This window comes from Roseburia sp. OM02-15 (assembly GCF_003481835.1).
GTDB classification, from domain to species: domain Bacteria; phylum Bacillota; class Clostridia; order Lachnospirales; family Lachnospiraceae; genus Eubacterium_I; species Eubacterium_I ramulus_A.
Genome location: NZ_QULX01000005.1, coordinates 1 through 57,671, shown reverse-complemented (window position 1 = coordinate 57,671; position 57,671 = coordinate 1). Strand labels below are relative to the sequence as shown.

The 57,671-nt window shown below is 40.6% G+C and carries 52 protein-coding genes, 1 tRNA gene and 2 pseudogenes (1 of these 55 running past the window's edge); 49 read left to right on the top strand and 6 right to left on the bottom strand.

What is annotated here, in order from left to right; all coding sequences use genetic code 11:
- From DXB15_RS06415 to DXB15_RS06395, 5 genes are all read left to right on the top strand, one after another.
- Positions 1 to 25, top strand: the 3' portion of a protein-coding gene (locus DXB15_RS06415) for a hypothetical protein (RefSeq protein WP_147404770.1). It extends 188 nt beyond the left edge of the window; 25 of the gene's 213 nt are visible here — the last part of the coding sequence; the start codon falls outside the window, past its left edge; its stop codon occupies positions 23 to 25.
- 217 nt (positions 26 to 242) lie between these two features.
- Positions 243 to 1,646, top strand: coding sequence for a Wadjet anti-phage system protein JetA family protein (locus DXB15_RS06410; RefSeq protein WP_243115603.1), 1,404 nt, complete (start codon positions 243 to 245; stop codon positions 1,644 to 1,646).
- Positions 1,646 to 2,293: a DUF4194 domain-containing protein gene (locus DXB15_RS06405; protein ID WP_158582202.1), complete on the top strand. Its 648-nt coding sequence runs from the start codon at positions 1,646 to 1,648 to the stop codon at positions 2,291 to 2,293. Before DXB15_RS06410 ends, DXB15_RS06405 begins: the two co-directional genes overlap by 1 nt.
- Positions 2,280 to 5,534: an SbcC/MukB-like Walker B domain-containing protein gene (locus DXB15_RS06400; RefSeq protein ID WP_158582201.1), complete on the top strand. Its 3,255-nt coding sequence runs from the start codon at positions 2,280 to 2,282 to the stop codon at positions 5,532 to 5,534. The genes DXB15_RS06405 and DXB15_RS06400 overlap by 14 nt, the downstream gene beginning before the upstream one ends.
- The gene (locus DXB15_RS06395) at positions 5,518 to 6,852 is read left to right on the top strand and encodes a Wadjet anti-phage system protein JetD domain-containing protein (RefSeq protein WP_118702367.1); all 1,335 of its coding nucleotides are present in this window, start codon (positions 5,518 to 5,520) and stop codon (positions 6,850 to 6,852) included. The genes DXB15_RS06400 and DXB15_RS06395 overlap by 17 nt, the downstream gene beginning before the upstream one ends.
- 407 nt (positions 6,853 to 7,259) lie before the next feature.
- Here DXB15_RS06395 and DXB15_RS06390 read toward each other — a convergent pair whose 3' ends face one another.
- The gene (locus DXB15_RS06390; RefSeq protein ID WP_118702366.1) at positions 7,260 to 7,796 is read right to left on the bottom strand and encodes a nitroreductase family protein; all 537 of its coding nucleotides are present in this window, start codon (positions 7,794 to 7,796) and stop codon (positions 7,260 to 7,262) included.
- A gap of 896 nt (positions 7,797 to 8,692) precedes the next feature.
- Here DXB15_RS06390 and DXB15_RS06380 point away from each other — a divergent pair.
- The 8 genes and pseudogenes from DXB15_RS06380 to DXB15_RS06345 all read left to right on the top strand — a co-directional run bounded on the left by DXB15_RS06380 (position 8,693) and on the right by DXB15_RS06345 (position 18,897).
- Entirely contained in the window at positions 8,693 to 9,946 is a 1,254-nt protein-coding gene (locus DXB15_RS06380) for an ATP-binding protein (protein WP_022034984.1), read from the top strand.
- Between the two features lie 282 nt (positions 9,947 to 10,228).
- Complete coding sequence (locus DXB15_RS06375) at positions 10,229 to 11,011, top strand: ZIP family metal transporter (protein ID WP_118702365.1); 783 nt, start codon at positions 10,229 to 10,231, stop codon at positions 11,009 to 11,011.
- A gap of 36 nt (positions 11,012 to 11,047) precedes the next feature.
- Positions 11,048 to 11,866 (top strand): annotated as a pseudogene (locus DXB15_RS06370) (site-specific integrase); the annotation flags it as partial.
- 161 nt (positions 11,867 to 12,027) lie between these two features.
- A complete protein-coding gene (locus tag DXB15_RS06365) occupies positions 12,028 to 13,377 on the top strand; it encodes a hypothetical protein (RefSeq protein ID WP_118702364.1) in 1,350 nt (449 codons plus the stop codon).
- A gap of 523 nt (positions 13,378 to 13,900) precedes the next feature.
- Positions 13,901 to 14,791: an Abi family protein gene (locus tag DXB15_RS06360; protein WP_118702363.1), complete on the top strand. Its 891-nt coding sequence runs from the start codon at positions 13,901 to 13,903 to the stop codon at positions 14,789 to 14,791.
- A 133-nt stretch (positions 14,792 to 14,924) separates the two neighbouring features.
- Entirely contained in the window at positions 14,925 to 15,083 is a 159-nt protein-coding gene (locus DXB15_RS06355) for a type II toxin -antitoxin system TacA 1-like antitoxin (RefSeq protein WP_118532274.1), read from the top strand.
- Positions 15,084 to 15,098: 15 nt separating this feature from the next.
- Complete coding sequence (locus tag DXB15_RS06350; protein WP_118702362.1) at positions 15,099 to 17,894, top strand: restriction endonuclease subunit M; 2,796 nt, start codon at positions 15,099 to 15,101, stop codon at positions 17,892 to 17,894.
- A 337-nt stretch (positions 17,895 to 18,231) separates the two neighbouring features.
- Positions 18,232 to 18,897, top strand: a complete 666-nt coding sequence (locus tag DXB15_RS06345) for a hypothetical protein (protein WP_118702361.1) — start codon at positions 18,232 to 18,234, stop codon at positions 18,895 to 18,897.
- Positions 18,898 to 19,062: 165 nt separating this feature from the next.
- Here DXB15_RS06345 and DXB15_RS06340 read toward each other — a convergent pair whose 3' ends face one another.
- Positions 19,063 to 19,941, bottom strand: a complete 879-nt coding sequence (locus tag DXB15_RS06340) for a hypothetical protein (protein WP_118702360.1) — start codon at positions 19,939 to 19,941, stop codon at positions 19,063 to 19,065.
- Between the two features lie 142 nt (positions 19,942 to 20,083).
- On the opposite strand from DXB15_RS06340, the gene DXB15_RS06335 reads away from it, so the two are divergent.
- From DXB15_RS06335 to DXB15_RS06270, 13 genes are all read left to right on the top strand, one after another.
- Entirely contained in the window at positions 20,084 to 20,260 is a 177-nt protein-coding gene (locus DXB15_RS06335) for an excisionase family DNA-binding protein (RefSeq protein ID WP_015560864.1), read from the top strand.
- A 36-nt stretch (positions 20,261 to 20,296) separates the two neighbouring features.
- On the top strand, positions 20,297 to 22,606 hold the full coding sequence (locus DXB15_RS06330; protein WP_118702359.1) for a phage/plasmid primase, P4 family: 2,310 nt from the start codon (positions 20,297 to 20,299) through the stop codon (positions 22,604 to 22,606).
- 17 nt (positions 22,607 to 22,623) lie between these two features.
- Entirely contained in the window at positions 22,624 to 22,863 is a 240-nt protein-coding gene (locus DXB15_RS06325; protein ID WP_118702358.1) for a hypothetical protein, read from the top strand.
- An 18-nt stretch (positions 22,864 to 22,881) separates the two neighbouring features.
- Complete coding sequence (locus DXB15_RS06320) at positions 22,882 to 23,802, top strand: phage major capsid protein (RefSeq protein WP_118702357.1); 921 nt, start codon at positions 22,882 to 22,884, stop codon at positions 23,800 to 23,802.
- 51 nt (positions 23,803 to 23,853) lie between these two features.
- Complete coding sequence (locus DXB15_RS06315) at positions 23,854 to 24,087, top strand: excisionase (RefSeq protein ID WP_187119647.1); 234 nt, start codon at positions 23,854 to 23,856, stop codon at positions 24,085 to 24,087.
- 110 nt (positions 24,088 to 24,197) lie between these two features.
- Positions 24,198 to 24,407 (top strand): excisionase, encoded by a 210-nt coding sequence (locus tag DXB15_RS06310; protein ID WP_118702355.1) that lies wholly within the window; start codon positions 24,198 to 24,200, stop codon positions 24,405 to 24,407.
- Positions 24,407 to 25,690, top strand: coding sequence for a site-specific integrase (locus DXB15_RS06305; RefSeq protein ID WP_118702354.1), 1,284 nt, complete (start codon positions 24,407 to 24,409; stop codon positions 25,688 to 25,690). The genes DXB15_RS06310 and DXB15_RS06305 overlap by 1 nt, the downstream gene beginning before the upstream one ends.
- Before the next feature lie 471 nt (positions 25,691 to 26,161).
- On the top strand, positions 26,162 to 27,658 hold the full coding sequence (locus DXB15_RS06295) for a DNA/RNA helicase domain-containing protein (RefSeq protein ID WP_158582200.1): 1,497 nt from the start codon (positions 26,162 to 26,164) through the stop codon (positions 27,656 to 27,658).
- Positions 27,659 to 27,675: 17 nt separating this feature from the next.
- Positions 27,676 to 28,179, top strand: a complete 504-nt coding sequence (locus DXB15_RS06290; protein WP_118702351.1) for a hypothetical protein — start codon at positions 27,676 to 27,678, stop codon at positions 28,177 to 28,179.
- 700 nt (positions 28,180 to 28,879) lie between these two features.
- Positions 28,880 to 29,647, top strand: coding sequence for an ABC transporter ATP-binding protein (locus tag DXB15_RS06285; RefSeq protein ID WP_062304187.1), 768 nt, complete (start codon positions 28,880 to 28,882; stop codon positions 29,645 to 29,647).
- Positions 29,637 to 31,709, top strand: a complete 2,073-nt coding sequence (locus tag DXB15_RS06280; protein WP_062304189.1) for an ABC transporter permease — start codon at positions 29,637 to 29,639, stop codon at positions 31,707 to 31,709. Before DXB15_RS06285 ends, DXB15_RS06280 begins: the two co-directional genes overlap by 11 nt.
- Positions 31,710 to 31,728: 19 nt before the next feature.
- Positions 31,729 to 32,406 carry a response regulator transcription factor gene (locus tag DXB15_RS06275; protein ID WP_055218786.1) on the top strand — a complete coding sequence of 226 codons (678 nt, stop codon included), beginning with the start codon at positions 31,729 to 31,731 and terminating at the stop codon, positions 32,404 to 32,406.
- Positions 32,403 to 33,428 carry a sensor histidine kinase gene (locus DXB15_RS06270; RefSeq protein ID WP_109216666.1) on the top strand — a complete coding sequence of 342 codons (1,026 nt, stop codon included), beginning with the start codon at positions 32,403 to 32,405 and terminating at the stop codon, positions 33,426 to 33,428. Before DXB15_RS06275 ends, DXB15_RS06270 begins: the two co-directional genes overlap by 4 nt.
- Before the next feature lie 80 nt (positions 33,429 to 33,508).
- Here DXB15_RS06270 and DXB15_RS06265 read toward each other — a convergent pair whose 3' ends face one another.
- Positions 33,509 to 33,748 carry a hypothetical protein gene (locus DXB15_RS06265; protein WP_178264975.1) on the bottom strand — a complete coding sequence of 80 codons (240 nt, stop codon included), beginning with the start codon at positions 33,746 to 33,748 and terminating at the stop codon, positions 33,509 to 33,511.
- Between the two features lie 657 nt (positions 33,749 to 34,405).
- Here DXB15_RS06265 and DXB15_RS06255 point away from each other — a divergent pair.
- The 9 genes and pseudogenes from DXB15_RS06255 (at position 34,406) to DXB15_RS06215 (ending at position 39,892) form a co-directional block, all read left to right on the top strand.
- Complete coding sequence (locus DXB15_RS06255) at positions 34,406 to 34,933, top strand: replication initiator protein A (protein WP_055059621.1); 528 nt, start codon at positions 34,406 to 34,408, stop codon at positions 34,931 to 34,933.
- Positions 34,933 to 35,748 carry an ATP-binding protein gene (locus DXB15_RS06250; protein ID WP_117534744.1) on the top strand — a complete coding sequence of 272 codons (816 nt, stop codon included), beginning with the start codon at positions 34,933 to 34,935 and terminating at the stop codon, positions 35,746 to 35,748. Before DXB15_RS06255 ends, DXB15_RS06250 begins: the two co-directional genes overlap by 1 nt.
- A complete protein-coding gene (locus tag DXB15_RS06245; RefSeq protein ID WP_004844954.1) occupies positions 35,745 to 35,954 on the top strand; it encodes a MerR family transcriptional regulator in 210 nt (69 codons plus the stop codon). Before DXB15_RS06250 ends, DXB15_RS06245 begins: the two co-directional genes overlap by 4 nt.
- 135 nt (positions 35,955 to 36,089) lie before the next feature.
- Positions 36,090 to 37,289 carry a site-specific integrase gene (locus DXB15_RS06240; RefSeq protein ID WP_118702350.1) on the top strand — a complete coding sequence of 400 codons (1,200 nt, stop codon included), beginning with the start codon at positions 36,090 to 36,092 and terminating at the stop codon, positions 37,287 to 37,289.
- A 179-nt stretch (positions 37,290 to 37,468) separates the two neighbouring features.
- Positions 37,469 to 37,939, top strand: coding sequence for a low molecular weight protein-tyrosine-phosphatase (locus DXB15_RS06235; protein ID WP_118702452.1), 471 nt, complete (start codon positions 37,469 to 37,471; stop codon positions 37,937 to 37,939).
- Positions 37,940 to 38,059: 120 nt separating this feature from the next.
- Positions 38,060 to 38,254, top strand: coding sequence for a hypothetical protein (locus tag DXB15_RS06230; protein ID WP_118702349.1), 195 nt, complete (start codon positions 38,060 to 38,062; stop codon positions 38,252 to 38,254).
- A gap of 81 nt (positions 38,255 to 38,335) precedes the next feature.
- The gene (locus DXB15_RS06225) at positions 38,336 to 38,761 is read left to right on the top strand and encodes a hypothetical protein (protein ID WP_118702348.1); all 426 of its coding nucleotides are present in this window, start codon (positions 38,336 to 38,338) and stop codon (positions 38,759 to 38,761) included.
- A gap of 9 nt (positions 38,762 to 38,770) precedes the next feature.
- Positions 38,771 to 38,851, top strand: a pseudogene (locus DXB15_RS17850) (histidine kinase dimerization/phospho-acceptor domain-containing protein); the annotation flags it as partial.
- 6 nt (positions 38,852 to 38,857) lie between these two features.
- A complete protein-coding gene (locus DXB15_RS06215) occupies positions 38,858 to 39,892 on the top strand; it encodes an ATP-binding protein (protein ID WP_118702347.1) in 1,035 nt (344 codons plus the stop codon).
- A gap of 302 nt (positions 39,893 to 40,194) precedes the next feature.
- On the opposite strand, the gene DXB15_RS06210 is transcribed toward DXB15_RS06215, so the two are convergent.
- Complete coding sequence (locus DXB15_RS06210; RefSeq protein ID WP_109216672.1) at positions 40,195 to 41,355, bottom strand: M20 family metallopeptidase; 1,161 nt, start codon at positions 41,353 to 41,355, stop codon at positions 40,195 to 40,197.
- A gap of 270 nt (positions 41,356 to 41,625) precedes the next feature.
- On the opposite strand from DXB15_RS06210, the gene DXB15_RS06205 reads away from it, so the two are divergent.
- From DXB15_RS06205 to DXB15_RS06195, 3 genes are all read left to right on the top strand, one after another.
- Entirely contained in the window at positions 41,626 to 41,895 is a 270-nt protein-coding gene (locus DXB15_RS06205; RefSeq protein ID WP_109216673.1) for a hypothetical protein, read from the top strand.
- A 16-nt stretch (positions 41,896 to 41,911) separates the two neighbouring features.
- Positions 41,912 to 42,295: a zinc ribbon domain-containing protein gene (locus tag DXB15_RS06200; RefSeq protein WP_118702346.1), complete on the top strand. Its 384-nt coding sequence runs from the start codon at positions 41,912 to 41,914 to the stop codon at positions 42,293 to 42,295.
- Between the two features lie 118 nt (positions 42,296 to 42,413).
- On the top strand, positions 42,414 to 42,650 hold the full coding sequence (locus tag DXB15_RS06195) for a hypothetical protein (protein ID WP_109216675.1): 237 nt from the start codon (positions 42,414 to 42,416) through the stop codon (positions 42,648 to 42,650).
- Between the two features lie 260 nt (positions 42,651 to 42,910).
- Here the strand turns inward: DXB15_RS06195 and DXB15_RS06190 are convergent, their stop codons facing one another.
- Positions 42,911 to 43,675: a polysaccharide deacetylase family protein gene (locus tag DXB15_RS06190; RefSeq protein ID WP_118702345.1), complete on the bottom strand. Its 765-nt coding sequence runs from the start codon at positions 43,673 to 43,675 to the stop codon at positions 42,911 to 42,913.
- A gap of 577 nt (positions 43,676 to 44,252) precedes the next feature.
- On the opposite strand from DXB15_RS06190, the gene DXB15_RS06185 reads away from it, so the two are divergent.
- From DXB15_RS06185 to nrdG, 10 genes are all read left to right on the top strand, one after another.
- Positions 44,253 to 44,810 (top strand): helix-turn-helix domain-containing protein, encoded by a 558-nt coding sequence (locus DXB15_RS06185; RefSeq protein ID WP_109216809.1) that lies wholly within the window; start codon positions 44,253 to 44,255, stop codon positions 44,808 to 44,810.
- Positions 44,811 to 45,067: 257 nt separating this feature from the next.
- On the top strand, positions 45,068 to 46,141 hold the full coding sequence (locus DXB15_RS06180) for an ABC transporter ATP-binding protein (protein ID WP_109216808.1): 1,074 nt from the start codon (positions 45,068 to 45,070) through the stop codon (positions 46,139 to 46,141).
- Complete coding sequence (locus tag DXB15_RS06175; protein ID WP_109216807.1) at positions 46,134 to 46,949, top strand: ABC transporter permease; 816 nt, start codon at positions 46,134 to 46,136, stop codon at positions 46,947 to 46,949. The genes DXB15_RS06180 and DXB15_RS06175 overlap by 8 nt, the downstream gene beginning before the upstream one ends.
- Positions 46,943 to 47,755, top strand: a complete 813-nt coding sequence (locus DXB15_RS06170; RefSeq protein WP_109216806.1) for an ABC transporter permease — start codon at positions 46,943 to 46,945, stop codon at positions 47,753 to 47,755. Before DXB15_RS06175 ends, DXB15_RS06170 begins: the two co-directional genes overlap by 7 nt.
- 332 nt (positions 47,756 to 48,087) lie before the next feature.
- On the top strand, positions 48,088 to 49,185 hold the full coding sequence (locus DXB15_RS06165; protein ID WP_118702344.1) for an ABC transporter substrate-binding protein: 1,098 nt from the start codon (positions 48,088 to 48,090) through the stop codon (positions 49,183 to 49,185).
- Between the two features lie 219 nt (positions 49,186 to 49,404).
- Complete coding sequence (gene gltX / locus DXB15_RS06160; RefSeq protein WP_109216804.1) at positions 49,405 to 50,862, top strand: glutamate--tRNA ligase; 1,458 nt, start codon at positions 49,405 to 49,407, stop codon at positions 50,860 to 50,862.
- Positions 50,863 to 51,444: 582 nt separating this feature from the next.
- Positions 51,445 to 53,622: an anaerobic ribonucleoside-triphosphate reductase gene (gene nrdD, locus DXB15_RS06155; RefSeq protein ID WP_109216803.1), complete on the top strand. Its 2,178-nt coding sequence runs from the start codon at positions 51,445 to 51,447 to the stop codon at positions 53,620 to 53,622.
- A 276-nt stretch (positions 53,623 to 53,898) separates the two neighbouring features.
- Positions 53,899 to 54,567, top strand: coding sequence for a hypothetical protein (locus tag DXB15_RS06150; RefSeq protein WP_118702343.1), 669 nt, complete (start codon positions 53,899 to 53,901; stop codon positions 54,565 to 54,567).
- 72 nt (positions 54,568 to 54,639) lie between these two features.
- The gene (locus tag DXB15_RS06145) at positions 54,640 to 54,816 is read left to right on the top strand and encodes a DUF4250 domain-containing protein (protein WP_118702342.1); all 177 of its coding nucleotides are present in this window, start codon (positions 54,640 to 54,642) and stop codon (positions 54,814 to 54,816) included.
- A 30-nt stretch (positions 54,817 to 54,846) separates the two neighbouring features.
- Positions 54,847 to 55,380 (top strand): anaerobic ribonucleoside-triphosphate reductase activating protein, encoded by a 534-nt coding sequence (gene nrdG / locus DXB15_RS06140; protein WP_118702341.1) that lies wholly within the window; start codon positions 54,847 to 54,849, stop codon positions 55,378 to 55,380.
- Between the two features lie 96 nt (positions 55,381 to 55,476).
- Here the strand turns inward: nrdG and DXB15_RS06135 are convergent.
- Positions 55,477 to 55,556: transfer RNA gene (locus DXB15_RS06135), tRNA-Leu, on the bottom strand.
- Between the two features lie 380 nt (positions 55,557 to 55,936).
- Between DXB15_RS06135 and DXB15_RS06130 the strand changes: the two genes are divergently transcribed.
- Entirely contained in the window at positions 55,937 to 57,589 is a 1,653-nt protein-coding gene (locus tag DXB15_RS06130; protein ID WP_118702340.1) for a Na/Pi cotransporter family protein, read from the top strand.
- Positions 57,590 to 57,671 lie beyond the last annotated feature (82 nt).

Here is a 57,671-nt window from a genome sequence, read left to right as displayed (position 1 = left end):
AAAGCGGCGGGGAATCTGGCGGTAAATATTACTCACGATTTATAGAAGTGAGAGTTTTCATAACTGAGATAAAAAACTTACATAACGTATAAAGTATAAATATGAAAAGTGTAGCAATGAAAGAAATGATTGCTGCACTTTTTTCTTTTTTTAAACTAATGGTCGCTTGAATTTGCAAAAAACAAAGGATCTATAGTATGATATAAAAAAGAACGGAAAATACATAGGAAGGAGCTTTTTTGATGTTTCAAGTTTTTAATGTAATTCCGGCAGGATTTTTCAATAATCTGGCAAGTGGCAGCAATCAGAGAATTTATGCCGACTGCATGCAGTTGATTTATAAAGAATATGAAAGAGAGATCAGTTATCGTATTCCGCGAAACAGGATCCGGGATACGCTGGCAATTTATTTCCTGGAGCATCATGTGGAATTGTCAGAGGAGGAGTACACCGGAGACAGGACCGCAAATGATATGGCAGCAGCTGTGATTCGCAAATTTATTTCAAAAGAGATTGGCTGGCTGTATGAAGAAATTGATGATACGACATACGAAAAACAGATCGTAATGACGGAAAACGGAATTGCGCTGGCAGAGTTTTTAAATCAGTTGGAAAAACCGGAGCAGGAGGAATTTTCCAGTTATATTTACAACATATACAATACGTTAAATAATCCGGAACAGTGGAAAGAAAATCCATATGTAAACGGCATAAAAAATATAAATAAAAACGCAAGGGATCTCTCCAAAGCGTTGAAAAAACTTTCTACATTCATTCGAAAGATTATTGAAAAAATGGTGCAGGAACAGACACTGGAGAGCCTGACCGAAAATATTCTGGAATATTGTGACGGAAATTTTATCCGTGAGTATTCCAGACTGACGAAACAGCAGAATATCCATATTTATCGAATTTTTATAAAAACAAAATTAGATGGGATGATCGCGGATGAACCGGTATTTGAGCGTATGGTACAGGATTGCATGGAAGAAGAAAATATGGATCATATGCAGGCAGAAGACCTGGTACTGGATATGATTCAGGCAACCAAGCGTTTTCTGGATGAAGATTATGACCAGATTATGCATGATATCAAGCATAAGATCAATATTTATCTGCAGATCGCAATCGGCAGGGCGCGATTCCTGAGAAATCGTGAGAATGATATCCGTGGAAATGTAGAGAGGACCATGCGGTATCTGATGGAAGAAATGACAGAACTTTCCATGAAAGATACGCTGCCGGAGGAGATGGAAGACCTGTTCCAACTGAACAGTCACGAATTCCTGGATGAGGGATCTGTGCGCTTCCCGCGTCAGATGCAGTCGATCAAAGAGCCGGTTGTGACAGAAATCGAAGAAATGACAGAAGAAGCAATTCAGGCGGCAATGGAAGCACAGCGAAAAGAGGCGTACAACCCGTATGCCCGGGATATGATGAAGCGTTATCTGGAAAAACAGATGAGAGATGCCAGAGAAATTCAGAGTGAGGATCTCCCGCTGCATCGAAAAGAAGATATTCTTGCCAATATTTCCGCGATCACCTATGCAAAGGAAAACGGATTTGAAGTGGAAGTGCAGGATGGATTTTATGAAGCAAATGACATGCGTTTGAGACGGTTTAAGATAACGAAGGAGGATGCATGATGAGTATAGAGACAATATGGGAAGATTTTACTTCTTCGGAGAAGCATTTATTTCAGAAAAGCTGTAGAAGACTCTTAAAACAGACGTTTCTTGTGCGGGACAAGGACGAAGATTATAAAAAAATGTATTATTTTGTGGCAAAGCGGCAGGAAGTATTTGAACAGTATTTTTCCTTTATTGGATTTGATATCGTGCTTGACCGGGAAAATGGTGTAGTCATGCTTCGAAACAGTGCGGAGTTTGGCGAAAATGGAAAACTTCAGGGTAACCGTCTGGCGTTGAAGAAAGCGGAGAGTCTGGTGCTGTGCTGTCTGTGGACGTTGTATGTGGACCGCCTGCGCAGCGGAAGCCTGGCACAGACAATTACAGTTTCCATCACGGATCTTGGATTTACATTGGAAAAATACGGACTCAAGGAACCGTTAGACAAAACATTGATGGCAAATATCCTGAAATTATTTTCCCGTTACAATCTGATCGAAGTGAAAGGAAAGGTCGGGGAGCCGGATTGCCTCATCCGCCTGTATGCATCTTTGCAGTTTGCTTTGGATACAGAGGAATTTAAAAAGTTTGTGGAAGTGACGGAAAAGAGAATGATGGAAAAAGAAGATACCGAAATGGAGGAAGATGCGGATGATGCAGAATAGAAAAGCAGCAACGAAATTATTATTAGTGCAGTGGTCCCGTTTTCAGCATGTGTGTATCGAATTGGAAGGTTCCACCTTGTTTACCGGTGTCAACGGAAGTGGTAAATCAACGGTTCTGGATGCCATGACGTATGTGCTCACTGGAAATACACAGTTTAACAAAGCGGCAAAAGATAAGGACAGAACGGTAAAAGGCTATGTGCGGGGCGATACGAAAAGTAATGGTGCAACGAGGTATCTCCGTCAGGGACAGGTTGTCAGTTATATTGCAATGGAATTCTGGTCACCGGCAGAGCAGGAACATCTGGTGATCGGCGTGTGCATAGAATCCCCGGATGAGGTTTCTGCACCCGGCAGTAGCTGGTTTGTCTGCAGAAATGCGCAGATCGAGGATCTAAATTTTTGTGAGATTGATGGAAAAAACATGTATGTAACACCGAAAAATCTGCTGGAAGTAAAAGGTGTCCGCATGAAATCGGCAGAGTTTATGGGCAGAGAGCGTGGAACGGAGCAAATCATACGTGCGCTGGGATTGCGCTGTGAGGTAAGCAAATACCGTTCCAAACTGATCAAAATGATGGCATTTGATCCACAGAATAACATTGATCAGTTTATTGCGGAATGTGTACTGGAGCCGGGAAATGTGGATTCTTTGAAGGAACTTCGGGAACAGCGGGAGCAGTTCGACCATATCCGGAAAATGTATGAAGATCTGCGTGACAGCAAAAATAAACTGGTAGAGATTGAAAATAAAAGTCAGCAATACGAAACGAAAAAGCGAAATTTCAACATTCGGGAAATGATCTTTAAGTATCAGGAAGTTCTGGCAAAACAGAAGGAAAAAGAGGAAATTGAGATTCATGTCACGGAATTAGAGCAGAAGAAAAAAGAACTGGAGCAGAGACAGAAGGATCTGCAAAAACTTCTGGAAGCAGCAAGAGAGCGGTTACAGATCGCGGAGTCCAATGACGCTTACCAGGGAATGCAAAAATCCATAGAAAATCTGAAAAGTCAGGTTCAGCAGATTTCGTTTAAAATCGAAAAGGAAGAGGAACAGACTGCCAAATTGCTGCGGATTCAGAAGGCACTTTCCACAGAAATTGCATGGTTGCTGGAAAAACTGGATGCTGGCAGCAGACCGGTCTTACTGCATCTTGGGGAAGCAGGATCTTCCGCGGATCAGAAACGTAAGGAACTGCTTCGTTTACTGGATGCAGTGGAGAAGCAGCAGAATCTGCTTGTAAGTCAGAGAGTTCATTTAGAGGATGAAAAACGTATACGGCATGAGGAACTTACGAATCTGGAAAAACAGTTGAAACAGCTGGATGCAAATCAGATCATTTTCCCGGAAGAAGTAGTTAAGGCAAAACAGGTGATCAAAGATGCATTTGCGAAAAAGGGAATCAATGCCGAGGTGCGTATGTTTGCAGAACTGGTTCAGGATCTGAAAGATACTTCCTGGCGGCAGGCAATTGAGACTTTTCTGGGACGAAAGCGCTATTATCTGATCGTGGACAGAAAATACTGTCTGGAAGCAATGCGTGTTTTGCAGGAAAAGAAGCTGCATGCGGCAACGGTTGTCATTACGGATAAGCTGCCGGATTCTGAGGTGGTAAAAGGATCGGCTGCGGAACAGTTAGTAATTCCAAATGTTGATGCCAGAAGATATGCCAACTACCTGCTGAACGGAATTCATCTGTGCGACAGTTTGAACGAATTGCATGAATATCCAAAAGGCGGTCTGATGAAGGACGGAATGCTTGCAAAGAGTTATGCGGTTTCCTGCATGAATATGAAAAAGACGCAGATCTGTCTGGGACAGGATGCCATTGAATTGCAGAAAAAATCTGTGCGTGAACAAAAACAGATCGTGCAGGAAGCCTATGATCAGGTGATGGACGAACTGAAGCAGACGAAAGAAAAAATCAGTTCGCTGCGTGGCGTAGATCTGGAAATAAATAATTACCATGTGGAAGCTCCGGAGCTGCTGGCACAAAATCAGACGGAGAAGCATAAATACGAAGATACGATTCGTCAGATTCAGGAAAGCCCGGAATTTGCGGCTATTTTGAAGGAGCAGATTGATGCGAAAAAGGCTTATCAGGAAGTAGAGACACAGCAAAATCACCTTTATACAAAAATCGGAGAATGTCAGAGTGAGCAGAAAGGCTATGAGGAGCGTCGAAAAAATATCTCAGGAGAGATTCATACCTGTGAAAAACTATATGAAGAAATCCGGATGAAGTATCTTGAACTGGAACGGGCAATGTTAGAGGAATACGAAAAACTTTCTGCAAAGCAGGATGAGGTTCGTGTGGTTTCAGAATTGTCGCTGAAAAAACTGAGATTCGGTCTGGAAGAATGTGTCAAAGAGCTGGAAAATGAACAGATCGAATATTGCAAAATCGCCGGAAAGGATATGAACCAGCGTGGTCCGGCGTACATTCCGTTTTATCGGAAAGAATATCGTGAGATTGCGAATGTAAAAATTGAAGAAGTGCACAGTAAACTGCTGGATCAGTCACAGAAACTGGAAAGTGCATTTATGAATGATTTTGTCGCAGAAATGAATGAGACCATCGGTGAGGCAAAACGTGAGATTGATGCGATCAACCGTGAATTGAAGCAGATTCCGTTCGGGCAGGATACCTATAAATTTAAGATGCAGGAAAAACCGGAGCGATTACTGTTTTTCCGGATCTGTAAAAAACTGGAGAATTACATGAACTCTCCGGAATTGTATATGAATGCCAATCGGGAAGACGAAGAGATGGAACGGGACATCCGGGAATTTATGGATATGATCTTAAATGAGGAGGATGAGGAAGAATATACGGATTATCGGAAGTATTTTACTTATGATATGGAGATCACAAGCCGTCAGGGTGAGGAAAAAATAACAGCTGACCTTTCGAAAAAACAGGGTTCTGCGTCAAATGGTGAAAAACAGACACCATATTTTATTATTTTGGCAGCAAGCCTGTTGCAGTGTTATCCGCAGCGAAGCTGCTGTGCGCGTCTGGCATTTATCGACGAGGCGTTTTCCGCGCTGTCGCGAGAGCGCATTGAGCAGATGGTAAAATATCTGGAGGAAAACGGATTTCAGGTAATTTATGCCGCACCGCCGGAGAAAATAGGAAGTATCGGTCAGTATATTCAGTCTACCGTCAGCCTGATCATTACCGGACGATATACGAATGCAGTGGAAGGATTAGTGAAACTGGATGAATTTAACGATTAATCAGAGTAATTTATTGCATGCCCTGTTGGACAAATATGAAAACAGCAAAACTTATGAGGGGACGAATGCTGTTTTACAGAATTTTGCGGTCAAACCGGAGAAGGTGTGGAAAGAATATGTCTCTGATTTTGCAAATGTAGCACAGGTGAAGGATTTTGAAACTGAGATGCAGGTTTTGCAGGAGCAGGGACTGATTCGGATTTATAAAAAAGATGAGGTGATCACAAAACTGGCTGCCTGCAAGGAAAAGCTGGATGAGTATTATGAACTGTTGGATAGAAAACAGAAGAAGGATATGATTCAGGAGCAGATTGCGTTTTTTGAGAGATGGATGCAGAAGGGGCTTGCGGATGATATACAGATCACGGATGATGCTGGGCGGATAAGTGTGGCAGATAATGCAGAACAGGTAAGAATTGCAGAAGTTGCAGATGATACAGAACAGAAAAAATATGCGGTTAGCGACATGTTTTGCAGGGATCAGCTTGCCAAAGTCGAAGCGGGAAGAAAACCGGATTATGAATTAGATGTATGCGACAAATTGCTAAGGATTTTAGAGTTTATCTGCACAAATAAAGAAGAAATTCTGGAACGGGAACTGTCTATGATGATACTGGATGGCAGCAAAGAATTTGAAGATCATTACAGAACGCGAGTATGCAAAGTGCTTTCGAAATACCTGGATTTTTCAGAACTTCTGGAAGGCATTGACGATACCAGGGAACGGCAGAAAATCATTCTGGAAGAGTTTCAGATTTATACCAATCCGTCATATATTTATCTGAAAGGAAATATAGAAATCCAGCTGGAGAATGGACAACGTATCCGAATCGGAGATGCACCGATCGCGCTATCTTCGGAACTGATACAAAAGATGAATGCTATTCGTGTAGGGGCAGACAAGGTAGTCACGGTGGAAAATCTTACTTCTTTTCATCGCCTGAAGGATGAAAAGTGTGCATATCTTTTCCTGGCAGGATATCATAACAGTGCAAAACAGGCATTTTTGAAACAGGTTTATAAAGAAAATCCAGAGAAACAATGGTTTCATTTTGGAGATCTTGATCCGGATGGCTTCTATATTTTGAAACATTTGCGAAAAGGAACCGGGATAGATTTTATGCCTTTGTATATGGGAGTCTCTGAATTGGAAACCTATAGCGGATATGGCAGAGAATTGAGTGAAACGGACAAAGTGAAAACACGAAATCTTCTGAAAAAGGGATTTTATGCGGAGGTTATGCAATATATGCTGGAGCATGACTGCAAGCTGGAGCAGGAAATTATAAGTTACGAGATTATGAAGAAAAATCTGTAAATAGGAGACTATGAAGAAAAGCTTATAGTAAAATGCTGCTATGACAGATAATGCAAGATGGAAAATTTCATGATTTGTAAATTATAGCGAATAAAAAAGAGGGGAATCATATCAGATTCAAGTCGAACGCACGTGAGACTTGGTGCGTGATTCTGGTCAGCGCAAGCTGACATCTTCTTTTCAGAATCACTGCACTCTACACTCCGTTCCGGTCGGCGCAAAACCATTGTCTCCCAGACAATGTGCGCCCTCGCGGAGCATTTATCTCAGTCGGAGATTGAACTCCCACTGAGAAATACTTGTTACTACTCACCACTTGCAGAAGTGGGAGTCTCAACTCAGACTGAGATGAAAACCCCTCTTTTTTGTGTTGAATACAAAGCTATTATCGTTTTTTTCAAGCATTCTTAATAGAATTTTGTAATATCTGCCATGGATTTTCTCTTTGGCATTTCTGGATCAACCGCGCGGTATCCAACGGAAATAACAGAAACGATCTCTTCATTTTCAGGAATATTTAGCGCTTCACGGATTTTTTCGCTGTCGCGGATTCCCATAACCAGAGTATCCAGACCTAAGTCTTTGGCTTTCAGAATGAGAGTCTCATTATGAAGACCACAGTCATAGAATCCCCATCCCTGTCCGACTTCATTGGATGTCTGACCGTCTCTTTCGAAGCCTGCACGGTTTTTCACAAAGGTGCAGATGATGAGAACCGGAGCGTCCTGACAGTTTTTCTGATTGAAATCCGGCAGACAGTCCGTTTTGATTTTTTCTAACATTTCTGGAGATGAAACAACGTGATAGCGTGCAGTCTGGCTGTTTTTCCAGCTTGGAGAAAGAATCGCTGCTTCGATCATCTGTCCGATCAGTGTCAGATCAACCGGTTGGTCCTGATAATGACGGATACTTCTTCTTGCTTCTAATACCTGATTTAATTCCATAGATGTGTCCTCCTGTTTCAGTGAATTTTGACTAACTCTATAATAAAGCATTTGAGAGGGGCAGGCAAGAGAAAGATAAAAAGTAGTAATTGTGTACAAAAATGAAAGAAATTTTGCAGATCAAAATGGAAAGCGCAGGCAGGGAAAGTAAGAAAAAGTGCAGGAAATATATAGCTTTGCATGTTTTTTTACAGGACTGGCAAGTTGCACAATTGAGCAAAATGGCAGAAAAATGCGATTGACATGGTGCAAAAAGGATGCTTAAAAGATAAAGAATTGCGTATGGATGATATAATGTTTGGCTTAACTGAAAAAATCTTTGGAGTTGATTACTATATCGTAAAAACGTCAATTTACAGGGAACTAAAAGGACTAGCAAGGCAGATAGGGACATACCTTGAATTACCACAAGGTATGATATATTTAAATTAGATAGAAGTAGTAACCCCGCCTGATTTTTACTCCGTTTCTACTACGATTGCTGTACACAACTTGCAATATTTTGCTAAGATTTGCATTTTATGCACAGAAATGACCGATACATAAAGAAGAATTAACACCGCGTAAAATGCTGCAAATGGCAGCAGAATAGCGCTTTTTGAAAGAAGATTTTATGAGCATTCGAGTGCTTTTCATCTGCCACGGCATCGTTTAAAGTATGGCGAGAAAGACTTGATTTTGTAGGATTTTCTAGATAGAAACAAATAATTTACACCTTATTTATACCTTTGGAAGATCGAATCGGAATAATTAAAAAAATTGTCATAATTCAGTTGGTCAAAAAATAGTACTATACTCAAAATCAATCAAAAAATCAATCGTAAAAAAATACGATTGATTTTTTGCACATTTTTGCATATAATATAATCATTATGGTTGGAAAGGGAACGATTACTATGCGTGAAACAAGAATATTAGAATTCAAGGAAACGATTACGAATACTTTTTTGAAAACAGTTAGTGCCTTTTCGAATTACAATGGTGGAACAATTCTTTTTGGGGTTGATGATAATGGAAATGTGAAAGGATTGCCAGATGTAAAACAGGCCTGTCTGGATATCGAAAATAAAATCAATGACAGTATATCACCTCAACCAAACTATACACTTGAAATACAGAACAATGATCAGACGATAAAACTTACTGTAAAAAGTGGTCTTCAAAAACCGTATTTATATAAATCAAAAGCATACAAACGAAATGATACAGCAACGATAGAGGTAGATACATTGGAATTTTCAAGGCTTGTATTAGATGGAAAAAATATTAGCTTCGAAGAATTACCTTGTAAAGATCAGGAGCTATCTTTTGAAATTTTACAGTGTAAACTGAAAGAAAATATTTACATTGAAACTTTCAATCAAGATACTTTAAAGACATTGAACCTGTATGACAATATAAATGGTTATAATAATGCAGCGGGACTTTTGGCAGATAAAAATCATTTTTCAGGAATTGATATTGTTAAGTTCGGTGAGAATATCAGTATTATTCAAAAAAGAGTAACGTTTGAACATATATCGGTTTTAGAAATATATGAAAAAGCACTTGCTGTATTTAGAGATTATTATCAATATGAAGTAATACAGGGGGCTGACAGAAAGATGGTAGAGAAAATACCGGAAGCAGCTTTCAGAGAAGCAATTGCAAATGCTTTGATTCATAGGGTATGGGATATTAATTCACACATCAGAGTTTCTATGTTTGATGATAGAATAGAAGTGGTGTCTCCTGGTGGATTGCCGGCTGGAATAACGGCAGAAGAATATTTATCAGGTAAACTATCTATTTTAAGAAATAGAAATCTTGCAAATGTATTCTACAGACTGGGATTAGTAGAGATATTTGGAACAGGAATTACACGAATCAAACAACTGTATGCAGAGAGTTTGATAAAACCAGAATTTGAAGTGTCAGAAAATGCTATAAAAATTGTACTACCGATATTTGAAACGAATGTCAATTTAACCGAAGACGAAAAAGTGATTTACAAATTTTTAAGTAAGACGATGCTGAAACCAATAAGTGAAATTGCACCATATGTCCCATTTGGCAAATCAAAAACAACACAATTACTGAAAGCTATGGAGAAAAAGGGTGTGATTGCAGTTGAAGGAAAAGGCAGAGGAACAAAATATATCATTAAGTGATTGAGAATATAGAGGGTTCAAGAAATATATTGTTATATGATTACGTAAGTGATATATTTAAGCATAAGAAAACCGTGTAAAATTACAGTTTGCTTTTTGCACGGTTTTCTTTATACTAGACGGTTAGTTAAAACTAATGTGATGAAAGTATGAAAGATTATAGAATAACATATATTAGGTATTAGGCAATATAATCAATAAGCTATAGAACTAATACTATACCGCTGAAGATAATTATTTTTGCCAATGAATTTTTTCGAGCATATATGGAAGGAAAATATAATGCGAATAAATATTTTTGAAGGTATACTGATTCCGTTTGTTGGAACAACGATAGGATCAGCATGTGTGTTTTTTATGAGACAAACACTTAATAAATCCGTGCAACGTGCACTTGCAGGGTTTGCAGCAGGTATAATGGTTGCGGCTTCAATCTGGAGTCTTCTGATTCCGGCAATTAAACAATCTGAAAATATGGGAACTTTATCGTTTGTTCCGGCAGTTGTTGGGTTCTGGATTGGTATATTGTTTTTACTCGCACTTGATCATTTGATTCCGCATCTTCATGTTGGAAGTGATCAGGCAGAGGGACCGAAAAGCAAATTTGGCCGTACTACGATGATGGTGTTGGCAGTTACATTACATAACATCCCTGAAGGTATGGCAGTTGGTGTAATGTATGCTGGATTTCTTGCTGAAAATGCACAGATTACAGCAACAAGTGCACTTGCTTTATCATTTGGAATTGCTATCCAGAATTTTCCAGAAGGAGCGATTATATCCATGCCGCTTAGGACAGAGGGTGAAAGTAAGAGAAAGGCATTTCTGAGAGGTGTACTTTCAGGAGTGGTTGAACCGATTGGAGCAGTACTGACGATTCTTGCTGCACAGCGGGTAATCCCGGCATTACCATATTTACTCAGCTTTGCAGCAGGAGCCATGTTATATGTCGTGGTTGAAGAACTAATTCCGGAAATATCTCAGGGACAGCACTCAAATATCGGTACGCTTTTCTTTGCACTTGGATTTAGTTTGATGATGATCTTGGATGTGGCACTGGGGTAAGAGGAGAGGAATGATTCTTATGAGAATACAGTGAAAACAGTCCGTGGCGTATTAAGACCTGCTTTTCAAATGGCGGTGGATGACGATGTGCTCTATAAAAATCCGTTTGGATTTGAGCTTGCTGGAGTAGTTGTAAATGACAGTGTTACCAGGGAAGCATTAACGCGGGACCAAATGCGAAAGTTTCTTAAATTTGTTCATGATGATAATGTATACTGTAAGTATTATGAAGTTGTGTATATACTTTTTCATACAGGTATGCGTATTTCAGAATTTTGTGGTCTTACAATTAAGGATATTGATCTAGGGAACAGGATTGTGAATATAGATCATCAGCTTCAACGGTTATCTGATATGACCTTAGTGATTGAGCCAACAAAGACTTCCGCCGGAACAAGAAAACTTCCGGTAACAGAGGATGTTGCAAAATGCTTTCAATCCATCATCGAAGACCGGGAGAAACCAAAGGTAGAAAAAGTGGTGGATGGATATACCGGGTTCCTGTTTTTGGATGACAAAGGACTGCCGTTAGTGGCAATGCATTGGGAACATCGCTTTAACCACATGGTGAAGCGGTACAACGATATCTATCGTGTGCAGATGCCGAATATCACGCCGCATGTGTGCCGACACACCTATTGCAGCAATATGGCGAAATCGGGAATGAATCCCAAGACCTTGCAGTATTTGATGGGACATTCGGATATATCGGTTACAATGAATGTGTACACGCATATCGGATTTGATGATGCTGAGGAAGAACTGAAACGGCTGGAAGACTTCCGAAAGGCACAAGCAGAGGTTGAGCAGAAGAAGGAGAAACCGATGTCGCAGAAGATGTTTAAGGTAATTTAATATGGAAAAGGGATGACGCTCCGGCTTGGCTGGGGCGTTTTTTCTATGGAAAAATAATAAAATAAAATATATAATATGTTTGATGGGATTAGAGAGAAGGTGCAAATATCAATAATTTTGAAAAAACATTATATTGGCTAATGGATGCTTATCCAAAATCAATGTATAAACTTAACCCCAATATTGCAAAAAGAATATTTGCTAATATAGCAGATGATGAGAGGTTAATAGATGAGATACTGAATGATAAATCAGAAGAATTATTGGATGGAAAGAGCGAAAGGATTGTTTCTATTTATCTTTTTCTTGATGATATAAGAAACAAACTCAATAAATTGAAAGGTAAAATCATGTCTTATGATGATGCCAATTATATTTTGAATATAATGATATTAGTTAATTCCGAAATCACTCAATATTATATGGATAAGGCACAAAAAGATGGCAGGTTTTCGTATGAAAATGAATATAGTCAAAGTAGCATAATAATTAACTACATTAAGGTAATTAGAGACGATATGCAGAGAAGGGAAAAAATACAAGAAATCTATCCTAATAAAGAAATCATTGAGAGCAAAGAGCTGAAAATTGTTTCGGAATGTGATTTGTCTATAATTGAAAAACATTTAGAATATCTTGTATTAATCAATACATTAATGTGTATGCAGATTAGTCCATTTTTCAATGATAAAGACAGAATAATTGCAGAGTGGTTCTTATGTTGTTTTGGAGATATTTTCACAAACTGCATGATTGAAGGAATTTACATGGAACCGAATACATCTTATAGTGAATATGAAAATGGGTCTAGGACAACTACAAAAATGGAAATTTTCTTTTCACAGAGCAACGAAGATAGATATCAATTAAGGTTGGATTTTCCTCATGATGATAAGGAGTGTATTCATTTCAATTTATATGAACCTTTTAAAATAGCTGCGTATCCCATTGATTATCTGGAATATAATATGTTGATTAAGCAGTATGGTGATGTAGTTAAAAATTTATTTTATCACTGTGGTAATAGAATGTGGTTTAAGAGTCAATTTAAAGATTATATTGATTTGAATTTTACTAATAATATTGAAGCTAGGAAAGCGTTACTTAATCTGTTTGAAACACATACACATAGTCCGGTGTGTGACAATAGTGTTTCTGAAAATGATATGAAAAATTTTTTGAATGAACTTTTTTCTGCGATATCTATTATGGACATGTCACATTCTAGGTATTTAAAACCAAAGAACATAGATGAGAATAAAGAACTTGAATATATTACTTTAGAAAAAAATGTTAGAAATGCTGCTTACAAAATAGATGAGGCATATTTATATAATTTGCAAACAGGTACTATTCCTGCAAAATTGAAAGAGGATTTAGCTAATATAGAAATCAAGTTGACAAATGTGTTGACTGAATATTATGCGAAATATACGCATGAGGAATTAAATGATTTGTCTTTGTTAGAATTATTAATGTTGGTTAGAGAATGTATGATAGAACATTCTTAGTAGTAAGCCTACCTTGTTTTACTACCAACTTTACTACTAACAGCCCGCAATAACTTGCTCCATCTTGCCCTATTTTGCCAAGATGCCATCCAAAACACACATTTTACAAATCCCCGGAATCCCTTGCAAAACAGGGCATTTCTGGGCAAAACAAGGAGAAACAAAACAATGATTAAAGTACTTTTCATCTGCCACGGCACACCAGTTTTATGATAATGCATATCTTCGCAAAGTGGGGCAACACAGGGCAGAATATGGCGGAAAGCATTGAAAATACTACGTTTTCGACTACTAAGGCTCATGGATGGAATTGGGATAAAGTCAAAGGTGTGGGGAGAAATCCTTAGTAGTAATGGACTACTTAGACTCAATGTGATAGATTTTTCTAAGAAAATAATAAAAACTATTGCAATTTTTTTGCTTTTTGAATATACTATATGTAACAGAGTTGCCCGAAGTCTTTTTGGCATTGGGGACCAAGCTGAGACTTGTGCTCAGCTTTTTTACGTTAAGGAGAGATTTTATGGATTTGAAAAAACCATTGACCTTCGATGAACAATTGGATAAGTTAGTAGCCCATGGTATGATTATCACAGACAGAGAGAAAGCAAAAGATATTTTGAAAAGAGTAAATTATTATCGTTTTACGGGTTATGCTTTACAATTCAGACAAGCCCCTTCTGGTAGTGACTATATAGTGGGAACTACATTTGAAACGGTATATCATCTATACAAAGTGGATGAAATATTACGTGATACATTTCGGCGGTATATTGAAAAAGCAGAAGTATATTATAGGACGCAGATTGCATATGGATTTTCAATTGCTAAATGTACGGAGACTCCGTATGATCAGCATTATGATGAGAATAATTTCTATAACAAAAAGGGTTACAGGGAAGTTATGGAAAATTTCAGCAGGGAGAAAAATTATTATAAAGATAGCCTAATTGTGAAGCATCATAAAATGAAATATTCTAGTAAAATGCCATTGTGGGTTATTGTGGAATTAATGTCTTTTTCTAATATGTCTAAATTATACAGCTCTATGTATTATTCAGAAAAAGATGCCATTGCTCATATGGTTGGTGTTGGAAGAAATACATTAGAAAATCATCTTCATTGTTTATCGGTTTTACGAAACAAATGTGCGCATGCGGCTAGAATGTATAATACAGATTTTAATCCTCCGGCAAAGTTTACAACGTCATTTTTGAGAAAACATTCAGAAATAAAGAATAATTCATTATTTGCATATACGCTTGTCCTATTAAAAAGATTACCAGATGAGAGTAGTAAAAAATCTTTGATTCAAACCGTGGAAAATGTGATAAGTGAGTATAGTGATGATATTGATTTGAAGTTGATTGGATTCCCAGAAAACTATATGGAAATCATGAAAAATAATTTGTAAATGCTGATATATAGCCGCTTTTTGCTAGTAGAACTACTATGAAAAGTGGCTATTTCTATGTTGAGGACGTGGAGAATTGTATTGTAAATGTTGCACACAAATGATATAATTTTTGACATAGGAGGGCTTGGGAATGAACAAAACTATTTCTATGAGTATAAGAGTGAGTGAAGAGGAATTAGCGAAATTGAAACAGGCGGCTAGAATAGAAGCATATGCTTCATATAGTGAGTTTGTACGAAGAACTGCCCTGAAAGAAGCAGAGCGAGTGATTGATCAATTAAAAAAATAATCTAGGAGAAACAACATGGCGAAAGTTTTTGAACCAAAATTATATATAAAATATATTCAGGATAGTAAATCTGATATAATTTCCTCAATTACATTTGATGAAAAGACTGGAAAAGGAAAGATTACATATAATCCTAAATGTGTAAATGTTGATCCAGAGGCACCAGACTTTAAGGGGACAACGACTAACTTAAATGACGAAGAAATGGTAAGGGCTGTTTTACTTCTGAAGTTGGAGAAAGAGTACGGATATAAATTTGAAAATAAATATATAGATATTGAGAAAGTTTATGAAGCACCGGGAAGACCTAAAAAGGGAGCAAAAGGGAGCAGATCAGATATTGTTATTAGAAATGAGGATGGGTCTCCTTTTTTATATTTTGAGCTAAAAACGCCGCAGAAGTATATATCAGAAAGATATTTGATAAAAGGGCAACTTTTTCAATCAAGTAAGCTTGAAAAAATAAAGAGACCTGATTATTTGCTATGGACAACAGTTGTGTTTAATGATAGTGGAGAGCCTGCAATTAACACATTGGTAATATCAACTAGTCAGTATGGAGAATATGACAAGTGGCAGGATGCAGGAGAACCAGCAGGAAATGCTATTCCGAAGGGGTATGGAACTGTAATTCAAAAAAGTTATGCGCGTGTTCCAAAGGAAACGGAGACGTCAATTCCATTAGACGAGACTTCTGATGAATTGTTTTTTAAGCAATTGACAGAAGAATTACATAATGTTATTTGGGGAGGAGGTGGAACAAATAATAATGACGTATTTGCAGTTATCACAAAATTATTTCTGTGTAAAATTTATGATGAAAAAGAAATCAGACCAGGAAATAAGTATGAATTTCAAGTAAATTATGTAGGCAATATTGTGGAGAGTCCAGATGCACTAGTGGACAGAATGAATGTACTATATAAAAAAGCGGAAAGTTCTTATTTATTAGATGAAAAAAGTGATAATGTTGCTTTTGATAAGGCCAGAATAAAACCATCAAAAGTCTTTTACGTGGTGCAAAGGCTAGAAGGAATATCTTTAACTAAGAATGTATACGGAGGAGATTTATTAGGAAGCTTTTTTGAAGAAATAGTTGCACATGGCTTCACGCAAACTAAAGGACAATTTTTTACGCCTGTTCAGCTGGTTGAGTTCATGACAGAATTATGTGATATTACAGAGCATGCGAAAAGAGTTCTTGTAGAGAAGCCTGATGGTAGAGGAATTCATAGGATGCCAAATGTAATCGATCCGTCTTGTGGAGTGGGTACTTTCTTAATTGTTTACATGAAGTCGATAGTAAAAAAAATGTATGAAAATGGAACTTTTAAAGCAGGATTAAGTGACAGGGCATTGGAAACATTTGAAGCTGAATTTTCTGGTCAAACACATACTAATTGGGCCAAGAGATCACTATTTGCGATTGAGAATAATTATGATTTAGGGTTGGCGGCAAAGGTAAACATGATTTTACATGGAGATGGAAGTATGAATACCTTTGTGACAAGTGGGCTACTTCCTTTTTCAGATTATTGTATACAAGATAGACCTACTATTTTAGAAATGCATGAAGAGTATCAAAATGAAAAGTTTGATATTGTACTTTCAAACCCGCCGTTTTCACTGAAATTAACTCCAGACGAAAAAAAATCAGTTGAGAAGGCATTTTCAGGTGAATTGAAGATATCAGAAGATTTATTTATTGAAAGGTGGTACCAATTATTAAGACCAGAACAGGGGGTTTTTTGTTGCGTACTTCCAGAATCTGTATGCGATACACCAACAGAATTGGATACTAGAATATATCTATTATCACATTTTAAAATTAAGGCTATTATATCCCTTCCTTATTTAACTTTTAAGCCATATACAAGTGTAAAAACTTGTGTTATTTATGCAGAGAAAAGAAGTACGGAACAAGTAAATAGGATAGAAAAGGAAATTAAAGAAAGTGGATGGACAAAAAAGGAAGGAGTTGAAGGACTAAAAAAAGTTTTTGATGATTGCGGTTTGCTGGATGAAAAAATATTTATGGCAGAACCTCAAGCAATTGGATATAAACGAAGAAAGGGCCTATCAGATTTGATAACAGAGAATGATTTGCCTAAGGTTTTGTTTAATTACAGAGGAAATAAAAGTCAAAAATCACTAAGATATGGTTTTGAAACAACATTAAAAGCAATATTTAGTAGAAGTACATTACGACTAGACGCGAAGTATAGATGGTTATGGGATGTACTGGAAGGAAAAATTAGTTTAGTGGCTAGAGGAGCTGCATGGAATGATATTGGCAACTATGTAAAAATTGTTGAATTGAATAAAATAAAGAAAGGTGATTTGGCGTACGATAGAAAGTTGATTGATTTAGATAGTGTTTACCCGTTGTGTGGTGGTGTTAATTATGATGAAGTACCAGAAGTATCGATGATTGGATCGGATAAGGTGGAATTTTCAGGAGCGGATTTGGTTGTTTCTAAGCTTGAACCTTATTTGGGAAAATGTATAATTAATCCGGAAGAAGAAGCAATAGGAACAACGGAATGGGTAGGGCTTAAGTGTAAAAAATCAAGTCCAAGAGTTGTTGGGTATTTGTTATCATTACCACAAATGAGAGAAGCAATGAGAATGCTTCAATCAGGAAAACGACATGCCCGTATGGATGCAAAAGAACTTTTACAATTAAAAATTAATATTGACTTAGCTAAAATACTGGAACAAGACATACAAAAATATGAAGAAGAAATTAATTCTTTGAAGAATACTGTTATGGAGAAGAGAAGAAAAATTGATGACTTGTACAGTATATGATAGGAAGTGCTAAAGAATGGGGAGTGGGAGTTTAAATCTCTACAATATTTTCGCTTCAAGACCGATGGCCCCCTTCGTGCGAATTTTCGCAGAATTAAACAGGGGGGATACCCACAAAAGTCAGTTTATGTGAAAATATCCGCTGAATATCATCACTAAAGCCGATTTTGTTTTGCCAGATAGTACCGAAATGCGCAGAAAAAACATGTAAAAAGCCGCATAAAAAGCACAGTTTTTTTGCGTACATTTTGGCAGAAATATAATCAGAATTGTCTTGCTATTCTGTGCGGTCAGAGTGATATATGTACTACCAAATAAAGAAAGGCGGGTACATATTATGAAGAATGAAATCAGATTCACATTGGAATCGAAGCAGAAACCAAAACTAGCACAGGAGATTGGAAACATACTTGGGACAGCACCGCATTATGAACGGGTACCAAGCTGTGCATACGATATTGCAGGATACCGACTGGACAAAGAGGGTGTACTGCATATCCCGGAGGGAACAGAAAAAGAAACGGTGGAAGACCTGATTCTGCAGTTACGAGAGCGTGGATTTCAAGACGATGCGGAAATAACGGAAGAAGTGCCAGTGCAGCAGGACAAACTGACAATAGTGATTTCGAGAGAAAGCCTTACAGATATAGCATTGGAAAATTTGCAGAAAATCACAGCAAATAAGCAGACACTTTTTCAACGTGCATTTCGGACGGACAGCACAGAAATTGAGATTACTGAGGAAAAAATAAACTTTACATGGTTTCCGTACACAGCAGATGGCGATGAGATTGCAGCCTACACACAATTTATCTCAAGGCTGTGTGATATGGCAAGAGATGCAAAAAGAGTATCATCAAAGCCGACTGAAACGGACAATGACAAATACGCTTTCCGCTGTTTCCTGCTCAGACTTGGCTTTATCGGGAAAGAGTATAAGACAGCGAGAAAGATTCTGCTTAGGAATCTTACAGGAAATTCAGCATTTCGCTATGGAGAATAAGGATAAAATGACACTGGGTGTCGGTGATGAACCGATGCCCTTTTTCTGTGGAAAAATCAGTTGGGGCAGCTTGTGGCAGATGATTTAGGTTATTCCTATAGAGCCTATATAGAAAATAACCTGTATTACTTGCCACATCTTGCCCCAGTGTGAAAACAGACATGGTCATGCCCATCGGTTATCATTTTCTTCCTGTATCTTTCTGCGATAAGCAGTGCGGGATTTTCTACGGTTTCGTTCTTTTTTACATTCTGGATTGTCACAGTATTTCTGGCGGTTCCCGTTTTTGATGAACAGACGGCCGCAACACTCACAGGTGGCAACGCCCACACGGTCGGCATAAGCAATGGGGTAATCTGTAGGGATAGATACATATTGCGACAGAGCGAATCGGGCAGCATCAAAAACAGAATGGAAATCCGGCATGACCTTCAATTCTCCATTTTCATCCAGTTCCAACTTCATGGTTACGCCACTCATTTTATTTAGGTAAGCTGATATTTTACCGAGATGTTTCTGAATAGGAAACAAATTAAAATCTGCAAAGTCATTCGTCCATGTGATCTGTGCAAGATCCGTGGAAACGTCAAGCTGTTCCAGACATTTTTTGAACATAAGAATTACAAGGGTATCCCGGTACAGGCTTTCGAGATCTTTCCGCATGGTGTGAACATCAAAAGTGAAATTACCAAGAATGTTAGTGAAAAAATCCCAGTATTCCGTATCCTTTTCAATATCCCAACGATATTCTTCGATGTCCTCAGAGGCATAGTAGGGGTGTGCGTACTGCTGACACCAAGAAATGATATCATCGGCAGCAGTGTTGTCATCTTTTCCACGGATACTCTGGTACAGGTTATTCAGAGAAAGCCAGAGTTCATTTCCGTCCAAGCCGTATCCACGGTTGAGCTTCGGAACATCGCCCTCGCCCAGACAGGCGGTGATTACGATTTTTCCATTCTGTTCTGTCTTTTCATAGTATTTGAAAGTTGCGGTCAGCCGTGCATCCGCACTCATTTTCCCCAAACTGAAATCTTCGTTCATATTCTACCTCCATTCTTACCGATAGAACTTGCTTTCGGTACGAGTTCTTACCAATAGAAAATAGTCTTTGGTAACATTATAAAGTATACTGTGATAGAAAACAAGAGCAATTCATGTTTGGAATGCAGAGAGGAGGATGGCTATGGATAAAGTCACGATGAGCGTACAGGAAATGGCAATGCAGATGGGAATCAGCCTGAGCAAAGCGTATGCACTGACCAGAGAAGCGGATTTTCCAATCGTCCGTGTAGGCAAGCGGGTATTGGTTCCTGTTTCCGAATTTAAGGTGTGGTTATCGGCAAGAGCCACGGAGAAATGATACGTCAGAAAATAAGCGGGGAAGGAGGAGCACAGAATGTATGAGAAACTTCCGGAACAGTTGAAAAAAGACGGACGGTTCTGTCTGTGGAAATATGAAGAAAGAAACGGACGCATGACAAAAGTGCCGTATCAGACAAATGGCAGAAAAGCGAGCAGTGCCGATAAAAATACCTTTTCGGATTTTCGATTGGCAGTCAATGCAATGGATGGTTATGACGGAATCGGTATGGGTGCATTTGATGATTTCTGCATGGTAGATATCGACCACTGCGTGTTTGGTGGAAAACTGACACAGATGGCAGAAGACATCGTGGAGAGAATGGACTCCTATACAGAATTCAGCCCCTCCGGCACGGGAGTCCGCATAGTATGTAAGGCATCTTCCCTGTCTTATGATACGGGCAGATATTACATCAATAATCAGAAACTTGGTCTGGAAATCTATGCAGCAGGTGTGACAAAGAAATTCTGCACTCTGACAGGAAATGCGATCCGAAACTGTGGCATTGAGGAGAGAAGCATTGAACTTTGGGAAATACTGGAAACTTATATGCTCCGTCCGATTTCTAAGAAAAAGAACGAAGCGCAGGATATTCCCGGCAGCTATCTGGCGGATGATTCCGTGATCCGCTTGGCATCGGATTCCAGACAGGGTGAAAAGTTCAAAGCCTTGTGGAATGGAGAAATCCCGGAAGGAAAATCCCACAGCGATGCGGATATGTCGTTTGCAAGTATCCTTGCGTTCTGGTGTGGCGGTGATACAGAGCAGATGGACAGGCTGTTCCGAAGATCGGGATTGATGCGGAGCAAATGGGACCGTGTGCAGAGTGACTCAACCTACGGTGCATTGACGCTGGAAAAGGCAGTGGCACAGGCACTGGATTTCTACCAGCCTTATGCAAGGACATCAGCAGAGAGGGATTTTGATGATATGCTGCAGAAGCTGATAGAACTGAATGTGTCGGATAACGGCAGATACCCGTGGAATGACAACGGCTCAGGCAGATTATTTGCGGATGTGTATAAAGATATCGCAAGGTATGTGCCGGAAAGGAAAAAGTGGTATGTGTATGACGGAACCCGGTGGATTCCAGACATTGGCGGACTGAAAACAATGGAGCTTGCAAAATCCCTTGCGGACAGTCTGGTCAGATATGCCCTGACAATTACCGATGAGCGCAGAAGAAAGGACTATCTGGAATATTCTGCGAAATGGCAGAGCCGGAATTACCGCAACACTTATATCAGTGACGCCCAGAGTGTGTATCCGATTGCAATGTCTGAGTTCGACTGCAATGTTTATTACCTGAACTGTCAGAACGGAACACTGGATCTGCAGACGGGAGAGTTCCATCCGCATACGCCACAGGACAAGCAGACCAGGATTGCCGGAGCGGCCTATGATCCGAATGCCAAGAATCCGCGTTTTACCAGATTTGTTTCCGAGGTGATGAGTGGGGATACGGAGAAAGCAAGGTTTATGCAGAAAAGCCTTGGTTATGGTCTGACAGGTGATACCCGCTATGAATGTATGTTTTTCTACTACGGTGCAACCACCAGAAATGGGAAAGGGACTCTGATGGAAAGCACACTTCATGTGATGGGAGATTACGGTTTGACTGTCCGACCGGAAACGATTGCTGCAAAGCCGTCTGCCAACAGCCAGAACCCGACAGAGGATATTGCACGGCTTGCAGGAGTGCGGTTTGCCAATATCTCAGAGCCAAGGCGGGGATTGGTGCTGAATGAAGCACAGATTAAAAGCATGACGGGAAATGATACATTGAATGCCAGATTCCTGCATGAAAACAGTTTTGATTTTAAACCACAGTTCAAGCTGTATGTAAATACAAATTATCTTCCGGCTATTACAGATATGACTCTGTTTTCGAGCGGACGTATCGTGATCATTCCCTTTGACAGACATTTTGAGGAATGGGAACAGGAACAGAATCTGAAAGCAGAATTTTCCAGACCGGAGGCAGCAAGTGCCATCTTAAACTGGCTGATTGAAGGTTACACCCTCTTACAGGAGGAAGGCTTCATCCAGCCAAAATCAGTAAAAGATGCCACCATGTCCTATCAGCATGACAGCGATAAGATGGAACTTTTTGTGGAGGAATTTCTGGAACAGGAGAAGGATGCAGAATGCCGGACATCAGCAGTGTATCAGGCGTACCGCAACTGGTGTAATGACAATGGATATTTTGCTGAGAACAGCCGGAATTTTAATCAGGCACTCCGTACAATCGGTACGGTAGTCCGCAAGCGTCCAAGGGATGGTGGAGAAAAAACCACACTTTTAACAGGCTATCGGCTCTTGTGCAGAGATTTCCTCTGCTGAGAAAAAAGGAGGTATACATGGGAAAACAGAAAGCAGCACCACCGATGCGGTTTGAACCATCGGATTTTTCAACAAACAAGTACAGATGTGTGAATGTCATCAATTTAAGGGACAGATGCCCGGTCATTATCATGGCAAGCGAATCCTGTGACCCGCCCTATTACCGTGTGGTTGACGGGTCATTGGAGATGTTTTATCTGTCCTATTCTGAAGCAGTGGATTATTGCAGACAGAGTGGTTATATGACACAAAAATAATTTTTCAGGAGGTTTATTATGATTAACAGTACAGCTTATTATAACGATTTTTGGAACGAAATGAGAGGAAAACAGGCAGTTACGGACAGCCTTTATAACAACCGTGAAAGCAAGACAAATGCGTACCATCTGCCCGGAGAATCAAATAAAAAATATACGGCAGCACTCCAGAAAGAAAGTGCAGTCCGTCAGCTGGCAACCGTTGTGAACGCGACCAGAAGTGACAGCCGTCTTTGGACATTTGACTGTGAAGGTCAGGCTGAATGGGGCGATATGGTCAATCTGGAGGGCATGGATAACGAGGATGGTTTTCAGAGATTTGAAGTACAGGCATACCGATTGTCCGAGCTTGTCAGACTTGGATTGGAGTTCGCTTCTGATCAGTCCTTTGCCATAGAGGATTATGTAATCAGGAAAATGGCACGCTGTTTTGGCACAAGCGAGGAACAGGCGTTTATCAACGGAACGGGGGAAAATCAGCCGACAGGTATTCTGCACGCCACTGACGGAGCAGAAACGGGCGTGACGGCAGAGAGTGATTCTGCCATCAGCTATGATGAGATCATCAAACTGTATCTGTCCGTGGATAAAAAATACCGTAAGCATGGCACATGGCTTATGAACGATGAGACGGCTCTGGCACTCCGTACCCTCAAAGATTCAGCCGGAAACCCTCTGTGGAAGGACAGCAATGAAACGATTTTCTCAAAACCTGTACAGATCGTTGATTCTATGCCGTCTATCGGAAAGGGACAGAAAGTAATCGCATTTGGAGATTTCGACAATTACTGGCTCGTTCAGCGTTTCCCGCTGACTATCCGCACACTGAAAGAAAAGTTTGCCCTGCGTGGACAGGTAGGATATCTGGGATGTGAATATCTAGACGGAAAGCTGATCCGCAAGGATGCAGTCAAGGTACTTCAGATGGCAGCAAACTAAGCAGTTGGGGCTGCGTAAATACTGCAGCCCCGTATGGAAGGAGGATTGCACATGACAATAGAAAAACATGATATTTCCGGCAGTACGGAAAATACACTTGTCCCTGTGAGTGAAAAGTACACATTAACAATCAAAGAAGCAGCATCGTATTTTAATATTGGGACAAAGAAAATGCGCAGACTGGCAGAAGATAACAGGGGCAGATTTGCGGTATTCAGCGGAAACAGATATCTGATTATCCGTCCGCAGTTTGAAAAATTTATCAGTGCTTCTTCGGAGATATAATTCCGTTTGTCTGCCGAAAGTAGTTGATATTATCAGCGTTCAGAGTGATATATAGTATGACCTCAAAAACCTGTGAAAACAGCCACTTTTGGCAGAAAGGAAGTACTTTTATGGCAAGACCAAGTTTAGCAGAAAAAGATATTTTAAATCCTTCTGAGGCAATTGAATATTTTGTTTTGAGCCGGAGAAAATTTTATGATTTATTGAATAATACGGATGGAAAAGATTTTCTGGCATACTACGGTGAACGCAAGCTGATTCTCCGTGTAGCTTTTGAAAGGTATCTGCGTAACCATCCAGAGTTGAGGAGGCGGGTATAATGGCAAAGGCAGGAAGAGGACAGACAAGGCGTGATTCCAAACGAAGAGTCCTCAGACCGGGAGAGAGTGTAAGAGCAGATGGAAAATATCAATATAAATACCATATTGATGGAAAACCACACTTTGTATACAGTTGGAAACTGGAGCCTACGGATAAACTTCCAAAGGGTAAAAAGCCATGCCTTTCCCTTCGTGAGTTGGAAAAACAGGTAAACACAGATTTGGATTTACTTGTAAATATCGTGGATGGACAGATGACGATCTGTGAACTTGTAGACCGATATTTAAAAACGAAGACCGGGGTAAGGCAAAGCACGAAACAGGGATATGTTACAGTACAGAGATTACTTGCGAAGGAAGCATTTGGCGAAAAGACGATACGAAGTGTGAAAACTTCCGATGCAAAGCTGTTTCTTATAAAATTGCAGCAGGAAGATGGAAAAAGCTACAGTTCTATTCATACCATCCGTGGAGTGTTGCGACCAGCTTTTCAGATGGCGGTAGATGATGATATTCTGGTAAAGAATCCATTCGGATTTCAACTTGCCGGAGTATTGGTAAATGATGCAGTTACAAGAGAGGCAATCACAAAAGATCAGATGAGAAAGTTCCTGAAGTTTGTGCATGACGATGTGGTGTACTGCAAATATTATGAAGTTGTGTACCTACTGTTTCATACAGGAATGCGAATATCGGAGTTTTGTGGTCTGACGCTGAAGGATATTGATTTGGAGAACAGAACCGTGAATATCGACCACCAGTTGCAGAGAACATCGGATATGCGATACATCATAGAAACTACAAAGACGGATGCCGGAACAAGAGTATTGCCAATCACAGAGGATGTGGCACAGATGTTTCAGGCAATTATCGAGGACAGAAATGCACCAAAAGTGGAGAAATCCATAGATGGATATAGCGGATTCCTGTTTTACGATGATAATGGAATGCCACTTGTTGCAATGCACTGGCAGCACCGATTCAATCATATGGTTGGTAGATACAATGACATTTACCGGGTGCAGATGCCAAACATTACACCTCATGTATGCCGACACACCTATTGTTCGAATATGGCAAAATTGGGAATGAATCCCAAGACACTGCAATACCTTATGGGGCATTCAGATATATCGGTCACAATGAATGTGTACACACATATCGGATTTGACGATGCCGAGGAGGAATTGAAACGGATGGAGGAGTTCCAAAAGGCACAGGCGGAGATTGATAAGAAAAACGATGCAAAAGCGGTATCGCAGAAAATGTTTAAAGTGGTGTAGCATTGCTATACAGCAGAAACGCTCCGGTTAAAGTGGCGTTTTTTGATTGTGAAATTAGGTGATTGGTGGTATAATATACAAGAATTATTTGGCCTATATGGAGCATTGTAATTGGAGTATTGGCAACAGCAGTAATGGTGTCACTTTCCGTAAAAAGAGATTCTGGTTTGTGTGGAAGCCAAATGCAGAAGCGCAAGAAACAGAGTCGCGAAAAAACAGTAAGAAATTATTTGTTAGATGGAAAGGGGTAAACAAAATGACAGTTGTATTTGCAGCATTCATGGTGAGTATTGGTATTCTTGGGCGTGACTCGATGGTGTGTGGTTAATATGATAATATGAATGCGTTGAAAATAGGAAGGAGTACCTTTGGGTTCGAATCCCAACACGCTCATTAGGACGACTCGCTTTTTAAAGTGGGTTATTTTAGATTTTATAAAAATAAGCTGTTTTTATGGAGATACATGTACAAATGCGAGCAGTTAATTTATACACTCTTACAAGAAAAATAGATAATGAAATTTATGCAATGTATGAAATGGCTTTGTCAGATAGAGCAGAAGCAATAAGGATTAGGATGGAGGAAATTGACCAGATAGCTAGGCTTGTAAATAACTTTATTTTTCATGGGGCAACATCCGAATGCTATGATAATTGGTTTTATTCTTTTTCGATACCTCATATTGGAAAGGAATTTGATTTGCTTAAAATTGGAAATAACAAAATTGCTGTAAATATCGAATTAAAAAGTCAAGAAGTACCTGCAGAAAAGATTGAATATCAATTATTGCAGAACAGATACTATTTATCCCATATTGCCGATAATATATATAGTTTTTCTTTGGTTGCCGGAGCGGATGGTAATTGCAAATTGTATGTATTAGATGGGGAACTTAAGGAAACTACGTTTCAAGATATGCTTAACAAAATATGCGAGGTGCAGAATCCTATAAGCGATAAATTGGAAGATTATTTCAAACCGAGGGATTATTTGGTATCTCCGTTAAATACCCCTGGAAGATTTATTCAAGGAGCATATTTTTTAAGTGTTCAGCAGAATGAGATAAAGGGGAAGATTATCAACGGGCTTAGTGCAGATAATAGAATATGGGGTATACAGGGAGCCGCAGGCACAGGAAAATCTCTTTTACTATACGATGTAGCAAAGACCGCTTCATCGGAATTTAGAGTGTGCGTTATACATAGTGGAATTATATGTGAAGGGCATAAAACATTGAATCGTTGCTTACATAATGTTTCGGTAATTGAGGCTAAAGTGATAAGTGAGGAGCTTATTAGTCAATATGATATTATTTGTGTAGATGAGGCACAAAGGCTTTACAAGAGTAGCGTAGATATGATTTTATCGGCATATGAAACTGGTGCTATTAGAGGAGCAATTTTTGCGTATGATTTTGCTCAAGTGTTATCGAGAACAGAATTTGCAAGGAACAATCCTAAACGATTGAAGGAAGTTGCAGGTTTTAGAGAAGAAAAACTGTCTGATAGAATTAGAACGAACAAAGAATTGTATTCTTTTATAAGAAATCTATTAAGGTTGGGAGATAAAGCAAGACAACATATAGAGTATAAGAATGTTGATATATTGTATGCTAATGATGTTCATGAAGCGGATAGACTTGTAGATATTTATAAAGGAAAAGGATATATCCCAATTACATTTACTCCGTCACATTATGTATCGAGTTCCATTGATCATTATTCAAGGTATATAAATTCTCATGAAGTAATAGGGCAGGAGTTTGACTATGTTTTGGTTGTGATAGATAATAATTTTAGATATGATGCGAATGGGGATTTGACGGCTAGAGAACATCCAAATCCAGAATATCTGTTTCCAAGATTGTTTTACCAAAACATATCAAGAGCAAGAGAGAAGTTATGTATTGTTGTGCTGAACAATCAAGAATTGTTTAAGAAGTTATTATGCATAAAATGTGGTGAATAACTTGGAAAAGACAAATAATGAAAAAAGTAAAAGTGTTAGAATTACAGAAATCTTGTGAGAAATACGAGATTATTACAAACAAAATATCAAGGTATAGAGGCGTATGCGGTGTATGGGTAATGTACGATAACCATAATCGTTTGTTAGAGGTGGCACAGACAGCTGATGTTTTTAAAGAATTAGCTTATGATTTGTCATGGCTACTTAAGGAATATTCATATGATGGAGATTGGCGGAAAAGATATACGGCAAGAAGATTATTTGAATTCAATCAAAAATTTGATGTTCTTTCATGTGATAAGAATAGAACGACAGCTAAATACAGAACTATTGCACAAAATGCTGAATCAATATTGGTATATTTGATTGTTGAGAACAGAGCTACGAGTAGAGATAAGACAGTGCGTGAAAAAGTTGAATTGGAAATAGCAATAGATAATAAAGCGTTATATTGGAACGCCTTTGGAATTCAACGCAAACTGGCAAAAGATTATTACAAAAATAAGTATGAATTGAAATGATTAGGCAGATGAAAAAAGGTAATGGTCTCAGTGGTTGAAAATGTGGGAAAAATCCTTAGTAGTAGGAAATTCCTTTTTACTACTAACAGATAGTCACAACTTGCTAAATCATGCTATAATTTGCCTAGTTGACACAGAAAAGAGAATTATAACAACACCCCGGAAATACCCGAAAAATACGGCGTTTCCGGGCAATTTAGGGAGTTTGATAACAATGATTAAAGTTCTATTTATCTGCCACGGCAGTGTTTAATGGATGCTGTGAAAGCCTAGGCTTTAAAGGATTTTTTGATGATTGACGAATAATTTACACCTTATTTATACCTTTGGAAGACCGGATCGGAATAATAGAGAAATAAAGAAATAGATAAATATAACAGGAAGCAATTTTGTCATATTGGAAATAATTAAAATTTGCTGAACCGTGTTGATTTTATTGATTGAGTATAATAAAAGTAAGAACAGAAACTTCCATGTTTGAAGCGGTTACCAGAATTGACAAAGAAATGCAAGTTAGCCAATCCGGTAGTCCAGCATATTTTTTCATTGTCACCCGACGTTTTTACAAAACATATACTTATTCCGCTTGATGCGTCATTCTTGTTCTGAAAACAGGAACAGAATCCTTACAGCGACTGTAAGTGTTATTTATTGTGCTTCTGTGCTATCATTTACCCAGAAATGGATAGGAGGCATTCACATGAAACCAATTTTGAATATTGAAAATCTTACCAAAGTCTATGGGACGTTGCCAAACCAGACGAGAGCACTGAACGGAATCACTTTTCAGGTCATGCCGGGAGAGTTTCTCGGTATTATGGGAAGCAGTGGTTCCGGCAAATCCACGCTTCTCAACTGTATTGCAACTGTGATTCAGCCTACAGGTGGAAGCATTCAGGTGGAGGGAGATACTCTGCAATCCCTCAAGGAAAAGGCTCTTGCCGAGTACCGTGGCAAAAAAGTTGGTTATCTATTCCAGAACTTTGAATTGCTGGACAACCTGACTGGCAGGGAAAATATCCTGCTCCCGACTTCCTTGCATGGGGTAGCCGAAACAGAAAGCAGCCAGCGGCTGAAGCAGTTGGCTGACTATCTGGAAATTTCTGATGTTCTGGATAAGTTTCCGTCCAAGATGTCCGGTGGCCAGCGTCAGCGTGTTGCGGCAGCAAGGGCTCTGATCTTACATCCCCAAATGATCCTTGCCGATGAACCGACGGGTGCGCTGGATTCTAAGAACGCAAGAAGTCTTATGGAGAAGCTGTCCGGCCTGAATCGTGACGAACAAGCTACGATCCTGATGGTAACCCATGATTCCAATGCCGCCAGCTTCTGTAAGCGCATCCTGTTCATCCAGGATGGTGTGATCTTTCATGAGCTTCGGCGTGGAGACGAAAGCCAGCAGGAGTTCTACGGGCGCATCCTGAAGGTGATGGCGCAACTGGGAGGGGGCAGCGCAAATGTTCTCTAATCTCATTCTTCGGAACAGTCGCCGCAGCCGAAAGGAAAACGGTCTGTTTTTCAGCTCCCTGGTGATTTCTATTGTTGCATTTTACATGATTCTTTCCATCTCCACTCAAGATGTGATGCTCTTTTTGCAGAAAATGGAGAGTGACGCAGTTGACAAACTCCTGCTTCTGATTCCTGCGTTTTATGGGATGACCCTCGGTATTCTGTTCTTTTTGATCTATTTTGCCTGCAAGTATCAGTTCGAGCGCAGACGGCATGAGTTTGGTGTTTATCTAATGTTGGGGATGCGTAGAAGTAAACTGTTTGGTATGCTTCTGGCGGAAGATTTCCTGACCAGTATTCTTGCCATGCTCATAGGATTACCTGTGGCTGTGGTGCTTTCAGAAATTGTCAGTCTTGTCACCGCCAAGCTGGTAGGCATGGGGATCATCGGTCATCAGTTTTCTTTATCCTGGTTTGCGATTGAATGGACGCTGGCAGGATTTCTGGCAATTAAGCTGACGGCACTTCTGATTTTGAGTGGACGAATCAGCCGCCAGGAGATCGGTACTTTGCTATCCCAGCCAACGAACCGCCCCAAAAAGCAAATGCCATCTGTTATCTATGGACTGGCTGCTATATGCGGAAGTGTGATGTTGGCAGTGGCTTACTACATGGCGATTCAGGGAATTGCATGGACAAAGGTAAGTATGATGGGACTGACTTTGCTGTTGGGCATAGTTGGTACGATGCTGCTTTTCTATGGGATGCGTGCACTGATTGCTTTGATTGTTAAGAAAGGAAAAGGAAATAAGCAGCTTCATGTATTTACCTTCCGGCAGATTCAGGAGAATGTCATTCATCAGTCAAACTCCATGGCCATCAGCTCCCTGCTGATTCTGGCGGCGCTGTGTTGTTTTGGTGCGGGCGTAGGAATTGCAGGAACGAATAACCTGTCTTCTGGCCATGTAATCGACTATACTTTTGAAGATCATACTGCAGAAGATTCATCGCAGGTTCTTCCGAATATAAAGGCAGTCCTGAAAGAAAACAGTTTGGAAAATCAATTTTCAGAGCTTTTTGAAATGAGGGTTGGGCGTATTCGCACCACAGAAGATTATGATAATGCCTACAGCATGGACGCTGTTATGGACTCTCTTCGGAGCCTGCCCCAGTCGGAAGACCGGGATGTCCTTCTGAACAATCTTGGTTATGCCACATACCCATATTTGATTTGTTTATCGGACTATAATCGTTTGTTGGAATTGTCCGGCAATCCGGCTCTCCAATTAGGCGAAAAGGAGGCCGCTGTCTATATTGATACAGAGTTTACTACGGTAAGCCGTACCGCAATGCTGAACCAAGTATTGGCCGGGCATCCCAAGGTGGAACTGGATGGTAGTCCGATTCATCTTACAGGAGAGGTTCAGTCTGTGAATTTGGTCACGGACCGTTCTATAACCTTGTCCTTTGCATTGATTCTTCCGGATGAAGCATTCCTATATTATAGTCAGGGAATGTATGATACCTATGTCAATGCGGTGCTCAGTGAGCAAGCTCTGAATGGAAATAGCCTTATGACTGCATATTTGGATTTGAACGAGAAGCTGGACGAAACTGACATTGAATATGAAAGCTATCTTCAGAATATGGGTCGTCAGCTTTTCTACACCATAGCATCCAGTTATATTACCCTCTATCTTGCGATTGTTTTCCTGGTAGTTGCCAACACCATCGTGGGTGTTCAGTTCCTGATGAGTCAGCAGAAAACCGGGCGCAGATACCAGACTCTGATCCGCCTGGGAGCTACTTACGAAACCCTTTGCCAGTCTGCTGGAAAGCAAATTACCTGGTTTATGGGACTTCCTGTATTGGTTGCGGCTGTCAGCAGTTTGTTTGGAGTCAGGGCGTTATTTACAGGGATACTCTCGTCCCGAACCCGTGGGACAGTGGCTGAAATGATGTTTGTATCTGCTGCTATGATTTTGCTGCTTTGCGTGATAGAATATATTTATATGAGAGTGGTCAAGCGCTCCAGTGATCGGTATTTGCTGACACTGATGCAGCCACAGAGAGAAGAATAATTTGGAAGGAGGTGCTGCCGTGAAAAGAATTGCTGTTGTGGAAGATGAAGTCTATATGCGGGAAGAACTCTGCAATATGCTTCAAAAGGACGGGTATCTTGCGGAGGCAATCACCGAGTTGGAAGATGCCGCTCGGCTCCTGGCAGCCCTCCGTCCTGACCTTGTGATCTTAGACCTGAATTTGCCGGAGATCAGTGGCTTTCAAATCTGCCAGGAACTAAAGAATAAAACCGCTATCCCCGTCCTGATACTGACTTCCAGAGATCAGGTAAAGGATGAACTGCAAGCGTTCCACTTGGGTGCTGATGAATATTTGACGAAGCCGTGCAGAAAAGATCGACTTCTTGCCAGGGTATCCAATATTCTCAAAAGGTATGAAGGCCGTACCAATCTCATAGAGGGACCAGATTTCCTGTTAGACCAGCAGACCTACACGCTTTATATTCATAATACCTCTGTCGTGCTTCCAAAAAATCAGGGAAAACTGTTGGTTGCTCTTTTGTCCGGCGGCGATGCTCTGGTCACGACGGAGCAACTTTGCATAGCACTATGGGGAACCACGGAATACATAGACGAAAATGCCTTGCAGGTTAATCTGACCAGGCTGAAAAAGACGATGTCCGGTCTTGAGATGAAGCAGCGAATCGTTGCGGTTCGTGGGATGGGCTATCGTCTGGAAACGGGGGTGGCTCCATGAAGCGGCTTTGGCGCATGATAGAACGGTACTACCCCTGGCTGCTGTTGCTGTTGGGCGTGGATTGCTTTTGTGCTATCATTCTTTGGATTTCTGACATTCAGGCATTTCAAACCTTGAGTGGGTTAGTAGTTCTGACAAGCCTCCTTTTGTTTTCAGCAATTCTGTTTGTACTAAACAAGCGGGAGACCACCCGCCGAGAGCTGTTCCGGGATTTCCTCAGTGATCCTGCCATCTGCAACGAGGAACGGCTGCTCAGTGCCATCAGCCGGGAAGAAGGAGAATCTATCCGGCTTCTGGCATCAGTTTTACAGGAACACAAAACTGAGAGTAACAGTATGGCAGATGCCCTACAGGACTATGAAGAATATGTGGAGGGCTGGGCACATGAAGCGAAAACGCCCCTATCGTTGTTGACCATGCTCCTGGATAATCGGAGCAACGAAATGTCTCCTCCCCTGCAAGCAAAACTGGATTATGTCCGCAGTCAGCTTCAGGAGGATGTCACTCAGATGTTATACTATGCCCGGTTAAAGAGCAGTACAAAGGATTATCAGTTTAAGGATATCAATTTGAATGACTGCTTGGGGGAAGTTCTGGAGGACTATGCCCCACTTCTGGAAGAAAAGCAGTTTGTAATTATCAATAAACTGCAATCTGAAACAGTCTATACAGACCGTAGAGGGCTTCAGTTTATGTTGGGACAGATCGTGAGCAATGCCATAAAATATAGCAGCGATAGTCCCATGCTAACAATCTCTATGATACATTCGGAGATCGCAGATGTCCTTTCAGTTGAGGATAATGGCATCGGTGTAAAAAAATATGATCTGCCGTATATTTTTCAAAAGGGCTTTACCGGGGATTCTACTGACAGCAGAAAGAAAGCTACCGGTATAGGGCTTTACCTGGTTAAGAAGATGGCTGACGATCTAAACCTTCGTCTGGAAGCTGCTTCCCCGTGGGAAAAGGGCTTTAAGATAGTCATCTTCTTTCCAAAATTGAAATCCAACGGAGGAAAATAATATAAGCAAAAAACGGGGCTGTAAAATAAGTCTCTGCTAAAGAAACGCTAGTTCCGACAAATGCTGGTTCTGGCGTTTCTTTACATTAATATATGTTTTTTGAAAATCGTCACTGTTTTATGTAAAAAGGGTACACTTAATAAGCTTGGATAGATTTCTTCTGTACGTCCATATTTTTTATATCTTACATGTTGTTTTCGTTTGAAAAGAAATTTACGTCCATTAGGGCATATAGGATTTCCGTTCTCATCTCTTATATAGTTTACAGCACGATAAGGATTCGTGTGATGTTTTTTATCTGCCGTTTCTTTTTTGTACATGGTAAATATCATTAAATTTTTCCATTAAAGGTACAAAGCATTCCATGCCTTGTCTTCCATAAAATCAATTCTACGTTAAAAACATACCGTCTAGACAGCTATTTTTTAAGCTATCATTTGAAAGACACATATAATATATAGGCTCAAATGGTGAAAGTGCCCATTTGGGCCTATTATTGTATGAATTCATACGTTACAACCAGAGCAAGATCCACCCGTGTATTACAGTATTGTCATTTTGACAATATTGTATTACTTACGAGTGGCAGACTTGATGGGGATTACGTCCCCATACCCACGTGAAAATATAATTGCTGGCAATTACATTTTAGCAGATATGCAGGCATATCTGAATAAGCGTCATAGACAACAAAATAAGGAAATTTTGATAAGGCATTCACCTGGAATAGGTGAGTGTTTTTTTGTTTTCAAATATTCAATTAATCAAAAAAATTAAAAAAATTTCATTAGGGGGCTGTAAAAATGCCTCTCAGCGTTTCGTATTAATGAAAGGGTATTTGGGCGGGAAAAATAAAAAACTTTCCTCAAGAGCCTGTATTTATGCCCTTCATCTTTTGAATATATGTAAGGACATTTTTGAGCCGGCATGAAAATGATTTTTACAATAATTAGAAACAGAAATGAGGCGAGAAAAGAATGAAATATGAATACATGAAGGAGTCAGAGCAGATGCTTCAGTACTTCCAGTTTCCGAAGTTTTTATTAAAGCTGCGAATTTCTCAAACTGCAAAATTCCTTTATATGATTTTGTATGACCGGGCACGGATATCGAGAAAGAATAGCTGGATAGACAAGTATGGAAATGTTTATCTGATATTTCCAATAGATGAATTGTCTGTTCAAATCGATAAATGCAAATCTTCTGTAAAAACAGCGTTGAAGGAATTAGATGATGTGGGATTATTGGTTCGCAGATCTGGTGGATTTTCAAAACCCAATCATTTATATGTGAAAATTCCATCTGATGAGATAGGTTTACAGCCGGTTGACAATAAGGCGGTTGAAAAGATAGTTGCAACAGAGCCGGAAAAGCCACCTTCATCTGGTCGTAAAAATGGCTGTGGAGGAGTCGGAAATGTGGCACCTAGTAAAGTAACTGAGAAATATAAAAGAAATAAATATCATGAAGTAAATTATTGCTATGGGGAAGGAGAGAGTTTGTGATGAGAGAAGAAGATACTGTATGTGTAGGCAGTGATGGTTTGCAATACTGTAAAGTCTGTGGGGAAGCGAAAGAAGCATTTTTTCCTGAGGGTGGATTTATGGGGATGAAGAAACATTCCAGGCAATGTGCCTGTGACAGAAAAGCGTATGAAGAAGAACAAAAATATTTTAAAGACAAAGAACACCGGGAATTAGTCAGTAGAAATACGAGCATCTGTTTTGACGAGAGCAGGATGGAAGAGTGGACATTTGAGAATGCAGATATGTCAGATGCAGTAATGCATAAGGCAAAAAGCTATGTTGATAACTGGGAGGAAATGAAAAGAAATCATATAGGCTGTTTGTTCTGGGGACCGGTTGGTACCGGGAAAAGTTTTATTGCCGGGTGCATTGCCAATGAACTTCTAAAGCAAGAGGTAACGGTAAAGATGACCAACTTCAATACCATTATCGATGATATATTTCCGCTGGCAGACAAAACGGAATATATCAATGCATTGGCTTCATATCAGCTTTTGATTATTGATGATCTTGGTGTGGAACGAAATTCAGAATATGCGTTAGGAATTATTTTTAGCGTCATAGATCGCAGGATCCGTTCGGGACGACCTTTAATCATCACAACGAATCTTCCGCTGAAAGAAATAAAAAGCGAGACCATGTTGGATAAAAGGCGTATCTATGACCGTATTTTAGAAATGTGTACACCTATGTATGTTGGAGGCACAAGCAAACGAGAAGTGATTGCAAGTATGAAAATGGAGAAAGCGAAAACGCTGTTGAATACAAACAGAGGGGAGGAGGAATGCGAATGAATCATACAGAAAAAACAATACCTGTTTGGAAGAAATATTCTTTAAATGTTTCCGAAGCAGCAGAATATTACGGAATTGGAGAAAAGAGATTGAGACAAATCGCAGGTGAAAATGAAGGAGCAGATTTTATTTTGGAAGTTGGTTCGCATATCCGGTTCAAAAGAAAATTATTTGAAGATTATCTGGACACAGCCAGTACAGTTTAAGTGACAGAATAGAAGAAATAGTAATGAAAATAATGTTCATTTTATCTTAGCGAAGAGAAGGTCTTGTGGTATAATGAATAAACCGAGACGGTCTTCCAAGTTAAATGAACATTTGATGAAGGAGACTAAAAAATTATGAGTGAAAAAAGGAGAGATCATAGAGGACGTATATTACACAATGGAGAAATACAGTTATCTGATGGCAGATATCGATTTAAGTATGTCGATGAGATGGGAAAGGAGCACTGCGTATATAGCTGGTGCTTAGACCATAACGATGCAACTCCGAAAGGAAAGCGCCGTACTTTGTCGCTTCGAGAGATGGAGAAGAAAATCCAGGCGGACCATTTTGAGCAGATTGCAACAAATGGCGGAAGCATGACGGTGCTGGAACTGGTTGAAAAATATACATCAACCAAAACCGGCGTCAGACCTACTACAGTTGCAGGATACGGAACAGTTATCAATTTATTGAAGAAAGATCCATTTGGAAAAAGAAGGATTGATACGGTTCGGATTTCGAATGCAAAATGTTGGCTGATACATCTTCAGCAGGTAGAAAAGAAAAGCTATAGTTCCATCCATTCAATCCGAGGAGTTCTTCGTCCGGCATTTCAGTTGGCGGTGGATGATGACCTGATCAGGAAAAATCCATTTCAGTTTCAGCTAATGGAAGTGGTTGTGAATGACAGTGTGACAAGAGAGGCAATCAGCAGAGCAGAGGAACGTAAGTTTCTACGATTTGTGAAGGAAGATCCTCATTTTTGCAGGTATTATGAGGGAATCTACATTTTATTTAAAACCGGTCTTCGCATCTCGGAATTTTGTGGTTTAACGATTTCTGATATTGATTTCAAGGAGCATACAATCAACATCGATCATCAATTGCAGAAGAAATCAAAAATCGGATATTATATTCAAGAGACTAAAACAACCAGTGGAACGAGAAAGATACCTATGACTGCGGATGTAGAGGAATGCTTTCGGAAAATAATAGAAAAACGAAACCCGCCCAAAGCAGAACCTATGGTAGATGGAAAAAGTGGATTCTTATACTTTGATAAAAATGAAAGTATCTGTTATTCCCTGCATTGGGAGCATTATTTTCAACACATCATTCAGAAGTATAATAATACTTATAAAGTACAGATGCCTGTCATTACACCGCATGTATGTCGGCACACCTATTGCTCAAATATGGCAAAATCCGGAATGAATCCAAAAGCATTGCAATATTTGATGGGCCACTCAGACATCAGCGTAACGCTGAATACATATACGCATGTAAATCTTGAGGATGCCAGGGAAGAAGTTGCCCGGATTCAGGTTGTGTAATTACGATTTTTAATTGAAAACAGCAAGGTGTAAAATGGAAAAACATACACCTTATTTTACACCTTTTGCTGACGATATTATGCGAAAATAAACCAGGTTATGCCAGAAAGCAAAAATTCACAGAGGCTTACAAAGCCCGAAATATCAAGAAAAACTAAGAAATGCGAGGTTATGCAACGATGATAAAAGTGCTCTTTATCTGCCACGGCAACATCTGCCGTTCTCCCATGGCAGAATTTGTAATGAAAGACCTAGTAAAAAAAGCCGGTCTTGCAGACCAGTTTGAAATTGCCTCTGCGGCAACCAGCAGAGAAGAAATCGGCAACCCGGTACACCGTGGAACCCGCAATAAATTAAAACAATACGGCATTTCTGTAGATGGGAAATATGCGGTTCAGATGACCAGTGCGGACTATCGTTATTACGATTACATCATTGCCATGGAACGATACAATTTACGCAATATGGAACGATTTGTCCATGGTGATCCGGATCACAAAGTACATCTTTTACTGGATTTTACAGATCGCAAGGGTGATATTGCAGATCCGTGGTATACAGGAAATTTTGATGAAACATATGATGATGTTTTAGAAGGATGTCAGGGATTGTTGTCAGAGACAATTGCATACTATGATCATAAATGTTAAAATATAATAAGCGCAGACGAGTCAACATACTGGTATGATTGACAACATCGAATTGGATCATGTGCTGAATTTGCACATGATATAACAATAAACTGTAAACGCATGTGAAATAGGATAATCATGAAAAAAAGACTGCATAAGAAAAAATATTTTTATATTGAAATGGCGGCAGTTCTGATTCTTCTGATCACATGTGTTCTTTTTAAGTACACGACCTTTGTACAGAAGAATGCGATCCAACAGTGTTTCAACATTTTGAATGATTCCAGAGAACAGATTGGGCAGATGATCACAAATGAGATGAAAAATGAGTAGGAGCATCTGGAGTCGGCATCCTATCTGCTGAAAGATTGGCTGAAACAACCGGATGCGAACTATGATCAGATCATAGAAATTTTGAAGGCATCCAGCGCCAACCAGAGTTATGCACATTGGGAAGTATGTCTGCCGGATGAAACTGTGATCAAAAGTACTGGTGAGGTGACGGAACTGGGACCATTGTATTCGTTTGAGGACCGGGTAAGTAAAAATTTTACTGTTTCTGAGCGCAGAACGACATTGGTTGATCAGGAGACACAGATCATTATGCTGTCAAACAGTATTTTTGATGAAAATGGAACTTGTATTGGTATTTTATCTTCCGTCATTGATCCGGAGGCATTCGCGGATAATTTTTTGTCGGTATCCTATAATCTGAAACCGGATATTATGCTGTTTGAGCGTGGCACCGGAGATGTTTTGCTGGATTCCTGGAATGATGGTACCTTGGGAAGTGTTGAAGATGCAGAGGAAGGGCGGTATATCAAAGCTGCCAAAGGATAATTCCTTTCCAGAATGTCCCATGATATCCGCACGCCGTTAAATGGTATTATCGGCTATCTGGATCTGGAAGACGGTAATCTGCAAAATTAGGAATTATTGCTACAGTACCGGAAAAATGCAAGAGTTGCAGCAAATCATCTGTTATCACTGATCAACGATGTTTTGAATATGAGCAAGCTGGAAGATGATAAAGTGGAGTTTGCACATGAAGCATTTGACCTGTGCGAACTGTCAGGTGATATTCTGGCACTGACGGAGATTCATGCAAAGGAGACAGGTATCACTTTGCAGCATTCGGATTGCAGCATGAATATACTGCATCTATACGTATACGGAAGTCCGCTACATGTGCGGCAGATATTTGTAAATATTTTGAATAATGCGGTGAAATATAATCGACCGGGTGGAACGATTTCATGCAAAATGGAAACAGAAAAGCAGGAAGGAAATCGGATCTGGTACAGCTGCACGATTCAGGATACCGGTATTGGTATGAAACCAGAATTTCTGAAGCATTTGTTTGATCCTTTCGCACAGGAAAAAGTAGATGCGCGAAGCGTTTACCATGGAACCGGGCTTGGCATGGCGATTGTAAAATCGCTAGTGGACAAAATGGGTGGAACTATTGAAGTAACCAGTAAAGTGGAGGAAGAATCGACTTTCCGTGTAATACTGCCGTTTGAAATTGCACCGAAAGAAGAAGTCAGCGACAGGACGGAGATAAATGCGGAAACAGGGATTCAGGGAGTAAATATTTTACTTGTTGAGGATAATGCCCTGAATATTGAGATCATTGCAGAACTGCTTCAGGAACAGGGAGCAAAAGTAACCTGTGCACATAACGGTCAGGAAGCAGTTGATGTGTTTGCGACATATCCGCAGGAAAGTTTTGATGTCATTTTGATGGATATTATGATGCCGGTTATGAATGGTATGGAAGCAGCGAAGGCAATTCGCGCACTGGAGCGACCGGATGCGGAAACTGTGCCGATCATTGCCCTGACAGCAAATGCTTTCATGGAAGACAGAAAGAAAAGTCAGGAGGCAGGCATGAATGCACATCTGACAAAACCGCTGAATATGAAAACGATAATCCAGACGATTACAAAATTGCTGAGAAACGAACAGTAACAGAGTCAGATTAAATTTACATGAACTGAAAGTCAGATTTGCAGAGATACAAAGAAAAATTGGATTAAATGCTGTATGCTGTGCATGTTACAGTAAAAGTGCTGAGAACATTCTTGGATAAAAGCAATATATAACCTCAGATATTACGAAAAAAGAAGGCGTGATATCTGAGGTTTGTTATTTTATAGAGAGAACTTGGATTATTTTCTATATAGAAAACTTTTTGAAAAAGATACATTTTTTGTATGCCCTAAATTGACTTTATAAAATCGTGTTTTTACAAGCTGCTGGTATACCTGTTATTAAATTGTGCTTTTTACAAGCTGCTGATATACCTGTTCACAGCGTAAAATATCATCAATGACAACCCATTCATCCGGTTGGTGAGCTGCTTCGAGACAACCCGGACCATAGGACATACAGTTACGGTTGTGGAGTTGTCCGGCAATGACAGCAGTATCTGTGTAACCGGTAAAACAGCTGACCTGTGGAACTTCTCCAGTGACTTCCTGACAGGACAGTTTTAAATTTTCCAGAAGCGGAGAAGTCGGATTCTGTTCAATCGGTGGTCGGTCGCCGGTGATTTTATAGGTTGCGGAAATCCCACTGACAGACTGTTCCGCGTGTTCAATGGCAGCTTCCACGATGGCATTTGTTTTTTCTGTATTCAAGGGTGGAACCAGACGCATGTCAATCCAGACTTTACAGTGATCTGGCACAACATAGGGACGATAACCGCCGGTGATCTGCCCGAAAGTGACCGTGGAACTTCCCATATCAGGGTGAACCGGTGCATACAGAATCGCATGTCGGATTTCACGAATAATCTCTGCCATGGCGGCAATGGCATCGGCACCTTTCCATGGCGTGCTTGCATGGGCAGTGTGTCCCTGCACATCAATTTCATACCAGGTGCGGCCTTTGTGTGCCATCTGAATCTGTCCATTGGTCGGTTCAGCATCAATCACCCAGTCGTGGTCTGTAACCCAGCCAGCTTGTATACACGCTTCGGAACCACGCATGAAATCCTCTTCGTCCATGGAACAGATTAGTTTTAGTGTCTGCTTTGGTGTTTTACCGGATGTTTGAAGTGTTTCTGCGGCATATTGAAATGCAGAAAGGCAACAGGCAAGACCGGATTTCATGTCACAGGCGCCACGCCCATAAATTTTTCCATCTTTTTCAATGGCATCAAAAGGTGGCAGCGTCCATCCATCGCCTACGACAACCGTATCCATGTGACAGATCATCACCAGTGCAGGCAGAGATGGATCACCGGTCAGCTCAGCTATGAGATTTGGGCGACCGGGAAGCACTTCCTGACGGGATAATCGGACATTGGGATATGGCGCAAGCTGTGTGGTGATCCAGTCTGCCATCGCATTTTCATAAGTACCCGGATCGGTACTTTCAATCTGAATCATTTGTTTTGTCATTGTAACTGCGCGGGATTGCAGAGACATATTATAAAACCCCCTTTAAAAGTTCGAAAAAGTATAAAATATTTTGAATCAAGTTTTCGAATCTATGTATCGAAAGCCTGAATAAAAACTAATCGAAATTAGATTAAATGATCTAAAATATAGATTATTATAACATTCATTACTTGTATGTGCCATAAATTTTTTGCTATAAAAAGTCTGGTGTGATAGAATAGTTGCAAATGGACAAAACTTTGCCGCGAATATATCTGCCCGGCAGAAATAAGATAGTAAGAATAGAGGTTGAATGGAATGTATTATGTACCAGATGGCACAGAAATGTGCGGATTTTATGAATGTGAAGAATGCGCAAACAGATTTTTATCTCTGAAGATCGGACCAAAGCTGGTGTGCCCGTATTGTGGAGAAGAACCGGATATGGAGATCGGACCGGATGAAGAAATGCCGGTGGCAAAAGAGACGGCAAAACTGCTGGAAGTAGTAGAAGGTGCAGAAAATGTGGAGCGTATGGATGCGTTACTTTCATTAGCAGTAACTGGCGGCGACTACGAGTGGATTTAAAGTAGGAGATTGAGAAATGTTTTTTATGATGGGAATCACGGACGGAAGAAAAAATCTGGATTATAATCAGACCGAAATCTGTAGTGTGTGTGGACGATACGGACGGTTTCAGATATTTATGACATACACCGTATTGTCACTGTTTTTTATTCCGTGTTTCAAATGGAACAGACACTATTATGTGCAGACCAGTTGTTGTCACACCCTGTATGAATTGGATAGGGAAATCGGTCGAAGAATCGAGCGTGGCGAAGATGTGCGGATCTTACCGGAACATTTGCAAAAAGTTGAAAATGGTAGATCGGGGTATCACTATGGTGGTTATAAGCGTTGCACGAATTGTGGGTATGAGACAACCGAAGACTTTGTGTTTTGCCCGAAATGCGGTATGCGGTTGTAACGGGAATTGTGCTGCGTGATTATAGCGGAAATTATGTCCTTGCTTGGAACGAATATAGTGTAATGCGGATGAAATTTTTGAATGTATGATTTTATAAGAGACAATAAGGAGCATTTGTATGTGGAAAATCAAACAGATCGCAGAGGCGGACTTTGGCTGTGAAGAACGGCTGCCGGGAGAAAAATTAAAATGTCTAGTTATATTAGAAAATGAAAAGGGTGAGACACGTCGACTGGAAGTCGAAGACGAATGGCTCACCGAACAGGGACTGGACGAGGGCAGTATGTGGGATGTTTCGGATAAAGATTTTAACCAAATCAAGGAAGTCCCCTGCTTCAATTGCGAAAAGCAATAAGCAGGGGTAGGGACTTGATTGTATCAGGAGGGGTGCAAGCCCCTTCTGATAAGCTGCGAAGCAGCTATTTGGTTATGAGCAAGTAGCGAAGGCGGATTGCGAATATCCTTTGACTTAATGAAAGCGCCCAAATTGATTTTGTCTTTCTGGCTAATAATCGCTCATAAAGAAAAAATCAATTTGGGCGCTATTTACGTCGAGATATCCTAAAAGATTCTCCGATTTCGTATTATTTCAATAACCTAAATTTTCCCTACCATTTAATCTAAAATCTGCTTTCCGGTCACATCTAAATGATAATTCTCCCGATAAATTAATTCTGAAATCGGCACAAACTGAAACCCCTTTTCTTCCAGCTGCGTCAGCAGCGTATCCAGCGCATCCGCTGTATATTTAGCCCCATTATGACACAAGATAATAGCCCCACCGGTCAGCTGCTTATTGTCGCAGATCCGGGTAATAATATCATCCACACCGTAATCCTTCCAATCGAGACTATCAATAGACCACTGAATCGGATAATATCCACAGGACAGCACGCCCGTGATGACTTCATTATCATAATCTCCGTAAGGCGGTCGGAAAAGAAACATATCATATCCGGTCAACGCTTTCACTTTTTCATGCACAGACATGATCTCATTCCGGATTTCCGTATCGGACAGCTGACTCATATTTTTATGATTCTGACTGTGATTGCCAAGATCGTGTCCACCTTCATAAATTGCCTTCACATCATCAGGGTAAGAATCTACCCATCCACCCGTCATGAAAAACGTCGCATGAACATTATGTTTTGCAAGAATTTCCAGAATCCGCGCAGTATCATCATTGCCCCAGGCGGCGTCAAACGAAATCGCAATTTTGGGTTCTTTGGTATCCACACAATAAATCGGAAGCTCTTTGCCGTTTACAGTATTGCTGACGGAAATCACTCCGGTTGTCATCTGAAAATAAATAGTTATGGCAAGGATGCTGCAGACTACCACCGGCAGCAGAAGGGAGAAGCGTTTTTCTTTTTTCATAGGTTCTCCTTCGGACATGAGATTACTAATATATATGAAAGCAGACAGTTTCTTATGTGCATAAATACAGGCGAAAACGGATTGTATTTGCATAAAAAGAAGCCGTCTGCTTTTGTGCAAAAGAAAGGAAATTTACAACGTTGTTCAAGTCGAACGCACGTGAGACTTGGTGCGTGATTCTGGTCAGCGCAAGCTGACATCTTCTTTTCAGAATCACTGCACTCTACACTTCGTTTCGGTCGGCGCAAAACCATTGTCTCCCAGACAATGTGCGCCCTCGCGGAGCATTTATCTCAGTCGGAGATTGAACTCCCACTGAGAAATACTTGTTACTACTCACCACTTCCAGAAGTGGGAGTCTCAACTCAGACTGAGATGAAAGCTATTTGGTTTCTGGAAAAGGCTGTGAAATGTCCGGGAAAAAATACAGTAAGAAGTATGTAAAAAATAACAATAATAGTTGACTTTCTGTTTAATAATAGTATAATCAAAATCGTGCGAAAAGTTTAGTGACAGTCAACATTTTGTTAACTATTTAGAATAGTAGTGTTAATCCGAAAGAAATGGAAGCGAGAACATGGAACCGAATTATGTGAATTGCAGAATCGGAGAAAAAATCAAAGATCTGAGAAATCAGAATGGTCTGACGCAGCAGGAGCTGGCAGACCGGTCAGAATTGACGAAAGGATATATTTCCCAGTTAGAGCGTGGTCAGGTGGCACCTTCTGTGGTGACACTGTTGGATCTCATCGAATGTCTGGGAACGACACCGTCTGAATTTTTCAAGGAGACGGAAGAAGAACATGTGGTGTATTCGGAAGGCGCATTTTTTGAAAAAATTGATGAAGCCGGAAACAGCATTCAGTGGATTGTGCCGAATGCGCAGCAATATCAGATGGAACCGTTGCTTGTGGTGGTTCAGCCAAAGGAGAAATTGCAGGAGGATAAGCCTCATGAGGGCGAGGAGTTCGGATATGTGATTTCTGGAAGAATCCGTTTGCACCTTGGCGACAAGACATATACCGTGAAATCCGGAGAAAGTTTTTATTTCTGTGCGAACAGAAATCATTATATTGAAAATACCGGCAGCCGCCCGGCAAAATTTGTGTGGGTGAGCACGCCGCCAACCTTTTAACCAAATCAAGGAAGTCCCCTGCTTCAATTGCGAAAAGCAATAAGCAGGGGTAGGGACTTGCTTGTATCAGGAGGGCTGCAAGCCCCTTCTGATAAGCTGCGAAGCAGCTATTTGGTTATGAGCAAGTAGCGAAGGCGGATTGCGAATATCCTTTGACTAAAGTAAGTATCCTGTTTTCAATGTGAAAAATGAGCAGCGAAGGGGACTTATCTTGAGTGGGTTAAACAGGAAAAATAATTAACATGAGGAGAAATGGGATGGAACAGCCAATTTTAAATTTACAGCATCTGACGAAATCTTTTGACGGGAAAAAGATACTGGATGATCTGAGTATTGATATCGGAAGAAATGAATTTGTGACATTATTAGGTCCTTCCGGCTGCGGTAAGACAACGACACTGCGTATCATCGGCGGATTTGCCACACCGGATGAGGGAAAAGTTATTTTTGAAGGACAGGATATCACAAATCTGTCTCCGGATAAACGTCACATCAATACCGTATTTCAGAAATATTCTTTGTTTTCCCATATGAGCGTTGGAGAAAATATTGCTTTTGGACTGAAATTAAAGAAAAAAAGCAAATCTTATATTCAGGATAAGATCAAATATGCACTGAAACTGGTAGATCTGGAAGGATTTGAGGATCGTCATCCGATGTCTCTCTCCGGCGGACAGCAGCAGCGTATCGCCATTGCCCGTGCCATTGTAAATGAGCCGGAAGTACTGCTGTTGGATGAGCCGCTGGGGGCACTGGATCTGAAACTGCGTCAGGATATGCAGCAGGAGCTGATCAAAATTAAAAATGAGCTGGGTATTACCTTTATTTTTGTTACCCATGATCAGGAAGAAGCACTGACCATGTCTGACCGTATCATTGTTATGAACCAGGGGCTGATCCAGCAGGTAGGAACACCGGTAGATATTTACAACGAGCCGCAGAATGCCTTTGTAGCAGATTTTATCGGCGAGAGTAATATCATAGACGGTGTGATGCCGAAGGATTGTCTGGTGGAAATCCTTGGATGTCCGTTCCCATGCGTGGATACCGGATTTGCTCCGAATGAAAATGTCGATGTGGTTATCCGACCGGAGGATATGGAATTTGTACAGCCGGGAGAGGGTATGATGGACGGTGTTGTGACATCCATTTTGTTTAAAGGTGTTCACTATGAGATGAAAGTGCAGGCAAAAGGCTTTGAGTGGCTGGCGCACAGTACCATTGCTTACCATCCGGGTACAGAGATCGGTTTGTATGTAAAACCGGAAAATATTCAGATCATGCACAAACCAGTGTCTTCCGCACAGGAGGTTATCAAAAAGGATGAATAAGAGAAGTTTACTGGCTACGCCGTATATTATCTGGATCATGGGATTTACGGTATTGCCGATTTTGATGATCGTATTTTATGCGCTGGGGGATGGAAACGGCGGATTTACGTTGGCGAACATTCTGGCGATTTTCCAGCCGGTGCATTTGAAATCTTTATTGCTGGCACTTTGGCTTGCACTGCTCTGCACCGCCATCTGTCTGGTGCTGGCATATCCGCTGGCAGTAATGCTGCGGAAATTGAACATCGGAAAACAGGGAATGATGGCGATCATCGTGATCCTGCCGATGTGGGTAAATTTTGTACTGCGTATCATGGCATGGCAGCTATTGTTATCCAGAAACGGTATTATCAATGCACTGCTTGGCGCACTTGGACTGCCGGGACAGCATCTTGCCAATTCCAATGTGGCAATTGTAATCGGTATGGTATATGATTATCTGCCATTTATGATACTGCCGGTATACAATGCGGTTTCCGAGCTGAATGAGGATATCCTTGAGGCAGCCAGAGACCTTGGCGCACCGCCAAAAGCAGTACTGACAAAAATTATGATCCCGCTGACCATGCCGGGAATCATCAGTGGAATTACCATGGTATTTGTTCCGTCACTGACCACTTTTGCCATTCCGGATATTCTGGGCGGCGGTAAGATTATGCTGATCGGAAATATTATTGAACAGGAATTCTCAACAAGTATGAACTGGAATCTTGGTTCTGGTTTATCCATTGCGCTGATGATCTTTGTGTTGATCAGTATGATGTTTACTTCAAAAACAGATGCAGGAAAGGAGCGCAGCGTATGGTAAAGCGATTTTTTATGAAATTTTATCTGGTGCTGATCATTGCGTTTTTGTATATTCCGATTGCAGTGCTGGTCGTTCTTTCCTTTAATGCATCCAGATCCCGTGTTGTATGGGGTGGATTTACACTGGAATGGTATCAAAACCTGCTACACAACAGTGATGTAATGGCGGCGTTACAGAATACATTGACCATTGGTTTCGCATCTGCGGCGATCGCAACCGGAATCGGTCTTTTGGCAGCCATCGGTATCGATGCAATGCGAAAAAGAAGCTACACACTGACTCTTGGCGTGGGAAATATTCCAATGTTGAATGCAGATATTGTAACAGGTATCGCACTGATGCTGTGGTTTTCCAGATTTACGAATTTAGGTTATGTAAGTATTTTACTGGCGCATATCACGTTCAATATTCCATATGTCATTTTGAGTATTTTACCGAAACTGCAACAGATGGATATGAGTGTGTACGAGGCGGCACGAGATCTTGGCGCAAACAGCGTGACAGCATTTGTACGTGTCATTCTGCCAATGATCTTCCCGTCTGTAATGAGTGGATTTTTCATGGCGCTGACAATGTCCATGGATGATTTCGTTGTTACATATTTCACAAAGGGAGCAGGAATCAATACCTTATCCACCATGATCTACGGTGAGTTAAAGCGTGGTATCAAGCCGGAAATGTATGCACTTTCCACACTGATTTTTGTGGTAGTATTGGTGATCTTACTGCTGGCAAATTATGTTCCGAGAATTCATCAGAACAGAGTGAACGCAGGTCGCAAAGCAACTGCGTTCATGAGCAGGTAGCAAAAGCGGATTGCGAATGTCCGCTTTAGAGCAGCAGTACGATAAACGGCAAAAAGGCGGTTGCGATAAAAATATCAGATGGGAGATGACTCCCACCTCTATAGGTGGTGAAAAACAAGCTAGTATCAGTGGTGGGAGCCAATCCCCCATCTGATATAGCCTCCGGCAGGATTACAGAGGTGCGCAGTTGAAGTATGTCATGCAATTGCATGACGCGCACCTCGCAACAAGAATGCCGGAGCATTCTTGAATTTTGTAAGAAAAACATCTTCTATATAGAAAAAAGTATTTTATGGCATAGAACACGCCGGGCGAATGGGAAAGGTGACAGTATGATAAATAGAAATTGGAAACGCCGGGTGGCAATGGCGCTGTGTGTTGCCATGACCGGAATTTTAGTCGGCTGCGGTGCTACCGGAGAGGAAGAATCTTCCGTGGATATGTCCGAAGCTGGCGGAAAAGATACCATTGTGGTATTAAACTATGGAGAATATATTGATACTTCCATATTAAAACAGTTTCAGAAAGAGACCGGAATCAAAGTGCTTTATGAGGAAGCAACGACACCGGAGGAAATGTATTCCAAATATATGGCGAGTACGATTCCATATGATCTGGTCTGTTCTTCCGATTACATGGTAGAGCGTTTTATCGAAGAGGGTGAGGCGGAAGAAATCGATTACAGCAAAATGCAGTATATCGATAATATTGGTGATCTTTACTGGGAAATGTCCAAATCTTATGATCCGGAACTCAAATACAGCGTTCCGTATTTCTGGGGAACCGTAGGTATCTTGTACAACACAAATATGGTGGATGAGGAGATCACAAGCTGGGACAGTCTGTTTAACGGAAAATACGCCGGAGAGATTATTATGCAGAACAGTATCCGTGATGCGTATATGTGTGCATTGAAATATAAAGGATATTCTCTGAACACAACAGATCGTAAGGAACTGGACATTGCACAGAAGCTGCTGATCGAGCAGAAACCGGATGTGGAAGCATATTTCGTAGATGAAGTCCGCGAGGAGATGGTTGCCGGAAATGCGGCATTAGCTGTCTGCTATTCCGGTGAGGCATATTTAGCCAACGATTATGATGAAGATCTGGAATATGTCGTTCCGGAGGAGGGCTCCAATGTATGGTTTGATTCCTGGACAATGATGAAAAAAGGAGAAAACCATGAGGGTGCACTGAAGTTCCTGGATTTCCTCTGCAGAGAAGATATTGCGATGAAAAACTTTGAGGAAATCTATTATCCGACACCGAATACAGCAGTATACGATCAGCTGGATGAGGAGACAAAGAATGATCCGTTGATTTTCCCGAGTGAGGAGACACTGGAAAAATGTGAGGTATACAAAGCATTGGATGCGGATACCACAGCATATTACAGTCAGCTCTGGAAAGAACTTAAGACAAGCTGACGCTTGCAGGCAGGATACTGACAGGTATCCTGTTTTTTTCTCTTGTGGAAATATCCTGTTTGCGTTATAATAGGAACGCTTATGGAATGAAGAAAACGATTCAGAAAAATTTATCAGTTTGTGTGATTCAAAATCATGTGTAGATTTTACTAGCATATGAAGATAAACTGAAAAAGTTGGATGTTGAATCGAAATAAATATACAGAAAGAGGTAGAGTTATGGCTAAAGTCAGAACAAGATTTGCACCGAGCCCGACAGGCCGTATGCACGTTGGTAATCTGCGTACCGCTTTGTACACATATCTGATCGCAAAGCATGAGGGCGGAGATTTTGTATTAAGAATAGAAGATACTGACCAGGAGCGTTTCGTAGAAGAAGCACTGGGCATCATTTACCGTACACTGGAAAAAACAGGTCTGATCCACGATGAAGGACCGGACAAAGATGGCGGCTATGGTCCGTACATCCAGAGTGAGCGCTGCAAGAGCGGTCTTTATCTGGAATATGCAAAGAAACTGATCGAAAAAGGCGAGGCATATTACTGCTTCTGCGACAAAGAGCGTCTGGATTCTTTAAAACAGAACATCAACGGTAAAGAGATCAGCGTTTATGACAAACATTGTCTGCATCTTTCCAAAGAAGAAATCGAGGCAAATCTGGCAGCAGGAAAACCGTATGTTATCCGTGCCAATGTACCGAATGAAGGAGAGACAACTTTCCATGATGAGATTTACGGAGACATTACACAGCCAAACTCTGAGCTGGATGACATGATCCTGATCAAATCCGACGGATATCCGACTTACAACTTTGCAAACGTTGTAGATGATCATCTGATGAACATCACACACGTAGTCCGTGGTAATGAGTATCTGTCTTCCGCACCGAAATATACAAGACTGTATCATGCCTTCGGATGGGAAGAGCCGAAATACATCCACTGCCCGCTGATCACAAACGAAGAACATCAGAAACTGAGCAAACGTAGCGGACATTCTTCTTATGAAGACCTGATCGAACAGGGATTTTTATCTGAGGCAGTTGTAAATTTTGTTGCACTGCTTGGATGGAGTCCGGTAGACAACCGTGAGATCTTCTCCTTAGAGGAGCTGGTGAAAGAATTTGATTATCATCACATCAGCAAATCTCCGGCCGTTTTTGATATGGTAAAACTGAAATGGATGAACGGAGAGTACATCAAAGCAATGGATTTTGATGCATTCTACGAGATGGCAGAGCCGTACATCAAAGAAGTGGTACATCGTGATTGTGATTACAAGAAGATCGCTCAGATGGTAAAAACACGTATCGAGATCTTCCCGGATATCAAAGAGCATATTGATTTCTTCGAGGCAGTTCCGGAGTACGATGTAGCAATGTATACACATAAAAAGATGAAAACAAATGCAGAGACATCTCTGGCAGTTTTAAAAGATGTGTTACCGTTACTGGAAGCACAGGAAGATTACAGCAACGATGCCCTGTATGCAATGCTTAGCGGTTATGTAAAAGAAAACGGATACAAGAACGGTTATGTAATGTGGCCGATCCGTACTGCACTTTCCGGAAAACAGATGACACCGGGTGGAGCAACTGAGCTGATGGAGGTACTTGGAAAAGAAGAGTCCATCGCACGTATCAAAGCTGCTATCGAAAAACTGACAGCAGAAGCATAAGAAAAATGAATATCATACCAGATGTTGTGTCATGGAAATATGACATAGACAGTTTGGTTATCAGATCTGACATCAGGGGAGGGGTAAGAGTACCTGATCACGACGGAACTCTTTCCCTCTCTTTTTGTGCGTAAAAACCTCTGTTTTTGAGGAATAGGTGTGTAAAAAAATGCACATACAAGATATAGTATTGATATTTGAAAAACATTTTTTGTCAATTGTGCAAAGTGCTATTTTTGCATTTTGAAATTTTTTGAATTAAATGGAAAAAGTTGCGAAAAAAAGGCAGTATTCTGAGTGATTTCAAAAAGTCAATACGTTAACTGAAATTTGTGGATATTGATAGAAAATCACTAGATGTAGGATTTGTAATTGAAAATCAACACTAGATATTGTACAATGGTCAAGAACGGTCCTCCAGAGAAGAAGACAGGGCTTCGAAAGGGATCAACAGGATCGTTATAATAGAAATTCAACTGTTTGGAGAGAAAAAAAGGGTTGGATGTTACTTGAGACAACTCTGAACAGCAGATGAACAAATAATAAAAGTAAGAGAAAAAGTGGTAAGAAAGGGCGAGTGGAATGAAGATTATTAAACGTAGCGGATCAGAATCGCAGTTTGATCTGGATAAGATTATTTCCGCAGTGATCAGGGCGAATGACAGTGTGGCAGAGACTGAGCGGATGAGCAAAGAGCAGATCGCAGTTATCGGAGCCAATATGCGTACGATTTGTGAAGGCATGAATCGTGCACTGAGTGTAGAGGAAATTCAGGATCTGGTAGAGAATCAGATCATGAACCAGAGAGCCTTTTCTGTAGCGCGTAACTATATCACCTACCGATATAAGAGAGCGCTGGTGCGTAAGTCCAACTCAACAGATGAGCAGATCTTAAGCCTGCTTGAGTTTGACAACGAAGAAGTAAAACAGGAAAACTCCAACAAAAACCCGGCAGTTAACAGCGTACAGCGTGACTATATGGCGGGTGAGGTAAGTAAAGATATTACAAAACGGTTCCTTCTGCCAGAAGATATCGTGGATGCACATGAGAAAGGTCTGATCCATTTCCACGATGCTGATTATTTTGCGCAGCATATGCACAACTGCTGTCTGGTAAATCTGGACGACATGCTGGAGAACGGAACCGTGATCAGCGAGACAATGATCGAAAAACCACACAGCTTTTCTACTGCATGTAACGTAGCAACACAGGCGGTTGCACAGATCGCAAGTTCTCAGTACGGCGGACAGAGTATTTCCCTGTCCCATCTGGTACCGTTTGTACAGGTAAGCCGTGAGAAATATCAGAAAGAAGTTGCTTACGAATTCGAGCAGAGTGGTATCGAAGCAGATGAAGAGACAATCAATAAAGTAGCAGAGCTTCGTGTACAGAAAGAAGTAAAACAGGGCGTTCAGATGATCCAGTATCAGGTAATCACACTCATGACTACCAACGGTCAGGCTCCGTTTATTACCATTTTTATGTACCTGAACGAAGTTCCGGAAGGACGTACCAGAGATGATCTGGCTATGGTCATTGAGGAAGTGTTAAAACAGCGTATTCAGGGTATCAAGAATGAGAAAGGTGTCTATATCACACCGGCATTCCCGAAACTGATCTACGTTTTAGAAGAGGACAATATTCATGAGGACAGCAAATACTGGTATCTGACAAAACTTGCTGCAGAGTGTACCGCAAAAAGAATGGTGCCGGATTACATCTCTGAGAAGATTATGTTTGAAAATAAAGTAGACAAAAACGGTGAGGGACATTGTTATCCGTGCATGGGATGCCGTTCCTTCCTGACACCGTATGTAGATCCGAAAACAAATCAGCCGAAATATTACGGACGTTTCAATCAGGGTGTTGTAACTGTCAACCTGGTTGATGTAGCCTGCTCTTCCGGCGGAAACATGGAAAAATTCTGGAAGATTTTCGATGAGCGTCTGGAACTTTGCCACCGCGCACTGGTTTGCCGTCATGAGCGTCTGGAAGGAACACCTTCTGATGTAGCTCCGATCCTGTGGCAGCATGGCGCACTGGCAAGACTGAAAAAAGGTGAGACCATTGATGAATTGCTTCACGGTGGATATTCCACAATCTCACTGGGATATGCAGGTCTGTGCGAATGTGTTCGTTATATGACAGGAAAATCCCACACAGATCCAAGTGCAACACCGTTTGCACTGGAAGTAATGCAGCATATGAACGATGTCTGCAACGAGTGGAAAGCAGAGCACAACGTAGACTTCAGTCTGTATGGCACACCGCTTGAGTCCACCACTTACAAATTTGCAAAATGTCTGCAGAAACGTTTTGGACTGATCCCGGGTGTAACAGACAAAAACTACATCACAAACAGCTATCATGTACACGTAACAGAGAATATAGATGCTTTTGAAAAACTGAAATTCGAAGCGCAATTCCAGAAGCTGTCTCCGGGCGGTGCGATCAGTTACGTGGAAGTACCGAACATGCAGCAGAATCTGGATGCAGTACTTGCAGTAATGCAGTACATTTATGACAACATCATGTACGCAGAGCTGAATACAAAGAGTGATTTCTGTCAGGTATGCGGTTACACTGGTGAGATCCAGATCGTAGAGGAAGACGGAAAACTGATCTGGGAGTGTCCGAACTGCGGAAACCATGATCAGGATAAGATGAATGTGGCACGTCGTACCTGTGGTTATATCGGAACACAGTTCTGGAATCAGGGAAGAACTCAGGAAATTAAGGAGAGAGTGCTTCATCTGTAAATTAGCAAAAATAACTTAAAACCCAAAAATTTTTTTCGGGGATTTGACTAACAAAAAATTTCGGCCGAGGAAAAAAAGCCTTAAAAACTCTGAGATTTGTAACAAAAATAATAAATTAAAAAAAGACTGCTATGTAATTGTTGAGAAAGACGTTATATAACGGTCTTTCTTAATATATGTTAAAGAAAATCGACGGCTGTTGACAGGAGAAAAAGTGGAATGGTATGATTATTTTATAAAAATAGTAGGAGACGGTATGGGAAAAAGGAGGGGAGTATGAACAGCAGAAAAAAGGCGATAAAGGCAGTTATTATTGTATTAATTGCAGCAGTTGCATTTGGATATGGAACTTATACAACGTTACGTTCGGGTGTTTATGTAGGAGATGACTTTTTCTATAAAAAAAGTGATTCGCGGTATGAAAAGAACATTTCTAATTATATAGAGCAGACATCGGATCATGAATTTACAATTGTTTCTCACGATAAAAAACAGGAAGTTTCCTATGAGATAGAAAAGGAACAAATTACATTTTATTTTCCAGATCAGACTATATCAGGAAGCTGGGATACAGAGCAGAAAGAGTTGTATGATAACGGAGTGCCAGTACTCCAGAATGGAAACTTTGAATTTTCTGAAGATGGCGTGAATATTACTCCAGACATGGGACAGGAGCGTTGCAGTTACGCACTGTGCAGGATCATCTATAATGATCAGGAAACAATTTCAAAATGGTATATGAATATATTTGGACTGGTTTGGTATATTCTTGGAATTATCTGGGTGATGTATCCGGAAGAATGTTATTTCTTTTTGCGGAAGTGGCAGTATAACAACGGAGAGTTATCTGCGATGGGGCGTTTGTGGCAGCAGATTGGTGGCGGCATTCTGGCAGTATTTGGACTTTTTATTATGAGTGGTATGGCAACGATTCTTGAAAAATAGAATACCAAAAAAGAGCATATAGTATTATAATAGGGAATGATACAGAGACATAGATGCTGGAGGAATAAAACAATGAAATTACCAAAAGATCCTGTGATGCTTTTAAGCGTTGTAAATACAGAACTGAGAGACCATTATCCATCATTGGCAGAACTGGCAAAAGCGTATGGTGTAACAGAACAGGAAATTATAGATCAGCTTGCACAGATCAATTATGAATATAAGCCGGAGACAAATCAGTTCCGATAAGCTGAAGATAGTATCTGGAGGGGATAGAACATGTATTATTGTAATATAAAAAAATCAGATATTGCGGACGGACCGGGAGTACGCGTAACCTTATTTGTGTCCGGATGTACGCATCATTGTGAGGAATGTTTTCAACCGGAGACATGGAATTTTTCCTATGGTCAGCCTTTTACAAAAGATGTAGAAGAAGAACTGATGGATGCATTGCAACCTGGATATGTGTCAGGTCTGACATTACTTGGCGGGGAACCATTTGAGCCGGAGCATCAGTACGTGTTGCTTCCGTTTTTACAGAGAGTGCGCCGTGAATTGCCGAAAAAAACAATCTGGGCTTACAGTGGTTATGTATACGAGGAATTGACTGGAAAAGAGATTGGAACCGGAAGAGCACGCTGTGAGGTGACGGATGCGGTGCTTGCTTGTGTGGATGTGCTGGTAGACGGAGAATTTATGAAAGATAAGAAAAATATCAGTCTGCAGTTCCGAGGATCGGAAAATCAGCGTCTGATCGATCTGAGAAAAACCGAAGAAGCCGGTGAAATCGTATGGTGGGACGGAAAATAGAAGCTGCATATATTCCGGTTGGAAGTTAGTTGCTGTCAAAACATAAAAAATAAGGGTTTTCGGGACTATGAAAAATGCCCGGAAACCCTTATTTTATGCGGATAACAGGACTTGAACCTGCACGGTCTCCCACCAGAACCTAAATCTGGCGCGTCTGCCAATTCCGCCATATCCGCAAAGTAATGAACGCGCTCTGGCGCGTCTGCCTACCATTGAACGTTAGTAGTTCAATGGTCATGAATTCCGCCATATCCGCAAAACTAAAAAATTTAGTCACAAATCGAATTATACAGAATACAAAACAAAAAATCAACCGTTACTTTCATTAAAATAATCATTAAAAATTGTGAAAAATTATGGTTCCGTAAATGGATAGTGATAAATTTGTTACTATTTATATATTTTACCTCTATTTTACGTTGAAATTTCTTATATTTTACCTATTTTCAATAAATTACGTTTAAGCTAAAGACAAATTTACAATTTACTGTTAAAATAGATTCGTATGTAAAAATCTATTTACAATTTTTTTACGAATATTACGGAGGATAAATATATGTCTATAGTAGAAGTGTTTTCACTATTGGGTGGCGTTGGATTGTTCCTTTTTGGTATGACGATCATGTCCGCTGGTCTGAAAAATGCCTGTGGTGATAAACTCCAGACAATTTTGGAACACGCAACAAAAAACAAATTGATTGCAATTGCTGTGGGACTTGGTATGACGATACTGGTTCAGAGTTCTTCGGCTACGGATGTTATGGTTATCGGATTTGTAAACTCAGGTCTGATGAACTTGGGACAGGCGATCGGTGTTATTATGGGTGCCAATATTGGTACAACAATCACTGCACAGATCACAGCGTTTAACATCAGTACATTTACGCCGCTGCTTCTTTTTGCAGGTGCGATCATGTATCTGTTTATGAAAAATGATTTTGTGAAGCATGTAGGATCTGTCATCATGGGCTTTGGTATGTTATTCCAGGGTATTACCATGATGAAAGTTGCGATTCATCCGTTATCCCAGAGTGAAGGATTTGTTTCATTCTTATCCACATTGAACAATCCGGCACTTGCAATTCTCTTTGGTATTGCATTTACGGCATTGCTGCAGAGTTCTTCTTCTTCAACCGTTATTTTTCAGGCGTTTGCCATTCAGGGACTGCTTAGCTACAACGTAGCTGTTTACCTGGTAATTGGTGCGGCAATTGGTTCTGTTACACCAAACCTGCTTGCAAGTCTGACTGCAAACAGAAACGGAAAGAGAGCGGCAATTTTGAACCTGCTGTTTAACGTATTCCGTGCGGGAATCCTGGTTGCATTGATCAATATCTTCCCAATCATACTGACAGGAATCCAGAGTCTGTCACCGAGCGATGTTGGACGTCAGGTGGCAAATACGCATACAATTTTCGCAATTATCGCGGTACTGGTTGAGTTATCGTTTACAAATAAACTGATCTGGCTGGCAGAGAAGATTGTTCCGGTACTTCCGGAGGAAAACCAGCAGTTAGAAGATCGTTCTCTGGTATATATGACACAGCTGACAAAAGTACCGGCTCCAGTTGCTTTGCGTCAGACACAGCGTGAGATCACACGTATGGGACATATCGCAGCTGACAATCTGAAACGTGCACTGGATTGCTTCTTCAATTACAGTATGTCAAAGGCAGCTTCCGTACGGTCTCATGAGGAGAGTGTCAATATCCTGAATCATCTGATTGCAGATGCCATGGTAGACCTCAGATCCCTGGATCTGTCACCGGAAAATATGCGTCGTGTGTCTATGATGACCATTGCGGTTACTGATATTGAGCGCTTATCCGATCATGCGGAAAATATTGTAGAGTACATTGAACAGATGAATGCGAAAAAAGCAGAAATGTCAGAGGCAGCCAGAAAAGAACTTCTGGATATGTCTCAGGATGCGTTGGATGCCGTTTATCTGGCGTTGGATATTTTTGAAAAAGATGATTACAGCAAGCTGGATCAGATTGAAATTCTGGAGCAACATGTAGATGATCATGAGAAAGATCTCATTAATAATCACATTGAGCGTATTATGAACTCTATGTGTAATCCACTTGGTGGAGTTATTTTCTCCGATCTGGTTACCGATCTGGAGCGATGTTCCGATCATGCCATTAATCTGGCATACGCATTAAAAGAACGTCCATCTGAATTGGACGCACCGAAATTAGTGTAAATTTTACGGGTAATTGTGTGGTTTAAATTCAAGAATGCTCCGGCATTCTTGTTGCGAGGTGCGCGTCATGCAATTGCATGAC

What these genes read in the sequence shown, in the direction of transcription:
- DXB15_RS06195 (WP_109216675.1), top strand. Translation starts at nt 42,414, where the DNA reads ATGTGGAAAATCAAACAGATCGCAGAGGCGGACTTTGGCTGTGAAGAA.
- DXB15_RS06360 (WP_118702363.1), top strand. Translation starts at nt 13,901, where the DNA reads ATGGATTTGAAAAAACCATTGACCTTCGATGAACAATTGGATAAGTTA.
- DXB15_RS06180 (WP_109216808.1), top strand. Translation starts at nt 45,068, where the DNA reads ATGGAACAGCCAATTTTAAATTTACAGCATCTGACGAAATCTTTTGAC.
- gltX (WP_109216804.1), top strand. Translation starts at nt 49,405, where the DNA reads ATGGCTAAAGTCAGAACAAGATTTGCACCGAGCCCGACAGGCCGTATG.
- DXB15_RS06315 (WP_187119647.1), top strand. Translation starts at nt 23,854, where the DNA reads ATGACAATAGAAAAACATGATATTTCCGGCAGTACGGAAAATACACTT.
- DXB15_RS06240 (WP_118702350.1), top strand. Translation starts at nt 36,090, where the DNA reads ATGAGTGAAAAAAGGAGAGATCATAGAGGACGTATATTACACAATGGA.
- DXB15_RS06200 (WP_118702346.1), top strand. Translation starts at nt 41,912, where the DNA reads ATGTTTTTTATGATGGGAATCACGGACGGAAGAAAAAATCTGGATTAT.
- DXB15_RS06290 (WP_118702351.1), top strand. Translation starts at nt 27,676, where the DNA reads ATGAAAAAAGTAAAAGTGTTAGAATTACAGAAATCTTGTGAGAAATAC.
- DXB15_RS06210 (WP_109216672.1), bottom strand. Translation starts at nt 41,355, where the DNA reads ATGTCTCTGCAATCCCGCGCAGTTACAATGACAAAACAAATGATTCAG.
- DXB15_RS06245 (WP_004844954.1), top strand. Translation starts at nt 35,745, where the DNA reads ATGAATCATACAGAAAAAACAATACCTGTTTGGAAGAAATATTCTTTA.
- DXB15_RS06365 (WP_118702364.1), top strand. Translation starts at nt 12,028, where the DNA reads ATGTATAAACTTAACCCCAATATTGCAAAAAGAATATTTGCTAATATA.
- DXB15_RS06165 (WP_118702344.1), top strand. Translation starts at nt 48,088, where the DNA reads ATGATAAATAGAAATTGGAAACGCCGGGTGGCAATGGCGCTGTGTGTT.
- nrdG (WP_118702341.1), top strand. Translation starts at nt 54,847, where the DNA reads ATGTATTATTGTAATATAAAAAAATCAGATATTGCGGACGGACCGGGA.
- DXB15_RS06390 (WP_118702366.1), bottom strand. Translation starts at nt 7,796, where the DNA reads ATGGAATTAAATCAGGTATTAGAAGCAAGAAGAAGTATCCGTCATTAT.
- DXB15_RS06330 (WP_118702359.1), top strand. Translation starts at nt 20,297, where the DNA reads ATGTATGAGAAACTTCCGGAACAGTTGAAAAAAGACGGACGGTTCTGT.
- DXB15_RS06310 (WP_118702355.1), top strand. Translation starts at nt 24,198, where the DNA reads ATGGCAAGACCAAGTTTAGCAGAAAAAGATATTTTAAATCCTTCTGAG.
- DXB15_RS06305 (WP_118702354.1), top strand. Translation starts at nt 24,407, where the DNA reads ATGGCAAAGGCAGGAAGAGGACAGACAAGGCGTGATTCCAAACGAAGA.
- DXB15_RS06190 (WP_118702345.1), bottom strand. Translation starts at nt 43,675, where the DNA reads ATGAAAAAAGAAAAACGCTTCTCCCTTCTGCTGCCGGTGGTAGTCTGC.
- DXB15_RS06285 (WP_062304187.1), top strand. Translation starts at nt 28,880, where the DNA reads ATGAAACCAATTTTGAATATTGAAAATCTTACCAAAGTCTATGGGACG.
- DXB15_RS06170 (WP_109216806.1), top strand. Translation starts at nt 46,943, where the DNA reads ATGGTAAAGCGATTTTTTATGAAATTTTATCTGGTGCTGATCATTGCG.
- DXB15_RS06320 (WP_118702357.1), top strand. Translation starts at nt 22,882, where the DNA reads ATGATTAACAGTACAGCTTATTATAACGATTTTTGGAACGAAATGAGA.
- DXB15_RS06235 (WP_118702452.1), top strand. Translation starts at nt 37,469, where the DNA reads ATGATAAAAGTGCTCTTTATCTGCCACGGCAACATCTGCCGTTCTCCC.
- DXB15_RS06295 (WP_158582200.1), top strand. Translation starts at nt 26,162, where the DNA reads ATGCGAGCAGTTAATTTATACACTCTTACAAGAAAAATAGATAATGAA.
- DXB15_RS06185 (WP_109216809.1), top strand. Translation starts at nt 44,253, where the DNA reads ATGGAACCGAATTATGTGAATTGCAGAATCGGAGAAAAAATCAAAGAT.
- DXB15_RS06250 (WP_117534744.1), top strand. Translation starts at nt 34,933, where the DNA reads ATGAGAGAAGAAGATACTGTATGTGTAGGCAGTGATGGTTTGCAATAC.
- DXB15_RS06270 (WP_109216666.1), top strand. Translation starts at nt 32,403, where the DNA reads ATGAAGCGGCTTTGGCGCATGATAGAACGGTACTACCCCTGGCTGCTG.
- DXB15_RS06350 (WP_118702362.1), top strand. Translation starts at nt 15,099, where the DNA reads ATGGCGAAAGTTTTTGAACCAAAATTATATATAAAATATATTCAGGAT.
- DXB15_RS06395 (WP_118702367.1), top strand. Translation starts at nt 5,518, where the DNA reads ATGAATTTAACGATTAATCAGAGTAATTTATTGCATGCCCTGTTGGAC.
- DXB15_RS06325 (WP_118702358.1), top strand. Translation starts at nt 22,624, where the DNA reads ATGGGAAAACAGAAAGCAGCACCACCGATGCGGTTTGAACCATCGGAT.
- DXB15_RS06375 (WP_118702365.1), top strand. Translation starts at nt 10,229, where the DNA reads ATGCGAATAAATATTTTTGAAGGTATACTGATTCCGTTTGTTGGAACA.
- DXB15_RS06380 (WP_022034984.1), top strand. Translation starts at nt 8,693, where the DNA reads ATGCGTGAAACAAGAATATTAGAATTCAAGGAAACGATTACGAATACT.
- DXB15_RS06340 (WP_118702360.1), bottom strand. Translation starts at nt 19,941, where the DNA reads ATGAACGAAGATTTCAGTTTGGGGAAAATGAGTGCGGATGCACGGCTG.
- DXB15_RS06345 (WP_118702361.1), top strand. Translation starts at nt 18,232, where the DNA reads ATGAAGAATGAAATCAGATTCACATTGGAATCGAAGCAGAAACCAAAA.
- DXB15_RS06265 (WP_178264975.1), bottom strand. Translation starts at nt 33,748, where the DNA reads ATGTACAAAAAAGAAACGGCAGATAAAAAACATCACACGAATCCTTAT.
- DXB15_RS06280 (WP_062304189.1), top strand. Translation starts at nt 29,637, where the DNA reads ATGTTCTCTAATCTCATTCTTCGGAACAGTCGCCGCAGCCGAAAGGAA.
- DXB15_RS06405 (WP_158582202.1), top strand. Translation starts at nt 1,646, where the DNA reads ATGAGTATAGAGACAATATGGGAAGATTTTACTTCTTCGGAGAAGCAT.
- DXB15_RS06205 (WP_109216673.1), top strand. Translation starts at nt 41,626, where the DNA reads ATGTATTATGTACCAGATGGCACAGAAATGTGCGGATTTTATGAATGT.
- DXB15_RS06150 (WP_118702343.1), top strand. Translation starts at nt 53,899, where the DNA reads ATGAACAGCAGAAAAAAGGCGATAAAGGCAGTTATTATTGTATTAATT.
- DXB15_RS06175 (WP_109216807.1), top strand. Translation starts at nt 46,134, where the DNA reads ATGAATAAGAGAAGTTTACTGGCTACGCCGTATATTATCTGGATCATG.
- nrdD (WP_109216803.1), top strand. Translation starts at nt 51,445, where the DNA reads ATGAAGATTATTAAACGTAGCGGATCAGAATCGCAGTTTGATCTGGAT.
- DXB15_RS06230 (WP_118702349.1), top strand. Translation starts at nt 38,060, where the DNA reads ATGAAAAAAAGACTGCATAAGAAAAAATATTTTTATATTGAAATGGCG.
- DXB15_RS06335 (WP_015560864.1), top strand. Translation starts at nt 20,084, where the DNA reads ATGGATAAAGTCACGATGAGCGTACAGGAAATGGCAATGCAGATGGGA.
- DXB15_RS06400 (WP_158582201.1), top strand. Translation starts at nt 2,280, where the DNA reads ATGATGCAGAATAGAAAAGCAGCAACGAAATTATTATTAGTGCAGTGG.
- DXB15_RS06145 (WP_118702342.1), top strand. Translation starts at nt 54,640, where the DNA reads ATGAAATTACCAAAAGATCCTGTGATGCTTTTAAGCGTTGTAAATACA.
- DXB15_RS06130 (WP_118702340.1), top strand. Translation starts at nt 55,937, where the DNA reads ATGTCTATAGTAGAAGTGTTTTCACTATTGGGTGGCGTTGGATTGTTC.
- DXB15_RS06255 (WP_055059621.1), top strand. Translation starts at nt 34,406, where the DNA reads ATGAAATATGAATACATGAAGGAGTCAGAGCAGATGCTTCAGTACTTC.
- DXB15_RS06410 (WP_243115603.1), top strand. Translation starts at nt 243, where the DNA reads ATGTTTCAAGTTTTTAATGTAATTCCGGCAGGATTTTTCAATAATCTG.
- DXB15_RS06355 (WP_118532274.1), top strand. Translation starts at nt 14,925, where the DNA reads ATGAACAAAACTATTTCTATGAGTATAAGAGTGAGTGAAGAGGAATTA.